General features: G+C 62.9%; 59 protein-coding genes (1 of these 59 only partly in view). 32 read left to right on the top strand and 27 right to left on the bottom strand.

Translation table 11 applies throughout. The features are described 5' to 3' along the window. The 6 genes in view from flhA to flgB are tightly spaced (at most 51 nt apart) and all read right to left on the bottom strand, a layout consistent with a single transcriptional unit that may run on beyond the window. Positions 1 to 1,612, bottom strand: the 5' portion of a protein-coding gene (flhA, locus tag ATO9_RS20590) for a flagellar biosynthesis protein FlhA (RefSeq protein WP_043753947.1). It extends 449 nt beyond the left edge of the window; the window shows 1,612 of its 2,061 coding nt (coding positions 1-1,612); it begins with the start codon at positions 1,610 to 1,612; its stop codon lies beyond the left edge, outside the window. Between the two features lie 51 nt (positions 1,613 to 1,663). Continuing rightward, entirely contained in the window at positions 1,664 to 2,458 is a 795-nt protein-coding gene (locus tag ATO9_RS20585) for a transglycosylase SLT domain-containing protein (protein ID WP_052418499.1), read from the bottom strand. After that, entirely contained in the window at positions 2,458 to 2,700 is a 243-nt protein-coding gene (locus tag ATO9_RS20580; protein ID WP_043753945.1) for a flagellar biosynthetic protein FliQ, read from the bottom strand. Before ATO9_RS20580 ends, ATO9_RS20585 begins: the two co-directional genes overlap by 1 nt. Before the next feature lie 37 nt (positions 2,701 to 2,737). Continuing rightward, positions 2,738 to 3,064 carry a flagellar hook-basal body complex protein FliE gene (fliE, locus tag ATO9_RS20575; RefSeq protein ID WP_043753880.1) on the bottom strand — a complete coding sequence of 109 codons (327 nt, stop codon included), beginning with the start codon at positions 3,062 to 3,064 and terminating at the stop codon, positions 2,738 to 2,740. Positions 3,065 to 3,072: 8 nt separating this feature from the next. After that, positions 3,073 to 3,483, bottom strand: a complete 411-nt coding sequence (gene flgC, locus ATO9_RS20570; RefSeq protein ID WP_043753878.1) for a flagellar basal body rod protein FlgC — start codon at positions 3,481 to 3,483, stop codon at positions 3,073 to 3,075. A gap of 10 nt (positions 3,484 to 3,493) precedes the next feature. Further along, positions 3,494 to 3,892 carry a flagellar basal body rod protein FlgB gene (gene flgB, locus ATO9_RS20565; RefSeq protein WP_043753877.1) on the bottom strand — a complete coding sequence of 133 codons (399 nt, stop codon included), beginning with the start codon at positions 3,890 to 3,892 and terminating at the stop codon, positions 3,494 to 3,496. A gap of 90 nt (positions 3,893 to 3,982) precedes the next feature. Between flgB and fliI the strand changes: the two genes are divergently transcribed. After that, positions 3,983 to 5,341: a flagellar protein export ATPase FliI gene (fliI, locus tag ATO9_RS20560; RefSeq protein WP_043753875.1), complete on the top strand. Its 1,359-nt coding sequence runs from the start codon at positions 3,983 to 3,985 to the stop codon at positions 5,339 to 5,341. An 11-nt stretch (positions 5,342 to 5,352) separates the two neighbouring features. Here the strand turns inward: fliI and repC are convergent, their stop codons facing one another. The 6 genes from repC to motA form a co-directional block, all read right to left on the bottom strand. Next, on the bottom strand, positions 5,353 to 6,507 hold the full coding sequence (gene repC, locus ATO9_RS20555) for a plasmid replication protein RepC (protein WP_043753873.1): 1,155 nt from the start codon (positions 6,505 to 6,507) through the stop codon (positions 5,353 to 5,355). A gap of 195 nt (positions 6,508 to 6,702) precedes the next feature. Next, the gene (gene repB, locus ATO9_RS20550) at positions 6,703 to 7,674 is read right to left on the bottom strand and encodes a plasmid partitioning protein RepB (RefSeq protein WP_043753870.1); all 972 of its coding nucleotides are present in this window, start codon (positions 7,672 to 7,674) and stop codon (positions 6,703 to 6,705) included. Beyond that, positions 7,674 to 8,849, bottom strand: a complete 1,176-nt coding sequence (gene repA, locus ATO9_RS20545) for a plasmid partitioning protein RepA (RefSeq protein ID WP_043753869.1) — start codon at positions 8,847 to 8,849, stop codon at positions 7,674 to 7,676. The genes repB and repA overlap by 1 nt, the downstream gene beginning before the upstream one ends. 162 nt (positions 8,850 to 9,011) lie before the next feature. Beyond that, positions 9,012 to 9,428: a flagellar FliJ family protein gene (locus ATO9_RS20540; protein WP_043753867.1), complete on the bottom strand. Its 417-nt coding sequence runs from the start codon at positions 9,426 to 9,428 to the stop codon at positions 9,012 to 9,014. After that, a complete protein-coding gene (locus tag ATO9_RS20535) occupies positions 9,428 to 9,685 on the bottom strand; it encodes a hypothetical protein (RefSeq protein ID WP_043753865.1) in 258 nt (85 codons plus the stop codon). Before ATO9_RS20535 ends, ATO9_RS20540 begins: the two co-directional genes overlap by 1 nt. Next, on the bottom strand, positions 9,682 to 10,548 hold the full coding sequence (gene motA, locus ATO9_RS20530; protein WP_043753863.1) for a flagellar motor stator protein MotA: 867 nt from the start codon (positions 10,546 to 10,548) through the stop codon (positions 9,682 to 9,684). The genes ATO9_RS20535 and motA overlap by 4 nt, the downstream gene beginning before the upstream one ends. 131 nt (positions 10,549 to 10,679) lie before the next feature. Between motA and ATO9_RS20525 the strand changes: the two genes are divergently transcribed. From ATO9_RS20525 to ATO9_RS20480, 10 genes are all read left to right on the top strand, one after another. Beyond that, entirely contained in the window at positions 10,680 to 11,879 is a 1,200-nt protein-coding gene (locus ATO9_RS20525; protein WP_043753861.1) for a hypothetical protein, read from the top strand. After that, on the top strand, positions 11,876 to 13,219 hold the full coding sequence (locus ATO9_RS23675; RefSeq protein WP_052418498.1) for an FkbM family methyltransferase: 1,344 nt from the start codon (positions 11,876 to 11,878) through the stop codon (positions 13,217 to 13,219). The genes ATO9_RS20525 and ATO9_RS23675 overlap by 4 nt, the downstream gene beginning before the upstream one ends. Before the next feature lies 1 nt (position 13,220). Next, entirely contained in the window at positions 13,221 to 15,080 is a 1,860-nt protein-coding gene (locus tag ATO9_RS20515) for a hypothetical protein (RefSeq protein WP_043753860.1), read from the top strand. Positions 15,081 to 15,199: 119 nt separating this feature from the next. Then, positions 15,200 to 15,529 (top strand): MucR family transcriptional regulator, encoded by a 330-nt coding sequence (locus ATO9_RS20510; RefSeq protein WP_081979689.1) that lies wholly within the window; start codon positions 15,200 to 15,202, stop codon positions 15,527 to 15,529. A gap of 75 nt (positions 15,530 to 15,604) precedes the next feature. After that, entirely contained in the window at positions 15,605 to 16,030 is a 426-nt protein-coding gene (locus ATO9_RS20505; RefSeq protein ID WP_043753858.1) for a Ros/MucR family transcriptional regulator, read from the top strand. 17 nt (positions 16,031 to 16,047) lie between these two features. After that, positions 16,048 to 17,043 (top strand): flagellar motor protein MotB, encoded by a 996-nt coding sequence (locus tag ATO9_RS20500; protein ID WP_043753855.1) that lies wholly within the window; start codon positions 16,048 to 16,050, stop codon positions 17,041 to 17,043. A 371-nt stretch (positions 17,044 to 17,414) separates the two neighbouring features. Then, the gene (locus tag ATO9_RS20495; protein ID WP_043753850.1) at positions 17,415 to 18,086 is read left to right on the top strand and encodes a hypothetical protein; all 672 of its coding nucleotides are present in this window, start codon (positions 17,415 to 17,417) and stop codon (positions 18,084 to 18,086) included. Between the two features lie 99 nt (positions 18,087 to 18,185). Next, positions 18,186 to 18,935: a sigma-70 family RNA polymerase sigma factor gene (locus tag ATO9_RS20490; protein ID WP_043753848.1), complete on the top strand. Its 750-nt coding sequence runs from the start codon at positions 18,186 to 18,188 to the stop codon at positions 18,933 to 18,935. Beyond that, the gene (locus ATO9_RS20485) at positions 18,935 to 20,356 is read left to right on the top strand and encodes a flagellar hook-length control protein FliK (RefSeq protein ID WP_043753845.1); all 1,422 of its coding nucleotides are present in this window, start codon (positions 18,935 to 18,937) and stop codon (positions 20,354 to 20,356) included. Before ATO9_RS20490 ends, ATO9_RS20485 begins: the two co-directional genes overlap by 1 nt. Before the next feature lie 11 nt (positions 20,357 to 20,367). Further along, entirely contained in the window at positions 20,368 to 21,030 is a 663-nt protein-coding gene (locus ATO9_RS20480; protein WP_052418496.1) for a flagellar hook assembly protein FlgD, read from the top strand. Here the strand turns inward: ATO9_RS20480 and ATO9_RS20475 are convergent, their stop codons facing one another. The 5 genes from ATO9_RS20475 to ATO9_RS20455 all read right to left on the bottom strand — a co-directional run bounded on the left by ATO9_RS20475 (position 21,031) and on the right by ATO9_RS20455 (position 24,958). Continuing rightward, entirely contained in the window at positions 21,031 to 21,870 is an 840-nt protein-coding gene (locus ATO9_RS20475; protein ID WP_156127930.1) for a hypothetical protein, read from the bottom strand. 89 nt (positions 21,871 to 21,959) lie between these two features. After that, entirely contained in the window at positions 21,960 to 22,739 is a 780-nt protein-coding gene (gene flgH, locus ATO9_RS20470; protein WP_052418495.1) for a flagellar basal body L-ring protein FlgH, read from the bottom strand. Next, positions 22,736 to 23,404, bottom strand: coding sequence for a flagellar basal body P-ring formation chaperone FlgA (gene flgA, locus ATO9_RS20465; protein ID WP_043753841.1), 669 nt, complete (start codon positions 23,402 to 23,404; stop codon positions 22,736 to 22,738). The genes flgH and flgA overlap by 4 nt, the downstream gene beginning before the upstream one ends. Before the next feature lie 3 nt (positions 23,405 to 23,407). Next, positions 23,408 to 24,193 (bottom strand): flagellar basal-body rod protein FlgG, encoded by a 786-nt coding sequence (gene flgG / locus ATO9_RS20460; protein WP_043753838.1) that lies wholly within the window; start codon positions 24,191 to 24,193, stop codon positions 23,408 to 23,410. Positions 24,194 to 24,208: 15 nt separating this feature from the next. Beyond that, positions 24,209 to 24,958, bottom strand: a complete 750-nt coding sequence (locus ATO9_RS20455; protein WP_043753834.1) for a flagellar hook-basal body complex protein — start codon at positions 24,956 to 24,958, stop codon at positions 24,209 to 24,211. 113 nt (positions 24,959 to 25,071) lie between these two features. On the opposite strand from ATO9_RS20455, the gene ATO9_RS20450 reads away from it, so the two are divergent. The 4 genes from ATO9_RS20450 (at position 25,072) to ATO9_RS20435 (ending at position 30,981) form a co-directional block, all read left to right on the top strand. Continuing rightward, the gene (locus ATO9_RS20450; RefSeq protein ID WP_043753832.1) at positions 25,072 to 26,946 is read left to right on the top strand and encodes a hypothetical protein; all 1,875 of its coding nucleotides are present in this window, start codon (positions 25,072 to 25,074) and stop codon (positions 26,944 to 26,946) included. Positions 26,947 to 27,101: 155 nt separating this feature from the next. Then, positions 27,102 to 28,412: a flagellar hook protein FlgE gene (locus ATO9_RS20445; RefSeq protein ID WP_043753829.1), complete on the top strand. Its 1,311-nt coding sequence runs from the start codon at positions 27,102 to 27,104 to the stop codon at positions 28,410 to 28,412. Positions 28,413 to 28,474: 62 nt separating this feature from the next. Beyond that, entirely contained in the window at positions 28,475 to 29,887 is a 1,413-nt protein-coding gene (gene flgK / locus ATO9_RS20440; protein WP_043753826.1) for a flagellar hook-associated protein FlgK, read from the top strand. A gap of 11 nt (positions 29,888 to 29,898) precedes the next feature. Beyond that, a complete protein-coding gene (locus ATO9_RS20435) occupies positions 29,899 to 30,981 on the top strand; it encodes a flagellin (RefSeq protein WP_043753823.1) in 1,083 nt (360 codons plus the stop codon). Between the two features lie 15 nt (positions 30,982 to 30,996). On the opposite strand, the gene ATO9_RS20430 is transcribed toward ATO9_RS20435, so the two are convergent. Next, the gene (locus tag ATO9_RS20430) at positions 30,997 to 31,713 is read right to left on the bottom strand and encodes a response regulator transcription factor (protein WP_043753820.1); all 717 of its coding nucleotides are present in this window, start codon (positions 31,711 to 31,713) and stop codon (positions 30,997 to 30,999) included. Positions 31,714 to 31,891: 178 nt separating this feature from the next. Between ATO9_RS20430 and ATO9_RS20425 the strand changes: the two genes are divergently transcribed. The 8 genes from ATO9_RS20425 to ATO9_RS20390 all read left to right on the top strand — a co-directional run bounded on the left by ATO9_RS20425 (position 31,892) and on the right by ATO9_RS20390 (position 37,558). Continuing rightward, a complete protein-coding gene (locus tag ATO9_RS20425) occupies positions 31,892 to 32,986 on the top strand; it encodes a flagellar basal body P-ring protein FlgI (RefSeq protein ID WP_043753929.1) in 1,095 nt (364 codons plus the stop codon). A gap of 9 nt (positions 32,987 to 32,995) precedes the next feature. After that, positions 32,996 to 33,319: a rod-binding protein gene (locus tag ATO9_RS20420; RefSeq protein ID WP_043753817.1), complete on the top strand. Its 324-nt coding sequence runs from the start codon at positions 32,996 to 32,998 to the stop codon at positions 33,317 to 33,319. 1 nt (position 33,320) lies between these two features. Further along, on the top strand, positions 33,321 to 33,722 hold the full coding sequence (locus tag ATO9_RS20415; RefSeq protein WP_043753813.1) for a flagellar protein FlgN: 402 nt from the start codon (positions 33,321 to 33,323) through the stop codon (positions 33,720 to 33,722). A gap of 103 nt (positions 33,723 to 33,825) precedes the next feature. Further along, positions 33,826 to 34,662 (top strand): flagellin N-terminal helical domain-containing protein, encoded by an 837-nt coding sequence (locus ATO9_RS20410; RefSeq protein WP_043753810.1) that lies wholly within the window; start codon positions 33,826 to 33,828, stop codon positions 34,660 to 34,662. A gap of 204 nt (positions 34,663 to 34,866) precedes the next feature. Continuing rightward, the gene (locus tag ATO9_RS20405; RefSeq protein WP_043753807.1) at positions 34,867 to 35,700 is read left to right on the top strand and encodes a flagellin N-terminal helical domain-containing protein; all 834 of its coding nucleotides are present in this window, start codon (positions 34,867 to 34,869) and stop codon (positions 35,698 to 35,700) included. 130 nt (positions 35,701 to 35,830) lie between these two features. Beyond that, positions 35,831 to 36,229 (top strand): flagellar biosynthesis regulator FlaF, encoded by a 399-nt coding sequence (gene flaF / locus ATO9_RS20400; protein ID WP_043753804.1) that lies wholly within the window; start codon positions 35,831 to 35,833, stop codon positions 36,227 to 36,229. A 4-nt stretch (positions 36,230 to 36,233) separates the two neighbouring features. After that, positions 36,234 to 36,743, top strand: coding sequence for a flagellar biosynthesis repressor FlbT (locus ATO9_RS20395; protein WP_052418493.1), 510 nt, complete (start codon positions 36,234 to 36,236; stop codon positions 36,741 to 36,743). Then, positions 36,740 to 37,558 carry a DUF1217 domain-containing protein gene (locus ATO9_RS20390; protein ID WP_043753801.1) on the top strand — a complete coding sequence of 273 codons (819 nt, stop codon included), beginning with the start codon at positions 36,740 to 36,742 and terminating at the stop codon, positions 37,556 to 37,558. Before ATO9_RS20395 ends, ATO9_RS20390 begins: the two co-directional genes overlap by 4 nt. Here the strand turns inward: ATO9_RS20390 and ATO9_RS20385 are convergent, their stop codons facing one another. Genes ATO9_RS20385 through fliF form a run of 5 tightly spaced genes read right to left on the bottom strand, consistent with a single transcriptional unit; the run spans position 37,559 to position 42,300 of the window. Continuing rightward, complete coding sequence (locus tag ATO9_RS20385) at positions 37,559 to 38,614, bottom strand: flagellar motor switch protein FliG (RefSeq protein WP_043753798.1); 1,056 nt, start codon at positions 38,612 to 38,614, stop codon at positions 37,559 to 37,561. It abuts the gene before it with no gap. Between the two features lie 14 nt (positions 38,615 to 38,628). After that, entirely contained in the window at positions 38,629 to 39,468 is an 840-nt protein-coding gene (fliP, locus tag ATO9_RS20380; protein WP_043753796.1) for a flagellar type III secretion system pore protein FliP, read from the bottom strand. A gap of 1 nt (position 39,469) precedes the next feature. Continuing rightward, a complete protein-coding gene (locus ATO9_RS20375; protein ID WP_420329722.1) occupies positions 39,470 to 39,886 on the bottom strand; it encodes a FliM/FliN family flagellar motor switch protein in 417 nt (138 codons plus the stop codon). Between the two features lie 5 nt (positions 39,887 to 39,891). Continuing rightward, positions 39,892 to 40,557 carry a FliH/SctL family protein gene (locus tag ATO9_RS20370; RefSeq protein ID WP_043753793.1) on the bottom strand — a complete coding sequence of 222 codons (666 nt, stop codon included), beginning with the start codon at positions 40,555 to 40,557 and terminating at the stop codon, positions 39,892 to 39,894. Between the two features lie 3 nt (positions 40,558 to 40,560). Beyond that, positions 40,561 to 42,300, bottom strand: a complete 1,740-nt coding sequence (fliF, locus tag ATO9_RS20365) for a flagellar basal-body MS-ring/collar protein FliF (protein ID WP_043753791.1) — start codon at positions 42,298 to 42,300, stop codon at positions 40,561 to 40,563. Between the two features lie 208 nt (positions 42,301 to 42,508). Between fliF and ATO9_RS20360 the strand changes: the two genes are divergently transcribed. From ATO9_RS20360 to ATO9_RS20345, 4 genes are read left to right on the top strand one after another with little or no spacing between them, the layout of a single operon-like run. Next, entirely contained in the window at positions 42,509 to 43,036 is a 528-nt protein-coding gene (locus tag ATO9_RS20360) for a flagellar basal body-associated FliL family protein (RefSeq protein WP_238318830.1), read from the top strand. A gap of 4 nt (positions 43,037 to 43,040) precedes the next feature. Next, positions 43,041 to 43,997 (top strand): flagellar motor switch protein FliM, encoded by a 957-nt coding sequence (locus ATO9_RS20355; protein ID WP_043753788.1) that lies wholly within the window; start codon positions 43,041 to 43,043, stop codon positions 43,995 to 43,997. Next, positions 43,981 to 44,367 carry a hypothetical protein gene (locus ATO9_RS20350; protein ID WP_043753785.1) on the top strand — a complete coding sequence of 129 codons (387 nt, stop codon included), beginning with the start codon at positions 43,981 to 43,983 and terminating at the stop codon, positions 44,365 to 44,367. The genes ATO9_RS20355 and ATO9_RS20350 overlap by 17 nt, the downstream gene beginning before the upstream one ends. Then, complete coding sequence (locus ATO9_RS20345; RefSeq protein ID WP_043753782.1) at positions 44,367 to 45,008, top strand: MotE family protein; 642 nt, start codon at positions 44,367 to 44,369, stop codon at positions 45,006 to 45,008. The genes ATO9_RS20350 and ATO9_RS20345 overlap by 1 nt, the downstream gene beginning before the upstream one ends. A gap of 79 nt (positions 45,009 to 45,087) precedes the next feature. Here the strand turns inward: ATO9_RS20345 and ATO9_RS20340 are convergent, their stop codons facing one another. Both ATO9_RS20340 and ATO9_RS20335 read right to left on the bottom strand, forming a co-directional pair. Then, on the bottom strand, positions 45,088 to 45,750 hold the full coding sequence (locus tag ATO9_RS20340) for a GntR family transcriptional regulator (RefSeq protein WP_043753778.1): 663 nt from the start codon (positions 45,748 to 45,750) through the stop codon (positions 45,088 to 45,090). A gap of 122 nt (positions 45,751 to 45,872) precedes the next feature. Then, positions 45,873 to 46,502: a TetR/AcrR family transcriptional regulator gene (locus ATO9_RS20335; protein ID WP_043753774.1), complete on the bottom strand. Its 630-nt coding sequence runs from the start codon at positions 46,500 to 46,502 to the stop codon at positions 45,873 to 45,875. A 257-nt stretch (positions 46,503 to 46,759) separates the two neighbouring features. On the opposite strand from ATO9_RS20335, the gene ATO9_RS20330 reads away from it, so the two are divergent. The 4 genes from ATO9_RS20330 to ATO9_RS20315 are packed head-to-tail and all read left to right on the top strand — an operon-like array spanning position 46,760 to position 51,758. Next, positions 46,760 to 48,898 (top strand): acetate--CoA ligase family protein, encoded by a 2,139-nt coding sequence (locus ATO9_RS20330; RefSeq protein WP_052418492.1) that lies wholly within the window; start codon positions 46,760 to 46,762, stop codon positions 48,896 to 48,898. Positions 48,899 to 48,910: 12 nt separating this feature from the next. Continuing rightward, positions 48,911 to 50,086 carry an acyl-CoA dehydrogenase family protein gene (locus ATO9_RS20325; protein WP_043753770.1) on the top strand — a complete coding sequence of 392 codons (1,176 nt, stop codon included), beginning with the start codon at positions 48,911 to 48,913 and terminating at the stop codon, positions 50,084 to 50,086. 19 nt (positions 50,087 to 50,105) lie between these two features. Continuing rightward, positions 50,106 to 50,879, top strand: coding sequence for an enoyl-CoA hydratase/isomerase family protein (locus tag ATO9_RS20320; protein ID WP_043753766.1), 774 nt, complete (start codon positions 50,106 to 50,108; stop codon positions 50,877 to 50,879). Continuing rightward, positions 50,880 to 51,758 (top strand): alpha/beta fold hydrolase, encoded by an 879-nt coding sequence (locus ATO9_RS20315; protein WP_043753764.1) that lies wholly within the window; start codon positions 50,880 to 50,882, stop codon positions 51,756 to 51,758. Here the strand turns inward: ATO9_RS20315 and ATO9_RS20310 are convergent. Continuing rightward, a complete protein-coding gene (locus ATO9_RS20310; protein WP_052418491.1) occupies positions 51,742 to 53,289 on the bottom strand; it encodes a carboxylesterase/lipase family protein in 1,548 nt (515 codons plus the stop codon). The genes ATO9_RS20315 and ATO9_RS20310 overlap by 17 nt on opposite strands. 129 nt (positions 53,290 to 53,418) lie before the next feature. On the opposite strand from ATO9_RS20310, the gene ATO9_RS20305 reads away from it, so the two are divergent. After that, positions 53,419 to 54,195: an SDR family NAD(P)-dependent oxidoreductase gene (locus ATO9_RS20305; RefSeq protein ID WP_043753913.1), complete on the top strand. Its 777-nt coding sequence runs from the start codon at positions 53,419 to 53,421 to the stop codon at positions 54,193 to 54,195. Here the strand turns inward: ATO9_RS20305 and ATO9_RS20300 are convergent. Beyond that, a complete protein-coding gene (locus tag ATO9_RS20300) occupies positions 54,192 to 55,427 on the bottom strand; it encodes an MFS transporter (RefSeq protein WP_043753761.1) in 1,236 nt (411 codons plus the stop codon). The genes ATO9_RS20305 and ATO9_RS20300 overlap by 4 nt on opposite strands. Positions 55,428 to 55,689 lie beyond the last annotated feature (262 nt).

Genomic DNA, 55,689 nt, shown 5'->3' with positions numbered 1-55,689 from the left:
GTTCCGTCAGCAGGGCCTGCAACACATGCTGCACCAGGATCGCCGGAGAAGTGCCGCCGATCTCTCCGATCAGCTTCTGATAATCCCGGTCCAGCCCCTCGATCAGGTGCTGCGTCGCCCCATAGGTCTGAAGGTCCGGCATATGTTCCTTCACCACCTCGGTCAGGTGGGTGGTGATGACGCTTTCGGGATCGACGACGGTATAGCCTTGCTGTTCGGCCTGCTGTGCGTGCATCGGCTGGATCCACAACGCATCAAGGCCAAAGGTCGGATCCTTCGCCTTCTCGCCGGGCAGCTTGATCGGGTTGTCGGACGGGTTCACGACCATCATGCCCTGCGGGCGCACTTCGCCGCGTGCGACCTCCACACCCTGAACGAGGATGGCATAGCTGTTGGCAGGCAGCATCGGTTCGTCCGTGATCCGAACCGAGGGCAGGATGAAGCCGTATTCACGGGCAAAGAGGTTGCGCAAGCTCTTGATCTTGCCGGGCAGCGCGGCGTCGGTGGCCGCCATCAGCGGCACCAGACCTTCGCCCATTTCCAGCCGCAGATCGTCCAGCTTCATCGTGGTCTGGACGCTGTCATCTTTGCCGCTTTTGCCGGCCCGTTCTTCCTCGATCTTGGCGCGGCGCGTCGCCTCGGCGGCCTTTTCTTCCTGCACCTGGATGTAACGGCCCAGACCGGCCATCAGCCCTGCCATCAGGGCAAAGATCGGCAGCGGAAAGCCCGGCAGGATACCGATCAGGACCAGCATGCCCGACGCCATGTAAAGCGCCTTGGGAAAGCGCGACAACTGACCCAGTACCGCCTCGTTCGCCGCGCCCACGGTCCCGCCCTTGGTCACGATCAGGCCCGCGGCCAGCGACACGATCAGCGCGGGGATCTGGGTGACCAGCCCGTCACCGATCGTCAGCGTGGTATAGGCATTCGCGGCCTCGGTCACCGACAGGTCGTATTGCAGGACACCGATCAGGATGCCGCCGATCACGTTGATCAGCGTGATGATGATCCCGGCAACCGCATCGCCGCGCACGAATTTCGACGCACCGTCCATGGCGCCGAAGAACCCGCTTTCATCCTCGAGTTCCTTGCGGCGGCGCTTTGCCTCCTGCTCGTCGATCAGGCCCGCGCCCAGATCGGCGTCGATCGCCATCTGCTTGCCGGGCATCGAATCCAACGAGAAACGCGCCGAAACCTCGGCGATCCGCGTCGAACCCTTGGTGATGACGAGGAAGTTGATGACCACCAAAATCGCGAAGATCACGATCCCGATGACGAAATTGCCCGACACGATGAAACGCGAGAACCCCTCGATCACGCCGCCTGCCGCGCCCGGGCCGGTATGCCCCTCGCTCAGGATCAGGCGGGTCGAGGCGACGTTCAGCGACAGGCGCAGCATCGTGACGACCAGCAACAGCGTCGGGAAGGAGTTGAATTCCAACGGTTTCGGGATCCACAACGCGACCATCAGGATCAGGACAGAGACCGACAGCGAAATAGCCAGCCCAAGGTCCAGGATCACCGGCGGCAACGGCACGAAGAGCACCGCAAGCACCATGATGACACCGAAGGCAAACCCGATATCGCGGTTCTTCAGGCCCAGGGCGAACATCTGTGCCCCCTGCCCCGTATTCGTCCGGCTGTAGCTTTCAGACGCGCTCATCTACGACCCCTGGCTGAGGGCCGGCAGGATCGGCGCAATGTTGTTCGGACCAAAGAGCGTTCGCCCCCCCTGCCCGTCATGGGCCTCGCGCCCCAGCCATGCGGTCCAGAAGACACCCGTGGTCGGCATGCGACGGGCCGGGGCGGTCGGGGCCTGGGCTGTCCGCGGCGCACTGGCCCCAGCCATTTCGCGGAAATCGTCCAGCCGTGCATTGGCGACCTTCAGGTTCTGTTCCAGCCGGCCGAGATAGGCCTTTTGCAGGTCCTCGGTCCCGGAATGGTAGGACGCCGCCGCCTTGGCCCAGTCGCCCTTCTTCTCGTAGAGCCGGACAAGATACTCGGCTGCATATTCGACATTGCGGCGCGGGTTGAACCCGTCGGCAATCGTGTCGAACGCATCGGGATGCCAATGCATGTTGATCTGCATGCACCCCACGTCGATCGAGGTCGTGCCCTGCGCCCGCAATTCGCGCACCCAGTGAACGGCCTCTTCCTCGCTATTGAAATACTTGCCGGTGCCAGCCGCATTGGCCGTGTAGGGCCAGACCGTCAGCTCCCCACCCCGGTAGAGTCCGCTTTCTTGCAGGCCGATGCCAAGCAGCAGGTTGCCGGGGATCTGGTGACGCAGCTGGGCCAGCAGGATTTCACGGATACACATGCCGTTGACGGCGACGGGACCCGAAACGCTGCGCTGGTGCTCGGGCTCCGCCGCGCGCTCTGTCGGAGTGTAGAAACCCGACCATTGCGCCATGACCGCGCCGGGCCACAGCAGCAGGAGAATCGCGAGGAACCGCATCAGACCGTCCCGCTTGCGATCAGGTCGAAGACGCGGTCCGACAGGCCCTTGACCGTCGTGTAGATCAGCGGCGTCGCCACCAGCAGCACCAGGAAGATCGCGGCGATCTTGGGCACGAAAGTCAGGGTCATTTCCTGGATTTGCGTCAGCGCCTGGAAGAACGCGATGAACAGACCGACCGCCAACGCCACCACCAGGATCGGCGCCGAGGCGATGAGCACCGCCAGGAACATGTTCGACATGATGTCGTAGGTCAGGCTTTCGGTCACGGCGCCCTCGTCAGATCGGCATCTGCATGATCTGCTGATAGGCCTCGACCAGCTTGTCGCGGACAGAGACCGCCATGCGCAGCGTGGTTTCCATTTCCAGCGTGGCTTCGACGACCTGCTGTGCCGACACTTCGCCGACCAGGCCGGCTTCCTGCACCTTCTCCGACTCCTTGATGGAGGTGACGACGTCCTGCGCCGCCCCCTTCACCATGTCCGCGAAGTTGACGCCTTCCGCCGCAGCCGCGCTCTCGATCCCCTGGCCGGGGCCACCCTGCAACGTGCGGGACGACCCGTAGGCGTTGTTGACGAGGCCGGTGGTGATCAGCTTGTCGGTCATGTCGATCTCTATTTCAGCATATCAATGATCTGGGACCGCATCTTCCGGGCGGCTTCGAACATGTTCATGTTGGCTTCGTAACTGCGAGCCGCTTCGCGCATGTTCGCCATCTCGAGGATGGGCGACACGTTCGACACCTTGACGAAGCCGAACTCGTCGGCCGCCGGGTGCGACGGCTCGTACCGCAGCGCGAAGTTGGCATTGTCGCGCCCGATGCTCGACACTTCGACGGTGGAAACTCCGGTGTCGCGGTCCACCATTTCCTCGAAGGTGATGGTCTTGCGGCGATACGGGTCCTGCCCCGGCTCCATCGCGGTCGAGCTGGCATTGGCCACGTTCTCGGACACGACCTTCAGCCGCTCACCCTGGGCCAGCATGCCGCTTGCGGAAATCTTCAGAATGGAATCCAGCGCGTCCATTTAATCCCCCTTACCTGACGCCAGTCGCGGCAAGGGTCAGCAATTCATGCCCCTTGCGGTACAGCTGCGCAGCCAGGCGATAATTTTCGGCAGTTTCGGTTGCCTTGATCGTCTGCTGTTCAAGAGCGACCGTATTTCCATCCAACGATTGCTCGTAGGTCTGCTCGTCCTCGCGGATGGACACACCGGCGGCAACGCTCGTCGCACCGCCGATATGCTTGGAATTGGTGACCTTCAGACCACCCGTGGCCGCCCCGCGCATCACGTCGGCAAAATCGGTGACGTCACGCGACTTGTAGTTGGGCGTATCCGCATTGGCGACGTTCTGGGCAATCACCTGCTGGCGCGCACCAAGCCACTGCATCCGCTGGCCGGCGAGCTTGAAAAAAGACATGTCTGTCAGCTTCACAGCAAGGTTTCCTTTTGATTGGTCCAAGGATATACTTATATCAACCTAAGATTAGCATGATTAAAATCCCAAGAGCAATGGATAGTTAACATGAAGACAGCATTCTCACAGCTTTCTACCCTTGCTCGGAACACCGAAGGGTCAAGAATAGCCGGAGAGGTCAGTGCGATCACCGGCCTGACCCTGACAGTAGTGGGCCTGACCCGCGCTCTTGGCATCGGTCAACGTTGCACGATTTTCGGGCGCAAGGGCTCGGTCCTGGCCGAGGTCGTCGCCGTTGACGGCGAAGGCACACGGGTTCTGCCCTTCGGCACTTGGGACGGAGTCACCATTGGCGACCGGGTCGAGATCAGCACACAGGGCGAAAAGATCCGCCCCGACATCAGCTGGGTCGGCCGCGTGGTCGATGCCCTCGGCCGCCCGGTGGACGGCAAGGGCGTGATCCATGATGGGCCGCATCCCTGCTCTCCCAAAGCCGCGCCGCCGAACGCCTATTCCCGCCGTCGCGTCGGCGACCGGATCGACACCGGGGTGCGCGTCTTCGATGTTTTCACACCGCTCTGCAAAGGTCAGCGAATGGGCATTTTCGCGGGCTCTGGCGTCGGGAAATCCTCGCTCCTGTCGATGATGGCGCGCCGTGCAGAGGCGGACGTCATCGTCGTCGGCCTTGTCGGCGAACGTGGACGTGAGGTGCAGGATTTCATCCAGGACGATCTGGGCCAGGAAGGGCTCGACCGGTCGGTGATCGTCGTGTCCACCGGGGACGAACCGCCCCTGATGCGCCGGCAGGCCGCTTGGACCGCGACCGCCGTGGCCGAATACTTCCGTGACCAAGGGCTTCAGGTTCTGTTGCTGATCGACAGCGTCACCCGCTTTGCCATGGCGCAGCGAGAGATCGGCCTGGCCGGTGGCGAACCGCCGACGACCAAAGGCTACCCGCCTACCGTCTTCGCAGAGCTTCCGCAGCTGCTGGAACGCGCTGGACCGGGCACAGGTGAACATGGCGACATCACTGCCCTCTACACCGTCCTGGTCGATGGCGATGACATGAACGAACCGATCTCGGATTCCGTGCGAGGTATCATGGATGGTCACGTCGTTCTGGACCGCGCCATCGCGGAACAGGGCCGCTTCCCCGCCGTGAATCTTCAGCGCTCCATCTCCCGGATGCTGCCGGATTGTCACAACGATGGGGAATACGCTGTCCTTAAATCCGCGCGCCGTGCCCTCGCCCGCTACGCCGATATGGAAGAGCTTATTCGCATTGGCGCGTACCGTGAAGGCACCGATCCGGATATCGACGCGGCGATCCGTTTTGCGAAACCGGCCGAAGAGTTTCTGTCTCAGCAAAAGAAGGAATCCACGCCCAGCGATCAGGCCTTCGCCCGCCTCTTCGAATTGCTGAGCGATGCCGGGATCGAAGTCGCCTTGCCGCGCAAGGAGGGCTGAGTTGACAGCTGTCAACTTGCCACCCTCGCACCTTCCAAAGCCTTGAGCATGGGGATTGGTGAGAACCGACCTTCCCCGGCCTTCTTCGTCAAAGCCCGGAAATAGGCGCCGGGATTACCGATTTCGCCAATTCTCTGCACCATGGCGGCAAGGGTTGCCGTTGCATGTTCGGGTCCCATGATGCGGCATGCATCAGACCACCCCCTTGCGTCAATTCCGGTCATCGGAGCGACGCGACACATTGCGGAGACAAGGTCGGGCCAAGTCCTGGCGGGTCGGTCGAGGTAAGGCGCAATGTCTGGACAATTATCGAGGACCATACGAATTGGAACCTCGCTCCCTATTTCTAAGTTTTCTTTTTTTGAACTATGATAGTGCCGCTCATTCCGGGCATCATTGCCGCTCAAAACAGGTGTTTCGTCCAGGATTTCTTCGGTGTTGTCCTGCGGGATATCCACACCCAATTGGTTGTGAACGTCCGTCAGGAAACTCTGCATTCTCGCATGCATCTCCTCGATTTCCGTGAGAGAGAGCTTTCGGCGCAGGTAGCGTCGGGCCAGCTGCGCCTGGTCGTCGAACGCGTCCAGGTTGGCAGACTGACCGCTGTTAATCGCATAGAGGATCAGCTTGGTCGCATCGCGTAGCATCAGCGAGATCTCCTCCCGCAATTCCTTGATCCGATCACGTCGCTGCATTTCTGCCGTAGCTCTTTCGGCGATCTCTGGCGCAAGGGTCAGCAGAGGACGGAGATCAAAGCCGAAGGCGCGCGTGATCTGTCCGCCTTGCCCGCGGCGTGCATAACGCTTTCCGTTCGGGCTGTCGTGACGCAGGATCAGGCCGGCCTTGACCAACGCGGCCAGATGCCGACGCAGAGTGCTTTCCGGCATGCCGTGGGCGCGCTCACAGATCGAGGTATTGGATGCGAAGACAACCATCGGTGTGCCGTCTGTCAGCTCGGCATGAGGGTGGAACGTCAGCAGCACTTGCAGCAGGGCCAAGGTCCGATCCCCGATCCCATATTGATCCCTGACAACCGAGAGGCTGTTCAGGACATCCCATTTTCCGACGCTGGGGAGGGTCGAAACTCCGTTTCCTTTGGCCTGATGGTCCAATAGGTCGGCCGTCACCGGCCGCCGCCCGAAGGGCGTCGTTGTCACTGTCCGCATTTTTTCTTCACGAAGGCAAATCTTCCCCGTTCACCGCCTCTGGCGGTGTTGACAGCTGTCAACCTGAAGGGCTAGATTCGAGGTGCTAGAACGAAAACGGCCTCTCGGGATGATATGTCCTGGGGGGTCTTTTTTATTGATTTTGCCTCTGGTCGTGCCTCCTTTGTGTCCTCTGCTCCTGTCGGGCTTGCGCCCTTATTCTCCGCGGGCTTTCAGCCAGTCACGGTGAATCTCTGCGATATTGTCGATCAGCCAGTCCTCGAACCCGTCGGCCTGTTTGGCATCGAAGGTGAGAACGGTTTTGCGACCGGATTTCTTTGCCCTGGCCAACGGCGCATCGTCCTGACCGGTCAGGGTTCTTTCCGCTGGCTTCGGTTTGGCCTTGGTTTCCGTCAATTCGGCCAGAACAGCCTCGAACCGTTGATCCGAAGAAAGACCTTCAGTTGCCTGCAATGTCTTTTGCAGTGCTTTCAGCGGGCGGTCCCGCGCCTCGAACCTGTCGGCCAGCATACGCCACCGATCGCGACCAGCCGCGGGCGCGGCACCGATCTCGGCGATCAGCTCGAAGGGCAGGGCGTCCGCGACGCTCAGCATTCGGGAAATCACGGTCTTGTCGATATGCAGGGCGTCACAGATCACCTTCCGGTCGAACCCGCCATCCCGCATTTGCCGGGCGAAGTTCGCCTTTTCGATGAAGGTTAGGTCTCGCCGGGCAGCGTTTTCCTGACCCTGGGCAATCACCAGGTCGCGGTCATTCAGATCGCGGACCATCGCCTTGACCGGCATGTTCAGGGCCTTCAGCGCCGCAACCCGACGCCGGCCATAAACCACCTGGTAGCGACCTTCTTCGTTCGGATCATGCCGCAACAGGACAGGGACCTGCTGGCCATATTCCTGAAGCGATGCTTTCAGGGCGTCCTGCTCAGCTTGGTCCTCGCCCAGTCGGTCCACCAGACCACCGGGGTCGATCATGTCGGCGGGAACCTCGATCAAGGCGCGGCTTTTCAGTTCCGCGATCGACTGGCTGACGGCACCAATCGCACCCTTGGAATAGCGCGGCCGGGCAGGGGAGGGGGCTTCGGTCTTCTCGGCGTCAGGCGGATCCGTCCGGTCCGCTTGTTTCGGCATGTCGCCCATCAGACCTTTCAGCAAATCCTTGCGTGCCATCAGCGTCCCCAAGCCTCCTGGATCAGGCCTTCGATCTCGCCGTTCACGGCGTCCAGGCTTTCGCGCGCCCTGTCATAGGTCGTCCGGGTGAATTGGCTCTTTTCCACCTCATACAGGGTCTGTTTCGTGATCCCGGCATCGGAAATCGCGGTGGATTTGAGGACTGGATGGTTCAGGACGTACTCTCCGAACATGGACCGCATGAAGCTGACCATCTGGTTCTGCGGCCCGTCGCCCGGTTCGTACCGGGTCACGACATAGCGCATCCAGTCATAATCCATATTGCCGCCAGCCTCGCTGACCACTCCCAGCAGGTTCGAGGTCATCAGCAGGAATTGACACATGGACATCACGTCCAACATCTGCGGATGCACGGTCACCAGCACGGCGGTCGCGGCCGACAGGGCCGACATCGTCAGAAAGCCCAGCTGCGGCGGACAATCGATCACCACGAGGTCATATTCAGACTCTATTTCAGCCAATTTGTCCCCGACACGGGTAAAGAACAAAGACCCCGACCGCTCGGCCAGAGCGCGGGGCGTTTCGTGTTCGAACTCCATCAGGTCCAGGTTGCCCGGGACCAGGTCGAGATTGGTGAAATACGTCTTCTGGATCACGTCGCTTAGCGGCACCGGATCCTCGTAGCGGATCGCGTCATAGAGCGTGCCACCGTCCAGAAGGTCGAATTCCGGCTGAAACCCATGCAAGGCAGACAGGGAGGCCTGGGGATCAAGGTCGATCGCCAGCACCTTGTAGCCGTCCAGCGCAGCTTTCTGCGCCAGATGCGCGGCAGTCGTCGTCTTGCCGGACCCACCCTTGAAGTTGATGACGGTAATGACCTGAAGGTGATCGCCGTCGCGCCGGCCTGGCATGTAGGTGCCGGTCACCTTTGCGCCGGCCTCCAACATCTCGCGCAGGGCCTGAATGTCATCGGCGCTGTAATAGCGCCGACCATTGCCGCGCATCTCGACCTCGGGGGCCTTCCCATCCAGGTGTAGTTTGCGCAGATAAGAGTCTTTTACGCCTAATAGAGCCGCAACTTCCCCCGCCGTGAACTTTCGCATTTCCTTGCGGGCATTCGGGGGAAACAACTGGGACCGATGCTGCTGGAGCCGCTCTGAAAGCTTCTCCGCGTGGTCGCCCACAAGTTTATCGATCCGTTCGTGACGGCGCATTGCGACTGCCCTTCTGTGCATCCGATTGTTACGGATTTTGTCGTTTTCGACGCTTTGTTCCGTAATTAGATGCCCAGCTTTGCAGATTCGGGCAAGCAGAATCTGCCACAATTAGTGTTTTCAGGGGCTACTAGACACTTATCTAGTGTGAAATCGCCACTTCTAGCGGTTCCACCGCAAGATCGTGATCTCTTCCAGCTCGGCCGCTTCGCGTTTCGCAAGGGCTGCCTGCTCCTCCCGAAGGTCTTTCAACCGAACCGATTCGAACACTTTCTGCTCGCGGTAGAGCTCTCTGAGCTTTTCCTCGAACTTGGCCAGTTCCGGCTCGATCACTTTCAGCTGGATGTCGATCTGGCGGATCTGCGTGCGCACGGAGTCCACGAAGGACGCGATGTAGGGCACAGCCTCGATCGCGTCGGAATAGCGTTCGCGGTTCAGCTTGTCGTTCAATTCGCGCTTCTGCCGGGCCAGCTTGTCCCGCTTTGCACGAACGGTCGCCATGTCGCGAGACACCTGGTCGATCTCGTTGCCTCGCAGACGTTCCATCACGGACAGGGCGCGCCGCCGCTTGGTCGACATCAGTGACCGCTCCCTTTCTTGGGCGTCTGCGTGTCTTCAGCTCGGTATTGGCCGCGTTTCTTCAGGATGGCGATGCGCATCTGTTCCAGGATTTCCGGCGAAAAGGTCACGTAGGAACCGGGCCGCTGCACGGAATAAGGCTGACCATCCGCACCGGGCGCGTCGACAGGGTCCGTGTTGGGCCGGCTTGCATTGCCGCCCGCGGCGTCAACAGCACCCGGAAGCAAGGCCAGAAACAGAACGAACGCGCGGATCATACCGCCGGCAATTCTTTCTGGGTCGCTTCGACCTCGTAGAAATCGGGCTGCAACCGGGTCGGAATGTTGCCGCGGCCGATCTCAACGCAGATGTTCGGGGGATGAGCGGCGACCATGGCAACAAAGATATCGCGGATCACGTGATAGAAGGCCGAGTCCTCTTCCTCGATCTGGGTCAGGCGCCCGGAAATCGGTTGCACCATGCAATAGGCGAGGAACACGCCCAGGAACGTCCCGACAAGCGCGCCGCCGATCATGGCACCCAGAACCTCCGGCGGTTGGTCGATCGACGACATCGTCTTGATCACTCCCAGAACAGCCGCGACGATCCCGATCGCCGGCAAACCGTCCGCCATCGTCTGGATCGCATGGGCGGCGGCCAGGCTTTCGTGGTGATGCTTCTTGATCTTGCGGTTGATGACGTCTTCGGTCGCGTACTTGTCGTCGAACTGCATCGACAACATGCGGAAACTGTCCCGGATCAGGTCCAGCGCAAAGTGGTCTTTGGCGATCTTGGGGTAACGACCGAAAATTTCGCTGCCGCTCGGATTCTCGATATGATCGTCCAGGGCGAGGATGCCGCGCGTCCGGTAGATGCGGGTCAGTTCGAACATCAGCGACAGAAGATCGTTGTAATCCTGTCCCTTCCACCTCGAGCCCTTCAGGACCTTACCGACGCCCTTGAGCGAGGATTTGATCACCGAGAAGGAGTTCGCGATCACGAAGGACCCGATTGCCGCGCCCCCGATCATCATGCCTTCGAAGGGCAGGGCATGAAGAACAATGTCCATCTTGCCGCCCGAAAGCATAAAGCCCCCGAACACCAGGCCGAAAACCATTGCCAGGCCAAGGAACAACGTCATTTTCTGTCACCTATGCTGCTGCGCGCCGTATTGTTCTAAGTTATTTGCGGTCTAGCATATGTATAATTGACATCGGATCAAGTATAAACAAGAATAGATCGCAATTGTTTCTTGCTTATGCGGGGCGTTTGATGGGCAGAGCTGACAAGCTGGCGTATTTCCTTGAGGCTGAGCAGCTGGCAGGGATCTTTGCCGAATGGCCGGACGAGATGAACGTCGTGCTCTGCCTCGACGAGGATGGCGGCTGTGAAATCCTTGTATATCACAAGGATGAAGGCCGCGGCGTCCTGCGCAAGGTGTCGTCCGTGCTGCAGCGGCCCATGGGGCAGTTCATGGTCGTGCCCGAAACGAAGGGTTATCCGACGCGGCGTGTCCTGTTCTCGGAAGAGCAGAAGATGCTGAACCTCGTGGCCGAGGCCTATGACCTGCCCGAGATTGCCCAGGACTACGCAATCAACTTTCAGTACGCGGTCGATCAGGGGCTCGACCCCGATACGATGCGCCCGACCGAAGGAGCCAAGCCGCGGGAGCGTCCTGCGGCTCCGGGGCCGAAATTCCGCCACCGCTCCGGCGCGGCGCTGGCCAATGACATCAAGCCGCCGCGCCCCGTTCGCCCGCGGATCAAGTTGTCGATGGGTGGGCTTGGGAAGAAGCTGAAGCCCGAAGCGCCCGCCGAACCTTCCATGCCGCACGGCTATGCCCCTGCCGGCAGCAAGGGTCGCGAGGATTGTTCTTTCGAACACGCGCATCTTTACTGCCAGGATGGTCATGTCCGTCTCGTCATTGCGCCGGAACGTGTGACGATCCGGACCGAGCCGCGAACCATTTCCGATGTCGGATTCAGAGACGATTTCGCCCGTTTCATGCTGCCGCGTGCGGCGCTGAACGGGTGGCGCAGTGGCGAGGCGCAGGTTATCGACATGCCGGTGGAAAGTTTTCCCGCAGCGCTGGCCCGCCGTTATGACGGCCAGGCTCGGCATGCCGAGGTGACCGTAACGTCGCGCGGCGTCTTTGTTGCTCCCGGCGCGTTGGTCGAAGGGTGGGTGCCGCCGGATGCACGACGCAAGCCGATCCTGCGCCGCGTCTTCACCCCGGCGCGTGTGATGGTCCTGACCGTGCTGGGCCTTGGGCTTGGGGCAGGGGCCTACATGATCCGCACCGATGGAATCGAGCCGCTGCAATTCGGCCTCGACCTCAAGATCTTCGACGAGGCGCCGGCGCCCGCTGCCCTCGAAAGCTCCGTCGAACCCGAGGTCACTCGCCAAACCGGGTCTCCGCTCAGCCTCATCGACGCGATGGCGCGCGAGGAAGAGCGGAGCGAAGGAGAATGATCTGCACGATCATCACGCCGGTCGGTCCGGGGCACATGGAGCTGTTCCAGACCAGCTGTGCGCCGTCCGTCGAACAGGCCAAGGCGTGGAACATGGGGCCGTTCACCGAGGTCCGGCACCTGATGATGGACGATACGGAGGGGAAGTTCGGCCGCTCCGCCCGCCGGAACGAAGCGATCGCAATGGCGCAGGAGGCCGGCTCGGACTGGGTTTTCTTCCTCGACGCCGATGATGTGATGACGCCGAACGCCTTCGAAGGCTTCGGGCGTATCATCGCCGAGGAGCCCGATCTTCAGGCGGTTTGGGGTCTGATCTGTACCTTCGACGAGGGCGGCGAACCCGGCCTGCGCGAAGACCAGGCAGAGCGGCTCGACACCCGCGAAGACTTCCTGTCGTTCCCGCCCTATGCGGCCGTTCAGATCGGCGGGTTCATCCGGACCGATTGCGCTGCGCGGTTCGGTTTCGATGCGGATATGGATACGGGCGAGGATTACAAGCTTTACTGTCAGCTGTGGGACCAGTGCCGCTGTGGCAAGCGGGCCGAGATCTTCTTCGTCAACCGGCGTGGCCAGCATTCGACGGGGCCACGGTCCGCCACGGGTGAGGATTGGTATCACGAAACCAACCGCCAATGGGCGGAGCAACTGAAACAGGTCGAGGTCTGGGCCACAATCCGCGACGGGGAGGGCGCACCGGCCCGGATGCGGGTGACGAACCCGAACGACCTGATCCAGATGACCCACCTGCGCGGCAAGTTCTTCGAGGCCGACAGCCTGGCCAAGCTGAAGAAGCTGGTAAAGGCGCCGTCCCCCCGCATTGTTGAGGTGGGCGCGAATATCGGCAATCACGTGGTCTGGTATGCCCAGCACCTCGATGCGTCACGCATCTACCCGGTCGAACCGAACCCCGAGGCGCTTACGCTCTTGAACCAGAATATCGCGGCCAACGGCATCGACACGGTGATCGACCGGCGGGGCATGGGCTATGGTGCCGGCAAGTCTACCGGGACGTTCCGCACCCAGACCGACAATGCCGACAACCTTGGCGCAACGCGTCTGGTGGCCGATGAAACGGGTGGAATCGAGACGAAAACGCTCGACGCGATGATGGGGGACGAAAAGGTCGACTTCATCAAGATCGACGCCGAGGGGATGGAGCTTGATGTCCTCGAAGGGGCCCGCGACCTGATCGCCCGGGACAAGCCCGTCATCTGGGTCGAGGTGCTGCGCGAAAACATGCTGGGTTTCGCCCAGTCTTGGTGCAAGTCCGCCGGTTACCGGATCGTCGACAGTACCACTTACGTCAACACGATCGATTACTTCGCTATCCCGAAGGAGTGACATGGCCGATACAACTCTCTCTCGCAAGGACCGTCGCGCCAAGATCGCCAAGGCGTCGAAGATCTATGGGATCAAGGGCCAGGAATCCCTTGACCTGCACGAGGCGTATCGGGCCCTGAACCAGAACGACGTGAAACGGGCGGTCCAGCTGGCCCACCCGATCACGAAAAGCCACCCGAAAAGCGTGCATGCCTGGGTGGTCATGGGCGGCGCGGCCCTTGCACAGCGCGAAGGGAAGACCGCGCAGGCATTCTTCCAGCGCGCGCTGGATTTTGCGCCCAGCGATACCGGTGCGCTGGTCGGGCTGGCCAAGTCCTTCGTGCTGCAGGCCGACCCTTACGAGGCCGTGAGCACGGCCGAACGGGCCTTCGCCGCCGGCGCTGACGAGATCGGCCTTGCCCGCCTCTATGCCGAGCTGATGTCGGAAATGGGCCGCAGCCAAGCCGCGACCGATGTGCTGGCCCCCGTCGCCCTGCGGCTGGAGGATCCGACGCTCTGCATGCGGCTGGCCGATCTGCTGTGCGATTATGACGAGACCCGCCGGGCCGCCGAATGGTTGGAACGCGCCTGGCGTATCGATCCGGAAGTCGAGGCGCACCGCATCGCCCGGCTGCGCGCGATGGTCTACCTGCGCAAGCTGGACCAGGCGAACAAACTGGCCGACGAATTGCTGGCCGATCCCAGCGTGAAGGACCGTGACACCGTCATCGTCTACAAGGTCATGATCCTGCGCACGACCAACCGCCCCGAAGAGGCGTTGAAGGTCGCCGAGGATCACGAATTCGCCTCGCCCGCGCGGTATTCGGAGATGCGCGGCGTGATGGCCAACATCCTTCAGGATATCGGCCGCAGTGACGAGGCCGACAGCGCCTATCTGGAAGGCGTTCACGCCGGGGGTACCAACCTCAAGATTGCCAAGGCCTACGGGGTCTACCTCATGCGGCGCGGCGACTTCGAAAACGGCGCGACCTATTACGCGGAGCGGTTCGAAAAGGGGCAGCGGGGGCATGTGCCCTATGAAAACTCCGCGCCCGAGAACCTGGAACAGGTCAAGCACCTCCGTCTGATCGGTGAGCAGGGGATCGGCGACCAGCTGGCGCTTCTGTCGTTGCTGCGTCTGGCGCCCGTCGAATTGGACAAGATCGAAGTTTCTCTCGTGTCGGACAAGCGCTTCGTGAAGGCGTTGGCCGATAACAGCTTCGGCTTCTCGGTTGTCGACAAGAAGGATTTTCTGGCCCAGCCCCAGGTGCTGGCGCGCAACGAACTTGTCTATATCGGTGACCTCGCCCGGTATCTCGACGCCAACAACACGGAACGGAAGCAGGGCGCCTGGGTCAAACCCGATGCCGCGCGGCTAAAGCATCTGCGCGACAAGTATCTGAGCCTCGCCAATGGGGCACCGATCATCGGCGCCGCCTGGGCCTCCGGGTCGATCCTGGGGCATCTGCGATCCGTGACGCTTCAGGACCTGCTGACAGCGGTGCCAGAAGGCGCGCTGGTCGTGAACCTGCAATACGGTGACCGCACCGCGGATATCGCGGCCGCGCGCAAGGCACGGCCTGACCTCACGATCCTCGACGATCCCGAGGTGGACCAGATGACGGACCTCGCCGGGTTCTTTGCACAGATCGCGGCAATGGACCGCGTGCTGAGCATCGACAACACCACCGTTCATGCCTGCGGCGTGCTGGGTCATCCCGATACCCATGTGCTGATTCCGACCGGGTCGGAATGCATGTGGTACTGGGGTGAAACCGAAAGCCGCGACCCCTGGTACGGCAACCTCAACCTCTATCGTCAGACAGTCCTCGGGGAATGGGAAGAGCCGCTTTCCAAGCTCCGGCAGGCCGTGTGTCCTTGATGCCCGGTAACAATTCTTGAGCGGGTCATGAAAAAGCCTAGGTTTTCAACTGCCTTTAACCTTAAAAGCGTATCTGTTCATCAACAGGTGGCGCAGGGCTGCATGGTGTGGGGCATTTGATGGGATTCGGGCGCATCAGAATATCGGGTGCCGCGGGCTTGATCCGTTGGGTTTCGGCCCTTCGGTTTCTTGGCCGCAGGCAGCATCGGGTGACTGGTGCCGCACTGCGTCCCGCTGTCCGGGTCGAGGACAGTGTCACACCCAACTTCCTTGTCTGCCTGGAAACCGGGTCGCGGCAGGTTCTGCTGCGGCGCCATCTGCGGGAAACCCTGCGGATGACCCCGGATGAATATCGGGATCGCTGGGGGCTTCCCCCGGAATACCCGATGGTGGCGGCGAACTATCTCCGTCGCAAGACGACCGTTCAGCGGACTCCGCGGAATGGCTAAGGCAACGAGCATAACGGGCCAGATCCGGCAAAAAGACCGGACAGAGACCCGATCGGGCAGTGACTGAGGACAGGCATGGCAGAAGAGACAAAGAAGGACATGATCGCGACGATCGTCGCATCCTTCGCCGCAAGGCCGGATGCGACACCGGACGCGATCGTCGAGCTTTACAACAGGCTCATGAACACGGACGGGGAGGGGGCTGAACCCGCCGCCAACCCTACGGCAGCAACCCCGGCGCTTCCGCCGGAACGCGCGGTGACCGAGGACAAGGTGTACTGCCTGTGCTGCGGACGCGGCTTCAAGATGCTGAAACGGCATCTGGGCGCGGAACATGGCCTAACGGAGGCCGAGTATCGCGCGATGTTCAACCTTCCCGCGGACATGGCGCTGGTCGCACCCAGCTATTCCCGCAAGAAGGCCAGCCATGCGAAACAGGCGGGCTTTGGCAAATATGATCGCGGTGTCCAGAAACAGGATAGCGACGAAGATATCTCCTGATCCCGGCGGAGTCGTTCATGGCCACCAACGAACCCATCATCATCAAGAAGATCGAAGAAGACGGCGGCGGCGGTCACCACGGTGGCGGCTGGAAGGTCGCCTATGCCGACTTCATGACCGCGATGATGGCCTTCTTCCTTCTGCTTTGGATCCTCGCTGCGTCGGATGAAGAGGCGCTGAGGGGCCTTGCCGATTACTTCACGCCCAGCCTGTCGCAGGCCGGCGGAACTGGGCAGGGGATGCTGGCCGGGACCATCGTGGCCAGCGACGGGGTGAATGGCGGCAGCAACGATCCGGGCAGCCGCTCGACCGCGCAGGTTCCGAATTTCGGGCAGGAAAACCCCCTTGCCGTGTTCGACAGCCGCCTGCGCGACGAACGGACCGAGGTCATCGTCGAATACGAGACCCAGGAAGACGGCACCATGGTCGAGGCCACGCCGGAACCGACCCCCGAGGCCTCTGCCGTGGAGGAAGCCACGCAGGAAATGGCCGAGGCCGAAGCCCGCGCCCAGGAGATCGCCGAACGCAACGCGGAAATGCAGGCGCTCGAGGAAGAGATCATCGCCCACGTGGTCGAACGCAGCGACCTGCAGGAATTCCAGGATAACCTGCGCTTCGACCGCACGCCCGACGGCCTGCTGGTCCAGATCGTCGACAAGGAGGGCCGGTCGATGTTCGCGCGCGGATCGTCCCGTGTCGATGCACGGACGCGCAGCCTGATCCGGATCATTGGTGAGGCGATCATGGATTTGCCCAACCCGATCGTCATCTCGGGTCATACGGACAGCGTGCCGTTTTCCTCGAACCAGGGATATTCCAACTGGGAGCTTTCCGCCGACCGGGCCAACGCGACGCGGCGGGTGCTGATCGATACTGGCGTGTCGCCGGCACGGATCACGCGAATCTCGGGCCTGGCAGCGACCGAACCGCTGACACCGGAAACCCCCGACGCGGCGGAAAACCGGCGGATCAGCGTCCTGCTGTCCTATCCCAACACGCGCGTGGACCGCTGAATTCGGCGAATCGTATCGGTTCTTACCAGGGGCCGTGTGTCCGGATATTGACCTGATGCGCGCTTTTGCGGCATCTGTGCGGTCCGACTTTTCCACAAGTCACGCCAGTGCGATTTGCACGTGATCCGGCAAAGGGTTGCTGGCCGAACCTCATCCCAATGGCTGCAATATATAGCGGCGCGGATCAGAGTTATCCCCATATTTCGTTAATCGATCCACCCTTAGTCGCTTTCCTCACACCCCCCATATCTGTACGTTGGAGACACAAGATATTGGGGCACACCATGAGGCACGACCGAGTACTGGAGAATATTTGGACAGGTCGCATAAGGGCGGCACGCGGCGGTTCTGCGACGGACCTGTCGCGCCAATTGCGTGCCCTGCTGCCGGTTCACCATGTCCTTCTGACGGCAGAGGCCTGCGTCGACCGGGTCTCTGTCATGCTCGACGACGCTGAACTGATGCCGGCCCTGCCTCTGGGCGATGTCATTGTCGAAGAGCTGGGCGTTGACGTCTCCTATGGCGCGCTTGTCATTCTGCGCGATGCGGGTTCGACGGGTCCCGTCTCCTACGATGCGGGGCTGATCCTTGGCGATGTGCTGCTGAACCTCATGCGGACCGGGCTCTTCGCGATGGACCGCGAAACCGACGCGCTTTTTGCAATGGCCGCGTCCTACGACAAGCTGGTCGAGGCCAGCGGTTTCCGCCATAGCGGCTTGGACCGGACCGAATTCCGCACCGGCCTTGCCGCGTCGCTTGGCGCATACTGGTCGGGTGTCCGTAATGCCGGGGCCGATACGACCGGGCTGTTCGATCGCCCCGATTTCCTGCGCCGTCCGGAACTGCCGCGCTACCTGCGCGCGCTCGATGCCAGCTTCTCCTGCACCGGGGCCGACGATATCCCGACCCGCCTCATGCTCCCTGCCGGCGGGACGCGGCCGTTTGACGAATGGGTGCAGCATGTCGGCCAGGTCGTATCCGCGGAAATCGGAGCGAATTCCAAGACTTCTGCAAGATCGGCCAACAATTCTCAAAGAAATTGAGTTCTTTTAACCTTCCTTAAATCAAACATTCCTTCAAACATTAACCAAACTGTGCTTTGCTAGCCTTGCGGTTTTGGCAAGGAAACCAGCAGTTTGAGCATGATGCCCATCAACTTCCAGGCGGCGATGAAGGAATCGTTGCTTGAGGCCCCCGAAGAGAGGGAGGCGATACGCCGCTGGCAGGTCGAAGGCGACCGCGCGGCGCTGGAGGTTTTGTTGCGCTCGCATGCTCGGCAGGCCTGGTCCCTTGCCTCCCGGTGGTCCGACAACCCGGCCCATCTGGAGGATCTGGCGGCCGAGGGCATGATCGGCCTGATCCGCGCGGCAGACAGTTTCGACCTTGATCAGGACGTGCGGTTTTCGACCTACGCGGCCTGGTGGGTGATGAACGGGATTTCCTCGGCCGTGGCACGGATCAAGTCGGTGATCGACGTGCCCTCGCGCGCCCTCGTCGAAATGCGCAGTGGCAAGCTGACCGACGAGGATCACGCCATGGTGCAGATGGCGATGCAAGGCATCGTCGCACTCGATGCCCCTGTCGGCGATGGCACCCTGTCCCTGCTCGACGCTCTGGTCAGCGCGGAACGCAACCCGGAGGAGGAGGCCGCTGCTGAATCCCTCCACCTCGCGCAGCAGGACCTGATTGCCCGCGCGCTGAACGTGCTGAACGACGACGAGGCAGAGGTGATCCGCCGCCGTCGTCTGCAAGCTGTGCCCGACAGCCTCGATGACGTGGCCGACGCGATGCGCATGTCGCGCGACAAGTTGCGGCAGGTCGAACGGCGCGCACTGACCCGGCTCAGACGGGTGCTGCTCGAAAACGGATTTCACAGGACGATGTTGAATTGATGAATGGACTGACGGCTCTCGGGGCCATGTCGAAACTGGCCGACGTGTTGAAGACCGGCGACAAGGACGCGCCGGTCAGCGAAACCGGTACGTCCTTTGCCGACCTGCTGGCGCAGGCCGTGGCCGGTGAGACGAATGGTGATGCGATCGCACCCGAGAAACTGACCCAGCTGGCCGAGGTCGTTTCGCAGTTCCGGAGCGAGGCGCGCGAAACACTGTCTGACCTTTTCCCGGATGGCGTGGTCACCGCCGGGCCCGAACTGATGGAATGGGCGCAGAAAATGTTGACCCGGCTCGACACGATGCTGGGCGACATCGGCGCCAGCGTCGCGGATCTGGGTCAGGTTCTGGCCGCCGTGCCGCCGGGTGCCGTCGGCGAGGTCATCACCGCAGAGCCCGGGGCCACGGAAGGGCAGGACATTCTCGCGCAGGCCGCCCGGCTTCTCGCACCGGATCGGACCGTAACGCCAGCGACGGAAGTGCAGGCAGGTCTCGATGCAAACGCCGCATCTAGTGCCGCGCCGCGGGCGGAACAAACGATCGCGCCTGCAGTGCCGGTTAACGGCTCCGGCAGGGGAGGTTCAGGCCAACCCATCGGCACCCCGACTGCGGCGGCCGCCGTGCAGACCAGCCAACAGCCTGACACGGCACCGGCGCAAAGCGCCGTCAGTACCTCGGTCATTGCCGCTGTCGCGCCTCCTGCGCAGCCCACTGCAACCCCCGCCAACCCGTTCGATCCGCGCATCTCGACAAAGCCGTCGGCCGTGAATGCCGCCGTGGCCAGCACAGGCGATCCGACCCAACCGAGCGTTTTTACAGAGGTCACGTCCCTGTCACCCATGCCCGAGGCGTTGCGCCTGATCCTGTCGCAGGCCCTGATCGCCCCGGCGGATCCGGCCGCCGCGCCCGAGGTTCAGTCGATCTTCGCCGCGACGACGCCTGCGCCGCTGGTGCAGGCCGTCACGCCCGCCATCGCCGCGGCCGTTCCAACCCCGGCCCAGCAACAGGCGCCGCAATCCGGCTTTGCGCGCAACCTCGCGGGCCAGATCCGTGGCGTTTCGTTCTCCGAGGGGACCACGCGGATCGAATTGTCGCCTCAGGGCCTCGGTGGGATCGAGATCGAGATCTCGCCCGATGAGGCTGGCAAACTGCGGGTGGTTCTCAGAGCGGAGAACCCCGCCGTGCTGAACGCCATGCGCAGCGATCGCGAAATGCTGGCCGGCCTTTTGCGCGACGGCGGCGCCACGGTCGAAGACGGCGCGATGAGCTTCGAGGATCTCGGCCAGCGCCGCGGCACGTCGCAGCAGCTCTCCGAACCGGGCCTGACCGCCCTTGGCAGCGCCGAGGCGGATGAAATCGAAGAACTCCCAGACATGACGGATCCGGTGCCCGAAGACGGCCGGATCAACATCCTGACGTAAGGACCAGACAGATGGTAGGTGAAGTCACCGGCAGCCTCGGCAATACCAGCAGCACAGCGAATGTCGCCTCGCAGAAACTGAGCGCGGATTACGAAAGCTTTCTGAAATTGCTGACCGCGCAGCTACAGAACCAGGACCCGCTGGAGCCGATGGACAGCTCCACCTTCGTGTCGCAGCTTGCGCAGCTCAGCCAGGTGGAACAGTCGATCCAGACCAATAGCCACCTCGAGTCCATCGCCGCCAAGCTGAACACGGCGGGCCTGACCAACGACCTTGGTCTTATCGGCCGCCAGGTCAGCGTGCCCGGAAACGAGTTTGACGTGGTCGGCGGGCGCGGGTCTTTCGACTATATGCTGGAACAGGAAGTGGCGAGCGTCAGCGCAGTGATCCGCGACCGATCCGGCACGTTGCTGCGGCAGCTCGGAGGGCTGTCGACTGAAGTGGGCGCGCTGAAATCGGTGACCTGGGACGGCCTCGATTACGAAGGGCTGACGGTGCCCGATGGCACTTACCAGGTCGAGATCACGGCCTTCGACGGCGATGGCAACGAGGTGCCGGTCGCGCCCTACATGCTGGCCACAGTGGATCGGCTGACCCTGTCCGGCGGCCTCGCGCAGCTGCACCTGTCCAACGGGGAAACGGCGCTGTCGACCGATATCCTCGCGGTGCAATGATCAGCCGCGCGGCACATCCGTCTTGTAGAGCGACAGGAACAGAACGTCCTCGACACCCTTGAAGTTCGTCTTCAGGTCCATGGACAATTTCCTGGCCAGCATATCCTCATCGATCGCGGAAGCTTGCAGGATGTGGGTCTCGGCAGCGGTGTGCATGGATTTCATGATCGCATCCCGCAGACGGGTCGCGTTCTCGGCGGCGTAATAGTGGCTCGCCTCGTCCAGGTCGGTGACCGAGATACCGAAATCCGCGACGACATAGGTGATGCTCTGCGCCTTGTAGACGGGCACGGTCATACGGCCCAGCTTCACCACGTGCTTTTCGGATTCCTTGATCCGCTTGATCGCATTCTCGGCGATCCGCTTTTCGGTTTCCACCGGCAACAGCAGGGGATGGCCGGTCGTGCCCGGTTGGATATCCATCTCGGGCTTGGTGAGATTTACGGCATCCGGCGCGGCCTTTTCGGGCGTGTGCCCGGCGACCTTGGTCGGATCGGCCAGTTCCTTGACGGGTGCCTTGTGCTGCGGCGCCTTGTGGCCCTTGTCCTTCTTGTCCGCCTTGCGGTGAACATCCGTCGTCTTGAACGACGCCGGCACGATGCCGGTTTCGGCCGGGGTCTTGTGCCCGTCCGCGCTCTTGAACACGTCGCCTTCCTTGGACCCATGCGCTGGCATCTCGTCTGCCAGACGGCTCAGGACCTGCTCTGCCTCGGATTTCGGCGCTTCGTGGATTTCTCCTTGTGCCGCGGCGGAGGAGGGTCCCAGGACCGCGCCAAGACCATAGCCGGCCAAGGCGCAGATCGCGGGCACCACCGCAAGCATCACGTGCGTCTTTTTCATTGTTACACCTGAACGTGTTTTCTGTCTCAGGTGTCGTTATCGCCCGCAAAATGGGCGACACTTTTTTCGAACTAGGGCAAAATTCAGGGTTAATAAGGCAATACGATGTCCAGCACATCCTCGCCATAGGCCCGGTTCTGCTGCCGTGACAGCGTCCCTTCACCCCCGTAGGAGATGCGTGCTTCGGCTATCTTTTCATAGGGGATCGTGTTGTTCGTGGCGATGTCCTGGGGCCGGATGATACCTGCAACACGCAGCTCTCTCAGCTCCTGGTTCACCTTCACCTCCTGGCGGCCTGCCACAACCATGTTCCCATTCGGCAGCAATTGCACGACCAGCGCGGCAACTTTCAGGTTGATTGATTCGTTGCGGGTGATCGACCCCGATCCGCTGGCCGATGCGACCGACGAAATATCGACCACATCACCCGTGGGGAAGTCCGCCGCGGTCACGCCCGGCAGGATCTTGTAGATCTGCTTGCCGTAGCCAAAGAAGGTCGGATTGGCGAGCTGTCCGCTGCCTTCACGCGACCGTTGGGAGGCGTTGGAGAGCTGTGCCTCGTCGTCGATCTCGATGTTGATCGTCAGGATGTCGCCCACCTTTGTGGCGCGCTGGTCGGCGAAGAACCCGCCGGATCCGCGTTCCCACAACGATGCGGCCTCGGCCCGGTCGGGGATGCGCGCAACTTCGGGCGGCGGCATGGGAACCTGGACGCGGGCAACCTCCGGCATGGTTTCGGTGGTCATCTCGACGCCGGATATCTTGGGGTCGCGGTTGAACGGAGATTCACCCGAACAGCCGGCCACGGCGGCAATGGCGAGGGACGACAGCGTCAGACGCAGGATCGAAGAGGGCAGGGGGGTGGTCAACGGGATACCTCCACGATGCCTTTGCCGACAGCCACGCCGGACAAAGTGGTGTTGCTAACTAGATTGACGATGCGGATTTCCTGGCCCTTGTGGCCGGCATCCAGGGCCCGGCCCGGCGCGCTCAGCGACAGGAGCCCGTCATCGTATTTGATCGAAATGCGGTCGCCGCGGCCGATCACCAGCGGCTTCATCACCGATTGCCGCATGATCGGGCGGCCCTGTGTCAGCAGGCGTTTCACCTGCATCCCCACGACATCGGCAGGGTCTGTCAGGGTAAACGCCCCGACCCGACGCAGCGGCAGTTTGACCGATCCCACGTCTTCTTCGCGGATCCGTTCGCCGGGCATCATCTGTTTCAGCGGCACCGGGATATCCATCGTGGCAATCGCCAGGCCCGAGATGCGGGTGACAGTGCTATCAGCCAGAACGGCGTTGGCCAGGTACTGACCGGTATCGCGATCCATCCAGAAGGCCGACAGCATCACCGCCTCGACCGGGGCGCCATCCTGTGCGGTGATATGGAACCCGGCCGCTTCGGGCAGTTGCGGGCCAAAGCTTTCGCGCGCCCGTTCCTCGACCAGCACCTTGATGTCTTCGCCCCAGACCGTCGCCGGCAGGACGAACACGACCATGACGATGGCAACATAATAGAAGAAGCGTTTCATGGCTTACCGGATCTGGTTGGCGGTGGACATCATCTGGTCGGCGGTCTCGATCGACTTGGAGTTCATCTCGTAAGCCCGCTGGGCCGAGATCAGGTCAGTGATCTGCTGGATGATGTTGACGTTGGAATTTTCGAGGTAGCCCTGCCGCAGGATGCCGACGGCCGGATCGCCCGGATTGGCCTGCGCCGGATCGCCCGAGGCGACGGTGGCGGCCAGCAGGTTGTTCCCGAGGGGCCGCAGGCCCGCATCGTTGATGAAGGTCGTCAGCGTCAGCTGCCCCAGCTCCACCGGGATGGTGTCATTGCCGATGAAAGCAGACACGATGCCGGTTTCGCTGATCTCCACCTGGGTGGTGTCTTCGGGGACCACGACGCCCGGGTTCACCTCGTAGCCCTGCTGGGTGACCAATTGCCCTTCGGCATTCACGCGGAAGGACCCGTCACGGGTATAGACTGTTTCGCCGTCCGGCATGTTGATCGCGAAGAAGCCACGCCCCTCGATGGCCAGGTCCATCTGGTTCTCGGTCTGCGCCAGGCCACCTTGCGTGTTCAGCCGCACGGTGCCCGCGGTGCGAACCCCCAAACCGACATCGATGCCGGTGGGTCGGTACGTCCCCTGTTCCGAGGTCGGTGCGCCCTCGCGCTCCAGGTTCTCGTAGAGCAGGTCCTGGAAAGAGGCGCGTGCGCTCTTGAAACCCGTGGTCGATGCGTTCGCGATGTTGTTGGAAATCACGTCCACATTCGTCTGCTGTGCCATCATGCCGGTGGCTGCAATGCCCAGTGCCTTCATCTGCCGTCCCCTTTATTATCCTGTTATCTGCCCAAGCCGGCGCAGCATGTCCTTCTTCAGGTCATCTTCCGTCGACATCAGCTTGGTTGCGCGTTCATAGGCCTTCTGGATCATCATCAGCCGGGTGACCTCGGCCACTGGCTGCACGTTGGACAGTTCCAGCGCGCCCTGTTGAAGCTCCGACGTGATGGTCGGCACCGCCTGGCTGGTCTGCCCTTCCGGCGGCACCAGCATCGAGTTTCCGATCCGCAGGTAGGTCTGGATATCCGGCACATCGAACATGCCGATCCGTCCCAGCACGCCGTTGGCCTCCGACGCGATCACGCCATTCGGTGAAATTTCGATCTTGCCGACACCTTGCGGCAGCACGATCTCGGCCCCGCCGTCATCCAGCACCCGCGCGCCGCTCAGCGTGACGAGGTATCCGTCACGGTCCATCGCCAGCTGTCCGTCACGGCCAAAGGCGGTCTGCCCTTCCGGCGTGCGATAGGACATCCAGGCATCGCCCTTCACGGCGACATCAAGCGGGTTGTCGGTGCGGGTGAAGGCGCCCTGCGTCTCGTCCACCCAGGATCCCTGGTCGACGACAAAGTTCGTGCCTTCGCCGACCTCGGCCCCTTCATCGGGATGCAGATAGCTGCTGAACAGGATCCGCTCGGCCTTGAAGCCGGCGGTATTGGCGTTGGCGATATTGTTCGCGGTCACGTCCAGATCGCGTTGCATCGCCCTAGCCAGTGACAAAGCCACGTAGGTGGTGTTGTCCATTGGGAGTCCCTCTGCTCGGTCCCGTATTACCGACCACCTATCCATTTCTCTTCTTGCGGAGGTGGTGTTTTTCTTGCCATTATAGAAACACCTCCAAGAACTGAAGTCAATAATTGCGTAACTATCTTTGCATATCCTTTTGGCTGATCGGATCAGTCCTTGCAGGCGCGGCTCAGGCCGAATCCGCCAAGGTCGTGCATGTGGCCTCGCAACCGCATCAGGCGCAGGTGGAGGTTTCGGACACCCAGCCCGGCTGGAACATCCCGCCGCAGATGCTGCACGCGCCCCATGGCGACCAGGGGTCGTTCCTGGATCAACGCCAGATCCTGCTGGACGAACTGGCCGAGGCGATGACCGGGCTCGCCCCCGGCGCGGCGCCGAATGCGCCCATGGCAACCGCACTGATCGACCTCGCGCGGCTTCACTACCGCTACGGCCTCGCGCCCGAGGGGCTGTCCTTCCTGGATCGTCTGGACCGGCTCGACCTTCCCCCGGCGCATCGGATGCAGCGCGATGTGCTGTCCCTCGCGCTCGGCCTGATCGACCCGCGCGACCTGCCGCTGTCGGACCATGCCACGCGGTTGCTGTCGTCCACCTACGCGCCCTGGCCAGACCAGCCGGTCTTCCTGGCACTCGCGGCGATCCGCGATGGCGACCTGACTGGGGCGGGGCAACACCTCGAAGCGGCCCGTGACCGGCTGCGCAATCTGCCCGACGGCTACCGCGCCATCATTCTGCCGAATATGCTGGAAGCCGCGATCCAGAACGAGGAATGGCGCGTCGCTCGGGACCTGGCCGACGATTTCCACCATCTGCCCGGCCTGTCTCAAAGTGCCGCCTTCCATTTCCTGCTGGGTCGTGCGGCCGAGGCGGGCAATGACCTGCTCGCCGCGTTCGACAGCTATACGCTTGCCTCGACCTCCCGCGATCTTTGGGGGCACCGGGCGCGGATCGGGCTGGTGTCGATGGGGCTGCGCAACGACCTGATCGACGCGACCCAGGCCCGCGACATGCTGCGGCAGGAATCCCTGGTCTGGCGCGGCGACGACTACGCGTTGACGGTGCTGGAAGACCTCGCCGCCCTCGACCACGCCATCGGCGACCGGGTCGCAGCCGTCTCGACCTACGGCGCGATCCTCGACCGCTTCCCCGACCGCCCCGAGACGGAGCTTGCCCGCCAGAAGGCCCGCGCCCTGATCGTCGCGATCTACGAAGAAGGCGCCGCCGGTGACCTGTCGCTGTCGGAATTCCTGCGCGCGCATCGTCGCATCGCGCCCGATTTCCGGTTCGAGCCGGGCTTCGCCGACCAGGCAGAGGCCTTTGCCGATCGCTTCCTTGCCGTCGGCTCCACCCTCGTCGCCGCGCGGGAATATGAAACCATCCACGATCACCTGGCCGTTGCCCGTGACCTCGGCCTGCAAGAGGTCGAGGATACCCGCCTCGATAGCCTGCGCATCAAGCAGGCCGAAAGCCTGATGGCGGGCGGGCAGTACGATGCGGCAACCCTTGTGCTGGCCGACCCGCTGATTTCGGGGACCGAGGCGCTGGACGATCAGCGGCTGCAACTTCTCGCACAGCTATATGCGGAAACCGGACAGACCGAGGCCGTGCTGGAAACGACCAAGGGCGAACCCTCCGCCAGCTTCCTGCGTCTGCGGGCCGATGCGCATTTCAAGCGCGAGAACTGGGCGGACGCCGAAAAGAACTATCGCATGGTCTGGGACAAGCTCGGCTCTGAAATGGCGTTCGAGGATGCGGTGAACTTCCTGCTCGCCAGTTACCGCAACGGCGACCGCATGCAGACGATCCAGCTGTCTCAGGAATTCCCCGAGCTGACGGAGCTGCCCCAATGGGCTGAGATCGCGGAAAGCCTGACCCGCGAACCTGCGCAGCTGCTGCCGCTGCGGCAGGACAATGCGCAAAGCCGGGTCGACGATGCGGCACAGACCCTGCAAAACCTTGAATCCGTGTCCTCCGGGACAAACTGATCAAGCCCTTTTCTTGACCTGAGCAAGAAAAGATCGCGCGCGGCAAGACGACCCTCCGCAGAAAATTCGCTATTCTTTAACCTAAATGAAAATTTCGTTGCTTATATCTTTGTACGAGGAAGAAGGCGGACCCAAAAAAACAAAGAGGGGCAGTTATGAGCATTTCCCAGGCAATGATGTCGGGCGTCAGCGGTCTTATGGCGAATTCCAAGGCCGTGTCGCGCATCTCCTACAATATCGCGAACTCGGACACGACGGGCTACAAGCGCAGCTTTGCCAACATGCTGACCTCCGGGGCTTCGGTTCCCAGCGGCATGATCGAGGCATCGGGCGTACAGGTCTCCGTGGCGCACGAGAACACCAAGGACGGCACCGTTCTGGCCACCGGCAACTCGACCAACCTCGCGATCAGCGGCGGCGGGTTCTTCGCCGTGACGCGGAACGCCAATGACGGCACCACCGAACCCGCACACTACATGACCCGGGCCGGCGATTTCGAACCCGATGCCGATGGCTACCTGCGCAATGCCGCCGGTTATTACCTGGCCGGTTTCCCCTTCGATGAGAACGGCAGCCTCGGCGTGATCGACCGCAACCAATTCTCCGGGCTGGAAACGGTGAAGATCTCGGGCACCTCCGTGACCGGCAACCCGACGACCCTGATGACGCTGCAGGGCAACCTGCCGTCGCAGGAAAGCGGCCTGGCCACGCCCGGTGATCCCTACGTGACCTCGATCGAATACTTCACCGCCCTCGGCGCCGCCGAACGGATCGAGTTCGAATGGCAGCCCAGCTCCAACAACAATGAATGGACGCTGTCGATCAGCGATACCGCCGGCAACAGCTACGGCACGCTCGATGCGACGTTCAATGACAGCGGCGCCCTTGCCGGGTCGCCCCTGGGTTACGCCAACGCCACCAGCACCGCGACGGCACCCGCCGCTTTCGCCTTCGACGCGGCCACCGGCATCGCCACGCTGACGATCGACAACGGTACCGCGCCGCAGGTGATCGAGGTCGAGCTCGGCGCACCCAACACCTTTGACGGGCTGACCCAGTTCGCCGGCGATTACGTTCCGCTGGTCGGCAATGCCAACGGCACGCAGTCCGGCTCTCTTGCCCGGGCCGAGATCACCGAGGATGGCACCGTCTGGGGCATCTTCGACAACGGCATGCGGCGCGAGCTCTACTCGATCCCGCTGGCCACCGTGCCCAACCCGAACGGTCTGCTGACCGCCGACAACAACATCTTCGCGCTCAGCCAATCCTCGGGCAGCTTCACGCTGGCCACGGCAGGGCAGGGGATGGCTGGTGAAATCACCGGCGGCGCCATCGAAAGCTCCAATGTCGACATCGCGGAAGAGCTCACCGAACTGATCCAGAAGCAGCGCGCCTTCTCGTCCAACGCCAAGATCATCACGACGGCGGACGAAATGCTGGACGAAACCGTCCGTCTGAAGCGCTGATCGTGATCTGACCCCGCCCGGGACGCCGGGCGGGATCCGTTCCGATCCGAAAGGATAACCAAATGAGCCTTCTTTCCGCGATCCACGCGAGCCGTACGGGTCTTCTGGCCAATACCCGTCGCGCCGAAATCGTGTCGTCCAACATCGCCAACGCGCAGGACGAAAACTATTCCCGCCGGTCGCTTTCGGTCACCGAAGGCATCGGAGGCGGGGTCCAGGTGCTGGGCGTGTCCCGCGCCATGAACACCGCGATGGATGCCCTCTTCCGAAGCGAAATGTCCTACGCCGCCAAGGCAGACGTGATGAGCCATTCGCTCTCGCTCTACACGATCGAACTGGGCGACATCGACAGCGAGATCAGCCTGCCCGCGCAGCTGGCCAATTTCGAGAACACGCTGGGCCTTCTGTCCAACGCGCCGGAAAACGCCAACCTGCAACAGCAGACGCTCAATGCTGCGGAAATGCTGACCCAGACCCTGCGCGACGCCAATTCGGCCCTGGGTCAGATCAACACCCGCGCGGTCGACGGCATCGCGACAGATGTGAAGACGGCCAATGCCACGCTCGAGGAAATCGCGCGGATCAACACCGACATCGCGCATACCGACCGCGGCACCGACGCCTATGCCTCTCTCGAGGATCGGTTGGGCGCGCAGCTCGACAAGCTGTCCGAGGTGATCGAGATCGACGTGACCTACGACACCGAAGGACGCGCCAAGGTCCACACCGCCGAAGGCCAGACGCTCGTATTTGCCAGCTATGTCAACGAGCTCAGCTTCGACCGGGCCGCCATGGCGCTCTATGCCGGAACCGAGGACATCACCCCCGGCGTCGTCGGGCGGCGCAACTCGGACCAGGGCTCCATCGCCGGCCATTTCGAGATGATGGGCACCGTCGTGCCCCAGATGCAGATCGAGCTGGACGAAATCGCCCGCTCCCTGATCGAAGGGTTCGAGGATGCGGATGCCAGCCTCGCCCCGGGGCAGGCCGGTCTCTTCACCGACCGGGGCTTTGCCTACGATCCGGCCAATCACTCGGGCCTCGCCGGTCGCATCGCGGTCAACGCAGCGGTCGATCCCCAGCAGGGGGGCGAGCTTTACCGCCTGCGCGATGGCATCGGTGCCACCGCACCGGGCGCGATTTCCGACAATTCCCAACTGCTGGATTTCGTCACGGTCTTCAGCGACCTGCAAAGCTTCGCGCCCGAAGCGGGGCAGGGCACCAACACCCGTATCTCGGATTTCGTTGCGGGTGTCTTCGCCAAGCAGCAATCACGGCGGGTCGAGGCAGAAGCCTCCTTCGAAAATTACACCGCGAGCACAGAAACCTTCCGCAGCGCCCGGCTGGACGCCAAGGGGGTCAACATCGACACCGAATTGCAGCAATTGACCCTGATCGAACAGGCCTACAATGCCAATTCGCAGGTCCTCAGGGTGGCGTCGCAAATGATCGACACCCTGCTCGACGCGGTGTGAAAGGTTAAGCGATGATCAGCTTCTCTCAATCCGTTTCCTCCCTCCAAAGCCTGATGTTCCGCCAGCGCACGACCGAAAGCGTCAGCCGCCAATTGCTGGTCGCGGAAACCGAGATTGCCACCGGGCGCTACGCGGATGTCTTTGCCTCTCTCGGCAGCCGCGCGACCGAGGCGATGTCGATGCGCACCTCCTTCGAGCGTCTGGAAGGGCAGATCCAGTCCAACACCTTCCTGCAGAACAAGCTCGATACGACCGCCACCACCCTCGGCAACCTGCGCGACACCGCGCAGGAGGTCCTGACCCTGGCGATCACCAACAGCGATCCGACCTCGGGCAATCCGCAATACCTGCAACAGGCCGCGCGCACGGCCTACGATGCGATCGCCGGTTACCTGAACACGAATTACAACGGCAATGCGCTGTTCAGCGGGGTCGATACGGATCGCAGCCCGGTCAATCCATGGGATCGCAAGGACGGCGCGACGGGGCTCAGCCCCTCCGACGTCCTGGCCGGCGTGACCGGCGGCACGGTGACCGACGCGGCCGACGCCGCCGCCAAGCTGGCCGAGATCAACGCGATCTTCGACGGGACCACGGCCAATCCCGATACCGCATTCGAGGAAAGCTTCTACAACGGCACCCCGCACGAGGATGGCAGCGGCAATGCCAATCCGCGCCTGGCCGCGATCATCGACGACGGCATCCGCATCGATTACGGCGTGCAGGCCAATGACGATGCGTTCCGCGACGTGCTCAAGGGGCTCGCGCTGCTGGCCTCGGCCGATCCGGTCGACATCACTGATGACGGCGCCTATGCCGCCTGGGTCGGGGCCGCCGTTGGCGCGCTTCAGACAGGGGTCAGCGGCGTGCTGTCCCTGGAAACGCGCACCGGCACCTACCAAGGCCAGATCGAGGATACGATCAGCCGCCAGGAAACACGGCGCGACCTGCTGTCCACGCAGATCAGCGAGCTGGAGGGCGTCGATCCCTACGAGGCCGCAACCCGGCTCAGTGCGCTGGAAACGCAGCTTCAGGCCAGCTACGCGGTGACCGCGCGGCTGCAGAACCTCAGCTTCGTCAACTTCATGTATTAAGACCGGTCCGGCGGATCACATTCCGCCGGCCTGGGCCATCATCTCCGGCGCAGGGGTCGAGAACTTGTAGCCTCGGCCATGCACGGTTTCGATGTAATGGTGGCCGGACAGGGCCGCCTGGTCGATCTTCTTGCGGATCTTGCAGATATAGACGTCGATCACCTTGTCGAAGGGCTGATCCTCGGCCATGCCATAGACCGCGTCATAGATCGCGCCCTTGGACACGACCTTGCCCGCCTGCAGCACCAGTTGCTGGAAAATCGCATGTTCGCGGCGCGACAGTTTCACGATCTGCCCGGACACTTCCGGGTCGCGCCCGTCGAAGAACGCCGTGACCTCGCCCACTTGAACCGACTCCGCCGCGTGACCATGGGACCGGCGGGTGATGGAATTGACCCGCGACCGCAGCTCCACGCCCTTGATCGGGATCACCAGGTCATCGTCCGCGCCCGCATCCAGCGCCGCCGCGGTGTCGCGCGAATTGCGGAAATCCCGCATAACGATCACCGGGTTGGAACAGCCCGCCGCGCGCAATGCGCTGATCTGGTCGACCAGGTCCGGCGTGTCCGCAAGCAGAAAGGGCCGGTCCTCGTGTCCACCACGGTTCAACAGCCCGAGTTCGCCGCGGAAAAAAGCCGCCTGAATCGGGACGGGACGCATCTTGGCCGAGCGAAGTTCGTCCATGACTCCCTTCAGACGCCCCGCGCGCGGTTCGTAAAGATAGATATGCATACTGCTCCCGATCCTTGTTTTTGTTGATCGGCCCTACAAGTGTTTTTGCCATGATAGAAACACAACACTGTAAGCGTCAAGCATTTCTGCGCCGATGCATGAATTGCGGCTAATCTATTCTTGAAATTCAGGGCGAATTGACCAATAATCTTTGTAACTTTCACAAAGAATGCTGGTCATGTCCCTGCTTCGTGCGCTTCTTCTCCTGATCCTTACGGCGGCGCCGGCCCTGGCCGATGTCCGGATCAAGGACATCGCCAGTTTCGAAGGCATCCGGGAAAACCAGTTGGTTGGTTATGGCTTGGTCGTCGGGCTCAACGGCACCGGTGACAGCCTCCGCAACAGCCCGTTCACCCAGAAAAGCATCGAAGGCATGCTGGAACGCCTCGGCGTCGGCAACCTTCAGGACGAGACCATGCGCACGCAGAACACGGCGGCCGTCATGGTCACCGCGATGCTGCCGCCCTTCGCGCGGCGCGGGTCGACCATCGACGTGGTCGTGTCCTCGCTGGGGGATGCGTCCTCCCTCCGGGGCGGTACGCTGATCGTCACGCCCCTGTCCGGTGCGGATGGCGAGGTCTATGCCGTGGCCCAGGGCCCGATTGCCGTCGCCGGCTACGCCGCGCAGGGCATCAACGCCGAAATCGTCGAAGGCGTGCCTACCGTCGCCCGGATCGAAAACGGCGCCACGGTCGAGAACGAGGTCGAATTCCGCCTTTCCTCGATGCAATCCTTCCGCATCGCGCTGCGCACCCCCGACATCACCACTGCCAGCCGCGTCGCCGACAAGATCAACGAAACGCTGGGGCCGGGCACCGCGCAGGTGCTCGACTCCACCACGATCGAGGTCGTCGCCAACGACAAGGGCGACACCCCTGAAATGATGGCGGCGGTCGAAGGGCTGATGGTCGATCCGGACAGCGTAGCCAAGGTCGTCATCGACGCGCGCTCCGGCACCATCGTGATCGGGTCGAACGTCCGTATCGACAAGGTTGCCGTGTCCCAGGGCGGGCTGACCGTGATCGTGCGCGAGGATATCGAGGTGTCGCAACCCGAACCGATCTCCATCGGCGGAACCACCGTTGTCGTGCCCCAGACCGAGGTCGAGGTGCAGGAATCCGAAACCTATTTCACCATCCTCGAAGGTGACGTCAGCCTGCAGCGGCTGGTCGACGGGCTGAACGCGATCGGCGTGACCGCGTCGCAGACCATTTCCATTCTCCAGGCCATCAAGGCCGCCGGCGCGCTGCACGCCGATCTGGAAATCATCTGAGGACCCGCCATGGACATTTCAGGACAGGCCGCACTCGCGCTCACCCAGGCCCGGCAGCAGCAGGCAACGCAGGGGCAGGGCACCTCGCCAGAGGTTCAGAAGACCGCCCGCGAATTCGAGGCCGTCTTCCTGACCCAGGTCGTGGACGAGATGTTCAAGACGGTCGATCTTGGTGACATGTCCGGCGGCTTTGCCGAGGAAACCTGGCGCAGCTTCATGGCCCGCGCCTTTGCCGATGAACTGGCCGCCCGTGGCAGCACCGGCATTTCCCAAAGCGTCGAGGCCAGCATGAACAGCTATCGCAACGCGATGAACGCGAAGGGAGGGGCCTGACATGACGGGCATGGCGCAAGCGATGAACCTGGTGGACCGGCTGTCGCGCATTCTCCGCGATGAAATCGCCGCGATCACGAGCGGAAAACTGGCCCAGGTGGCCGAACTTTATCCGCAGAAATCCGCGCTGCTGGCCGAGATGGAAAAGGTGTTCGCGACACCCGCGCCCCTCTTGGAGGATCATCCGCAATCCCCGCAGCTGCGCGAAAAACTGTCGGACCTCCGCGAACTGATCGCCCGTGACTTTGCGCTGCTGGAAAAGATGACCGAGGCCACAGGCGCAATAATAGAAGAGCTGGACCGCATCCGCGACCGCCATTCCCTGTCCGGCGTCTACGGCCCGGACGGTGAAAAAAGACCCACCACAGTGTCGTCCTCGCAACACTTCGACCAGTCGCTCTGATTTTTTTTGCCTCCGATCAACTTTGGGTGGTAACGTCCGCTCACGGGCAGGCCCGTTTTCGACAGAAAGTCGATGACGCGATAAAAAAATATCGGAGCAGAAAATGTCTTCTATTCTGACGAACAGCAGCGCCATGACGGCGCTGTCGACGCTGCGCAATATCAACAACTCCCTCGGCGAAACCCAGAACCGGATCTCCACCGGTCTGCAGATCTCCTCGGGTAAGGATAACGCAGCATATTTCTCGATCTCCAAAACCATGTCCGGCGACAGCGGCATGTACAAGGCGATCGACGAAAGCCTCACGCTGCAGCAAAACGCGCTTTCGACCGCCCGCCTGGGTGCCGAAACCGTCGTTGATCTGGCCGAAGAATTCGCCGAGCGCGTTGCCTTCGCACAGGGCGGCACCGAGGAAGTGCGTGCCGACGTCCAGGCAGAACTGGACGAACTGGTTGCACGTATGTCCACCACGATCTCGCAGTCGACCTTCAACGGCACCGACTACGTGAACGACACGGCCACCGTGACCGTCGTGACCGGCATCAGCCGTTCGACCTCTGGCTCCATCTCGACCACGTCGATGAGCTTCCTCCAGCAGGATCTGGGCACCATCCAGGCTCAGCTGGCCGCTATCGACCTGACCACTTCGGATTCCGCTGGCGCGCAGCTGGCCGATCTCCAGACCGCCGAAAGCATGCTGGCATCCGCCGTGTCTTCGGCAACTGCACTGGGCATCGCCGAAAAGTCGATCGAGACGCAGAAAGAGTTCCTGACGGAATTGACCGACCGCCTCGACAGCGGGATCGGGTCAATGATCGACGCGAACATGGAAGAGGAAGCTGCCCGCTTGCAGGCCTTGCAGGTCCAGCAGCAGCTTGCGACCCAATCGCTAAGTATCGCGAACTCGGCGCCTCAGAACATTCTGAGCTTGTTCCGCTAAGCGCGAACACAGGTGAGCCATGGGGGCCGCGAGGGATAGCGGCCTCTTGATACCCAATTATCGCAAACAGGCGCGTTTCCGATCCGCGCGTGTCGTCCTGTCGGTCTTCCGGCGGGCCGGCGCATCGGACGGACCGTGTACATACGGGGCAACCCGTTTCAGACAGAATGTCGAAGCCGCGATATAAAATAATCGGAGCAGAAAATGTCTTCCATCCTGACCAACTCCAGCGCAATGACCGCGCTGTCCACGCTGCGCAACATCAACAGCTCGCTGGGCGAAACCCAGAACCGGATCTCCACCGGTCTGCAGATCTCCTCGGGTAAAGATAACGCAGCTTACTTCTCGATCTCCAAGACCATGTCCGGCGACAGCGGCATGTACAAGGCGATCGACGAAAGCCTCACCCTGCAGAAGAACGCACTCTCCACCGCCCGCCTGGGCGCGGAAACCCTGGTCGACCTGGCCGAGGATTTCGCGGAACGCGTTGCCTTCGCACAGGGCGGCACGCAGGAAGTGCGCGACGACGTCCAGGCAGAACTGGATGAACTCGTTGCACGTATGGCAACCACCATCTCGCAGTCGACCTTCAACGGCACCGACTACGTGAACTCCACCGCGACCGTGACGGTTGTGACCGGTATCTCCCGCTCCGGCGGTTCGATCACCACCACCACCGTCGACTTCGTCCAGCAGGATCTGGGTGCAATCCAGTCCGCCCTGGACGCGGTTTCCATCACCTCCGCCGGCACTGCCGCGCTGCAGCTGGCCGCCCTTCAGACGGCCGAAGCTCAGCTCGCCAACGCCGTGTCCTCGGCAACTGCCCTGGGCATCGCCGAACGCTCCATCGAGACCCAGAAGGAGTTCCTCACGGAACTGACCGACCGTCTCGACAGCGGCATCGGCTCGATGGTCGACGCGAACATGGAAGAAGAAGCAGCCCGCCTGCAGGCCCTTCAGGTTCAGCAGCAGCTTGCGACGCAGTCACTGTCAATCGCAAACTCGTCGCCGCAGAACATTCTGAGCTTGTTCCGGTAACCATTTGGTTGCATGATAAAAGTAAGGGGCCGCGGCACGGTCACGGCCCCTTGCCTTTCCACCCTGGGACGAACCCGGGGGGAGTTTGAGACAAAACAGCCGCAGAATGCGGCAATTGAGGACAGGTAACATGAGCATCGCGGCGTACAAACGCACGATTCGAGAAAGTGAATCTCCCCGTCAGATCGAAAGACGCGTCTTTGCACGGGTGACCAGCGAACTCGAGAAACACTCCCAGGATTTCGACCGAGCCACCGCCAAGGGCGAGCGCCGTGAAATCCTCGCCAAGGGTCTCAGCACCCACCTCCACGACAATCAGAAGCTCTGGTCCGCGATCAAATACGATCTGTCCCAGCCCGACAACGCCATGCCGCCGCAGCTCAAGGCGGGCCTTATTTCCCTCGCTCTTTTCGTCGAACGCCAGACCGGTCAGGTCATCGGCGGCAGTGCCGGCCTCGGCGCCCTCATCCAGATCAATCAGAGCGTGATCGCCGGCCTGTCCGGCCAGGCGCCCGGACCGCAGGGGTAACCGGATGGCGCTGCAACTGACGCTCAAGCCTTACGAGCGCATCGTCATCAACGGCTGTGTCGTCCGCAATTCGTCGCGGAAATCGACCATCGTCATCGAAACCAAGGCCGACGTCGTCCGCGGGGCGGACCTGCTGTCGAAAAAGGCCGCCGTGACCCCGGTGAACCAGGCCTATTTCCTGGTCCAGTCGGCCCTGACCGAACCCGACCTGCAGGACAAGCTGCGCAGCCCGATCCAGAAACAGCTGGCGGCGCTGGCCACGACCTTCGGCCCGCCCAATGTCCAGCTGGTCTTCGAGGCCGCCAACCATGTCAGCCAAGGCGACTTCTACAAGGCGCTGCGCTGTCTGCGTCCGCTGATGAAGCGCGAGGCGGAAATCCTTGGCGCGCATATCCCGCGTCCGGCCAGCGTGCAGGACGAGATGGACCGCGAAGCCCGCCGCGCCGCCCGCGAAGCAGGCGAGGCCCTTCCCGATCCAGCAGAAGAGGCGGCCCCGCGCCGTAGTGCCGGATGATACCGATAGCCGGTCTCCCGTCCTTTACTGGCCTGTCCCTGGTCGACGCGACCAAGGACAGCCAGCTTGAAACCATTCGAAACTCGGCCCAGCACAAGCGGGCCATCGAACATTTCAAGGAAAACATCCGGGACGTGGAGACCGTCGACCAGCTCATGGAAGACCAGGAGCTGTATGCCTTCGTCATGCGCGCCTTCGACCTCGAGGATCAGATCTTCGGCCGCGCGATGATCGAAAAGGTGCTCAAGAGCAATATCGAGGAATCCGATGCGCTGGTGAACCGGCTCACCGATCCGCGCTTCCGCGAAATGTACGAAACCCTCGGTTTCGGTCAGGACGGCGTCGGCAACCTCAACACCATTCTCAGCGGCTGGCAGAACCGCATGGTCGACCGCTACGTCGAACGCCAGTTCATCAACTTTGCCGAAGATCAGAATTCCACCGTCGGGACCGCACTGGAATTCCGCGCCAAGGCGTCCGAGATCACCAACCCGTTCCAGATCCTCCAGGATACGGAAATGTCGGAGTTCTTCCGCACCGCGCTCGGCATTCCCGCCGCCTCCGCGCAGCTGGACATCGACAAGCAGGCCGAACAGATCCGCGACAAGATCGACCTCGAAACCCTTCAGGACCCCGAGGTCGTCGAGAAGCTCGTCCGCAAGTACATCGCGATTTCCGACGCGCTGAACGGCACCGCCACGGCGAACAACGCCGCGCTGGTGATGCTTCAGGGGGGCGGCAATGCCAGCTCCATCATCACCGGGACACTTGGCGTGTCTCCGGTGAGCTATTCGGCATCCATGCTCTATCGCTGATCAGATGAACTCTTCGTCGTCGTCGCTGGCCAGCGGCAGACGGATGACTTCCTCGTCCGCCAGCTCCTTCGCGTAATCCACCAGACCCGACTGGGCCTCGCGCACGTCGCGACCGCGCACCGGGCCCATCGTGTTCATCTCTTCTTCCAGCATGTCGCGCGACCGTCCCGGCAACGCGTTGAGGAAGTGATCGCGAATCTCCTTCTTCGCCCCGCGCAGCGCCATGGGCAGCGCATTGCCCGGCGCGCCGCGCATGACGCGGGCCAGGTCCATCGGGTTGAGATTGATGAGATCGTCGAACACGAACATCTTGTTCTTGATCGCACCGAACGTGTCGGGGATCCGCTTTTCCAGCGTTTCCGACAGGTCCTGGAAGGCAACCATGTCCAGCTTGTTGAACAGGTCCGCCATCTTCTGCTGAAGCTCGGCCGTGGTCGGCTGGGCCGGGGCGCTGATGATGTCGGTCTGCAGGGTTTCCTCGATCTGGCGCATCATGTGGTGCGGCACGGCCTCCATACGGATCATCCGTTCGACCACGTTCTCCATCTTCTCCTGACCCAGCAGCGGCAGCACCTTCGCGGCGACGTCCGTCTTCACGTTCGACAGGATCGCGGCGGCGGTCTGGTCGTGCTCGTTCTTCAGGTAGTTGGCGATCACGTTTTCCGAAAGGGACGAGAACCGCGCCCACAGGTCCTTTTCCTTCAGCGGGCCACGGATGTCCTTGAGGATCGAATCCACCTGGTCCTCCGGCAGGAAGGATCGCAGCATGTCCTCGGCCACGCTGAACGACCCGACCACGCCGCCGCCATTGGCCACGCCCTCGGTAAAGTCCAGCATCACCTGTTCGACCTTCTCGGCATCGATCACGCCCAGCCCGGCCATCGCGCGGGTGATCACCTGGATCTCCTCGTCGCTCAGCTGCTGCATCAGGGACGATCCCCGCGCTTCGCCCAAGCACAGGAACAGGATCGCGGCCTTTTCGGGCCCCTTCAGCGGTCTCTGCTTCTTGGACACGCGGCGTTCGACACTGTTGCGCTGCAAATCGGTCACGGCCATGAGCCTATCCTTTCCTATCCCCCGCCAACGGCGGGCAAGTAACTTTCCATCAGCGAACCGGCCAGCATGTACCAGCCGTCGATGAGAACGAAGAAGATCACCTTGAACGGCAACGAGATCAAAACCGGCGGCAGCATCATCATGCCCGCCGACATCAGGATCGACGCGATGATCAGGTCGATGGCCACGAAGGGCAGGTAGATCAGGAACCCGATCGAAAACGCCCGCCGCAATTCCGAGATCATGAAGGCCGGCACCAGGGCACGCCAGCTGGGGGTCTCGTCGACCTCGACGCCCTCGGTCGGGACCGGGTCGGTGTCACCGGCGCTGCGTGCGGCAATGTCCTGGAACAGCAGCAGGTCCTTTTCCCGGACATTGGCCGACATGAAGGTGCGGAACGGTTCCGCCGTGCGCTCCAGCGCCTGGTCCTCGGTGATCGAATTGTTGATCAGCGGCTGGATCCCGCCCTCCCAAGCGTCCTCGAAAACCGGCTGCATCACGAAGAAGGTCATGAACAGCGCCATCGACGACAGCACCATGTTGGGTGGCGTCTGGTTAAGGCCAAGCGCCGACCGCAACATCGAGAACACGATCACGAAACGGGTAAAGCTGGTCATCACCACCAACAGACCCGGCGCGATCGACAGCACCGTGATCCCGGCGATCAGCTGAAGGATGCGCCCCGACAGCGTCGCGCGTTCATCCGTGCCGGGGGCCGCATCGCTCAATGCGTCGGTGATCGAGCTCAGGAAAGACCCGCCATCCTGCGCCGCTGCCGGATGACCAAGCACAATCAGCCCGAGCGCCAGAAGCGCCGGGCCCCAGATGCGGACGGTAAACCCCGTCCGCGTCACGTTATTTCTTCTCCGACACGTAGTCTTTGACGATCTCGATCAGCGACACGCCGACGCGATCCTCGTCCAGCTTCACCAGGTCGCCACGGGCGACGGTGCGGTCGTTGATGACGATGTCGACCGGCTCACCGATCCGCTTGTTCAACTCGATCACCGAACCGCGCGACAGTTTCAGCAGCTCGGAAATCGCCATCCGGGTCTGGCCCAGGATGATCTGGACGTTCAGCCCGACATTCAGCATCGCGTCGATGTTGTAACCGCTGCTGTCGCCGGGGCGGGGGCCCATCATCGCGTCCAGAACGGTTTCCTCTTCGCCCGCCAGGCCGGCCGCGGCGACAGGGTCGACACCCGCATCGGCGCCCGCTCCGGCCACCGTGTCATTTTCCAGCTCTTCGTTCTTGTCGTTCTCGTCCGCCAAGGGGGTCACTCCTCTCCTGGGTGTTTCTTCCGCGCCATTGCTTCGGCGGTGGCCTCGGTCAGGGCCTTGATGATGTCGTCACAAATCTTGGACAGGCTGAAATCCAGCATGCCGTGATCCCATTCGACCCGTGTGTCACCGGGCTGCATGTTGCTGTCGGGCAGGATCTGCACCCGTCCGGCAAAGCCCGCCTGCGTGGCCTGTTCGCCGATCCGCGTGGTCATGTCCGCCGCGATCTCTGCCGGCAGATGGATCTTCAACGATGCCGCCCCAACGGCCATGCGAATGGCCTGGCGCGCTTCGGCCTCGGTGCGCATGACGGCGGTCTGGTCCATCAGTTCCGGCGCGACCTGGCGGAAGACGGTCAGGATGTAATCCAGCACCTGGCCCTCCAGCGCGGCGCGGTGCTGATCGGCACGGGCCAGCAGGTCCTTCATTGCCGGGCCAAGAACGACCAGAGCATCCGCTTGCCTTGCCGCGGTGCTGTCCGCATGTTCCACCGACGCTTCCGCGCGACCGGCCAGACGGCCGTCCTCATAGGCTTCCTTGCGGGCCTTGCGGACGGCGTCCTCGACATCCTCGGGTGTATAGATGGCACGACGGGCACGGATCAGGCGGCGCTCTTCCTGCTCCGCCTCCTCGTCAAAATCCCGATCGAACACGAAAGGCATCTGTTACGGCCCCTCTGCCAGCCAGGTCTTCACGACCTTCAAAGAATCGTCCGGCTGCTTCTCGATCAGCTCGCTGACCGTCTCGATCCAGCCGCGCTGCACGCCGCCCTTGACCGAGGCCAGGTTGACCATGTTGCCGTCGTCATAGCCGTCCGGACCCAGCACCTGGCCACTCATCGCGTTGTGGTGATGATGGATCGTCTGGGCCTGCGGCTGGTTGGAGTGGATATGCTGCACCCTGGCCTGCTGCTGGTTGCCGATCATCTGCGGCTGCGGCCCGTTCGGCCCCTCGACCAACTGGGTCTCACCCTCCTCACCTTCGGTCAGGGCGGGGTCCGCTTTCTTGTCGACTTCGATCCGCTCCGGCAGGGCCCGCGCCACGACGGGCATGACGCCGAACCGAAGAACAGCTGCCACAACCGCAAGAGCGAACACGCCGCGCAGGATCGACATCATGTTCTGCTTCAGCACATCCATGATCCCGTCCGAGATCGGCTCCCCCACATCCATGGAATAATCCATGAACCGCAGACTATCGACTGAAATCGTATCACCGCGCTGCTGATCGAAGCCGATCGCCGCCTGAACCAGCTGATTGAGCCGCTGAAGTTCCTCCGCGCTGCGCTCTTCGTAAACAACGTCGCCGTTATCCTGCACATTGTAGATGCCGTTCACCAGAACCGCGACCGAGATGCGCTCGATCTCACCGGGTTCGCGCACCGTCTCGCTTTCGGTCGTGCCGATCTCGTAATTCACCACCTCGTCGGTGCGGGTCATCGTGTTGGACGACCCTTCGGCATTGCCGGTATCGGTCAGCGAGGCGGGGATATCGTCGATCACGCCAACCTCGCCCTGACCACGATCCAGATCCTCGCGGTTCTCCTCGCGGATTTCCGTGGACCGCACCACGCGCTGGTCGGGATCAAAGCTCTGGTTGCGGATGACCTGGCGTTCCGTCGTCAGATCGACGCTCACCTTCACCCGCGCATTTCCAGCCCCGACCCGCGCGGTCAGGATATCGGTCACGTTGGCCGCGATACGATCCTCGACCGAGGTACGGACCGCCTGCTGGGTGACCTCGGCCGCGCCTTCGCCGTCTTCAGCCAGAACGGTCGCCCCGTTGGAGGTCAGCACGGTCACACGGCCCGGCGCCATTTCCGGCACCGCAGACGATACCAGCGCCCGGATCGACTGGGCCTGCCGGGTCGTGACCTGATGACCCGGACGCCCGCGCACGATGACCGAGGCAGAGGGCTGCGGGCGCTCCCGTGAAAACGCCTCTCTTTCGGGCAGAACCAGGTGAACCCGTGCGGCCTCCACCCCGTCGAGGGTCTGGACCGACCGGGCCAGCTCCCCTTCCAGGGCGCGCAGACGGTTGATCCGCTGCATGAAGGCGTTCATCCCCAGGCCCGAACCTTCGTCGAAAAGCTCCCAGCCGGCCGCGCCGTCGCTGACGAGGCCCTGACCCGCCATTTCCATCCGCGCCCGCGCCAGGTCTTCCTGCGGCACGCTGATCGCGGCACCGCCCGAATCAACGCGGACCCGGTAGCCGGCCTGCTCCAACGCGCCGACGATGCGACCTGCCTCGGCCGGATCCATGTCGCGATAAAGGGTAGAGTAGGCGGGCTCCATGACGGCGCGCACACCGAAAAACATCGCGAAGACAAGCACGATGCCGGTTGCGCCCAGGGCGATCAAACGCCCCTGCCCCAAAGCCTTGAGGTTTTCTAACAAGGCTTGCACGCCTGCCCCCGTCCCGGATTAATTAACATTAAGACTGGCACAAGAATAAGCCGATCTATTCTTGTTAATCAAGTGAAGTTTACAGTTTATACTTGCAAAACTTGCTGGATATCGGCATGTTTCCAAAGAACATCGCAAGAAAAATCCGTGTTTTGTTCTTGGCCTTGGGGGCTGACGGAACAGGGAAGGCAGAAACAAGGGACAATCCATGGGCAAACGGCTGATGACGCTGGTCCTGGTGCTGGCTTTGGGGGTGGCAGCCCTCGCTGGCGGCCTCGTCGCGTCCCTTGGCTTTGACGAGGCCGTCGCATTGGTCACCGGGTCCGAGGTCGAAGCGCCCAAGACCGCCGCCAATGACGGTCACGGCGATGAGGACGGCGACAGCCACACCCCTGCGCCGGAACATCCGTCCAGCAAGGTGATGGTCACGCCCTTCAAGGAAATCATCGTCAACATCTCGGCCACCACGGCCACCGGTCGCCAGACCACCCGATTCCTCAAGCTGAACACCGCGCTGGTCTATGACAGCTCCAAGGCCGGGGCCGACCATATCGAGGAACGCAAGCTCTACCTCCGGGACAGCTTCCAGGATTACCTGCGGCAATTGTCGGAACGGGACGTGCAGGGCTCTGCCGGGCTGGCGATCCTCAAGGCCGAATTGCTGCGCCGCGCCCGGACGATATCGGATTCGCAGGCCCCGCAAGAAATCCTCATCTCAGACCTGATCGTGCAGTAACGCCATGAGCCCAGCCACAGCAGAAGCAACAGACCAGATCGCATTACGGGGCGCCCCCGTCGAGGAAGAGATCATTCAGCGGGCCAAACGGTCCTACGAACGACTTCCGATCCTCGAAGTGATCCTGGAGCGGTTCGTCCTGGCCATCGGTCCGGCGCTGAAATCCTATGTCGGCGCGATTTGCGAGGCCTCCATCGACGCGACCGAATACATGCCGATGTCCGAGGCCCTGGAAGGGCTGCCCAACCCCTCGCTGATCTCGATCACCGAGGCCTCGGATTGGGAAGGGCCCTTCGCCACGATTATCGACCCGTCGCTGCTGATCTCGACGCTGGAAATCACCTTCGGCGGGCGCACCGCGGAACGGTCCAGCTGGAAACCGCGCAGCTTCACCGCGATCGAACGCAAGATCGGCCGCGAGATGATGACCCTGATCCTGGCGGAATTGTCGGAAACCTTCGCCAAACTGATGCCGGTGGAGTTCATGATTTCCCACGTGGAAACGAACCCCCAGGCCATGGTCCTGGCGCCGCCAAACACCGGCTGCCTGCGTCTGCGCGTCCACCTGACGATGGATGACCGCGACGGCTATCTCTATTTCCTGTTTCCCTACAACGCCTTCTCGACGATCCGCCCGATCCTGGCACAGCCGTTCCACGGCGGCGCCCTTGGCGGCGACAAGAGCTGGCAGAAGAAGATGACCGACGCGATCGTCGACACCGAGGTCTCGGTCGCCGCCCGCCTGCACGAAACCACCGTGCCCATGCAGGAAGTCCTGAACTGGAGAAAGGGTCAGGTCCTCGATCTCGGGATCGACGCCGACCAGTTGGTGACACTGTGCTGCGGCGGGCACGAGCTCTATCGCGCACAATCCGGCAAACGCCGCAACGGGCGCCTGGCGCTCAAGATTCAAAAGCAACTCAAAGACGAAGAGGAAATGTCCAATGTCCTTCCTGATTGACGTGCTGATCCTTGTCCTTCTGGGTGGGACCCTTGGCTATGCCTTCCTGGTCGACCGCCGCGTGCGGATGCTGATGTCCGTCCTGAAAGAGATGGAGCCGATGGTCGGCCAGTTCTCCCAGGCGGTCGAGAAATCGGAAAGCTCCGTTTCGATGCTCAAGGCGATGACCGAAAAGGTCCGCACCCAGCCGGCCGCCAATTCCGCACCTGCCGCCGCACCGACGCAGCAGCAGGCCCAGCCGCAACCCGATGTCGTGTCCTTCCGCACCAGCCGTGAAAAGGCGTCCCGCCCCGCCGGTGTCACCCGCGTCTCGGGTAAATCCGACCTGGTGCGCGGCTTCTTCGAAACCGCCCGGACCCGGGGCGCGTAATGGCCATCCGTCCGCTGCCCCTGATGCTGATCGCCCTCGTGGGCATGGGCGTGGCCAAGCTGACCCTGTCGGTGTCCGAAACCGAACAGGCGTTGCCCGTGGGTGGCAATTTCTTTGCCGGCCCCGCCAACGCCGCGACCTCGACACCGCCGCCGGAACCCGAAGCGACGCCGGTGCCGCAAGCCACCCAGGCCTCGGCCGAGTTGAACTGCGACATGCCCGAGGAAATGCTCCTCGCCATCAAGTCCGAACGCGAGATGCTGGAAGACCAGAAGGCCGCACTGGCCCGGCGCGAGGCCGAGATCGACCTCGCCGGTGAAAAGACCCGCCAGGACCAGGCCGAACTGGCCGAGCTGAAGACCGAGCTTGAGGCGCTTCTGGCCAAGGTCGAAGCCGCCCAGACCGACGATGTCCGCCGCCTTGTCGCGCTTTATTCCAACATGAAACCGAAAGAGGCCGCAGCGATCATGAACGACCTCGATATCGAGGTGTCCGTGATGGTGCTCGGCTCCATGAACGAACGCACCGCCGCGCCCATCCTGGCCAACCTCACGCCGATCCGGGCCCGCGCGATTTCCAAGATCATCCTTGAGAGGTCCAAGCTGCCGGGCGACCAGCGGCTCGACAATCTCAAGCTCTGAGCGACGCCCCCCAAGACGTCACTCACGAACCCCCCGGTCCTCCGCCGGGGGGTTTTCCTTTGCCCCGTCAGGTCAGGCCTCAGGCCGGATCGTCGGGCAGTTTCAGCTTCAGCCGTGCGGCGTAGGAATTGCGGATGTGATGTGCGGCCAGGTCCTCGGCCCGGGTCACGTCCCGCGCGGCGATCGCCTCGGCCAGGGCGCGGTGCTCACCGATCACCGCATGCCGCCGCTCCATGTCGACCAGCGAGGTGCCGCGCCGGTCGGCGGCGATGATATCCTCCAGCGTGCCACTGAATTTCATCAGGTAGCGGTTATGGGCACAGCGCCGGATCATCCCATGGAAATCCTTGTTGTGCTGCACCATCGCATCGCGATCCTCGACTAGCCCGGCCTCCTTGTCGGTCATCCGCATCAGCTGATCCAGCTCCGGCCCGGACGCGTTGCGCGCGGCCTGACCGGCCAGCGACCGTTCCAGCACCTCGCGGGCCGCGAAGATCTCCTTCAGCGCCTCGTTGTCGATCGAGGCGACGACCAGCCCCCGCCGCGGATGATGCGCAAGCAGCCCCTCGGCCTCCAGCCGCAGCAGACCCTCGCGCGCCGGCGTCCGGCTGATCTTCAGCCAGTCGGCGGTCTTGTATTCGGAAATCCGGTCGCCGGGGGCCAGGTCCCCGTTGGCAATCGCGTCGCGGACCGCCTCGTAGGCGTTCTGCGCGAGGCGGGATGAGTTTTGTTTGTCTGCCATGCGCCGCCCGTGTCCAACCTGATCGTGAGAATTGGAATACTATAGCGCGGCCTTGTTTTCCGGGTCAAACATGGGTTTGGCGTCAAGGGCGCGACGGCATGGTATACGATTTGACCGCGCGGTCAGCGGGCTTCGACCCCGTGCAATGTCATGCCCAGGAATTCCATCGCCACCTCTTCGGCGCTCTTTGGTCCGTCAACCCGATGCCAGCGCGGCAGGTAGTTCAGCCAGGACAGGATCATCCGCGTCAGCATCCCCGCATCCACCTTGGCCAGTTGCCCGGCCTGGATCGCGCGGGCGATCTCGGTCCGGAACAGGTTTTCGAACTGGTCGCGCAACGCGATCATCGCCGCCTTGTCCGAGGCCTGTTCGATCGACCAGAAAATGCGCGAGGACACGACCCAGCCCGCACGCTCCTCGTCGATATGCCGCGCGCAGGTGCCGACCAGCGCCCGGATACGCGCCAGCGGATCGTCCTGCGGCACGCCCTCGACGGCATCGGTCAGCTTCTCGATCATCCGGGTCAGGCGGTATTCCACGACCGCCTTCAGCAACGCTTCCTTGTCGTCGTAATGATAGTAGAGCGCGGCCTTGGTCATCCCGCATTTCTCGGCCACCGCCCGCAGCGACGTGCCCTCGTACCCGGCTTCGGCGAACAATTCCGTGGCCGCGCCCAGGATCTGCGCCTTGCGCCGCTTGCCCGGCATCTTGGGACCAGGGGATTTCTGCGGCGGGACGTCGTCGTCGGACATGGGGTTAAGCCTCTGATACAAGCGGATTTCCCACAGCCTAGCCGCCCACGCCCCGCATCGGAACCCCGTCTTTGCATCGCGGCCGGGCACTTCTGCGTGGGCACAAACCGCATACCATCGCACGGCCCAGCCACAGCCTGAACAGCCTTCACTTGTTGACCGCCCGGTAGGCAGCCGGTAACAATTTCGAAAATGGCATACCAAATGGGCAGACCGTGATCCGCCCCTTGGCCAAGGTATCGGAACGAAGGATCGCGATGAACGCCCCGCAAACCCCCAATCGGCCGCCGCTCTCCGGCACGTTTTTCAACCCTCGCGCCATGGCCTTCATCGGCGCAACGGCGGATCGCAAGAAGATCCGGGGCATGCTGTTCCACTTCGCCACCCTGACCGGGTATTCCGGCAAGCTGTTCCCGATCCACCCGCGCGAGGATCAGATTGACGGGCACAAGGTCTATCGCTCGATCCTCGACGTGCCCGACCCGGTCGATCTGGCGATCATCTGCATTCCCGCGCCGCAGGTCCCGGCCTCGGTCGAGGAGTGCGCGCGCGCCGGGGTCGGCAATGTCATCATCATCTCCTCCGGTTTCGCCGAAGAGGGCAGCGAGACCGCAGAGGCGCTTCAGGACCAGCTGCGCGAGATCGCGGATCGCACCGGCATCCGCATCTCCGGGCCCAATGCCGAAGGGTTCTACAACGCGGTCGACAATGTCTCTGCCACCTTTTCCCCGGTGATCGAAGCCCTGCCCGAGGACACCATGCCCGACGCCGCGCCCGACCGGCGGATCGGCGTGATCTCTCAATCCGGCGGCATGGGTTTTGCCATGTTCACGCGGGGCAGGGCGCTTGGCCTGTCCTTTTCCCATGTCGTGTCCACCGGGAACGAAATGGACCTGACCACCGCCGATTACCTCGATTGCATGGTCCGCGATCCGGCCACCAAGATCATCATGATCCTCTGCGAAGGGCTCCGCGACGGGCCGGGCTTCATGCGCGCCGCCGCCGCTGCGCGCGAGGCCGGCAAACCCGTCGTGATGGTCAAGCTGGGCCGATCTTCTGCCGGGGCGCGGGCGGCGGCGTCCCATACCGCGTCGCTCTCGGGGGAACATTCCGCCTATCGTGCCGTGTTCCGCCGCTACGGCATCGTCGAGGCACAAGAGATGGACGAGGCCGTGGCGATCGCCGCCGCCTTCGCCGTCTGTCCGCTGCCCAGGGGGCGTCGCGTCGGCGTGGTCACCGCCTCGGGCGGGGGCGGCACGACAGGCGCCGACGTGTTCTCCGATTACGGGCTGAGCGTCCCTGAATTGTCCGATGCGGTTCAGGCACGGATCCTGCCGAAAATCCCGCCTCATGCCTCCGCCCTCAACCCGGTCGACATCACCGCTCAGGGGGCCAGCACCGGCCCGGTCCTGCTGCATTGCGCCGAGGTCCTGGATGAATGCGACGAGATCGACATGGTGCAGCTTGTCATCTCCGCCGCGCGGGAAACCTCCGTCTCTCTCGTGCCCGAGGCGATCCGCCGGATCGTCGACCGCGCCCGGACCCCGCTGCTGATCTACTGCTACACCCTACCGTCGAACCTGGCCCGTCGCGTCGCCGCCGAGAACGGGTCGGTCCTGATGGACGACATCCGCCATTGCGCCGCCGGGCTGCGCGCGCTGGCCGATTACGCGCAGGTCCTCGCTTCGCCGATTTCCGACGCTGTGGCGGCAACACCGAAGATGCACCGACGTGATACCGACGTAATACCGACAGAATACCGATGCCGGAAAATCCTCTCCGAATACGGCCTGGGCGGTGAGGCCGACAGGCTCGTCACCACCGCGGAAGAGGCCGCTTCGGCCGCTGCCGAAATCGGCGGTCCGGTCGTGCTGAAGATCTCGTCTCCGGACATCCTGCACAAGACCGATGCGGGTGGCGTCCGCCTTGGGCTGACCGGGGAAGAGGCCGTCCGCGCGGCCTTTGGCGATATCACACGGAACGCGCAGGCCTTTGATCCCAATGCACAAATTGAAGGGGTTCTGGTGCAGCCCATGGCACCCAGCGGGATCGAGATCGTCGTCGGCATGGTCAACGACCCCACCTTCGGGCCGATCATGATGCTGGGCGCCGGCGGCACCGGGGTCGAGCTTTTCGGCGACGTCATCCATTACCCCGCGCCCTTCAGCCCCGCCCGCGCCGAAGCGCTGCTGCAACAGCTGAAATCCGCGCCTCTTTTCAATGGCTTCCGTGGGTCTGCCCCGATTGACCTTGCCCAGATCTCCGGCCTGATTTCGCGCCTGTCCCAGGCCGCCATCGCCGGCTCCGACTGGATCGCCGAGATGGAGTTCAACCCGATCATCCTGCACCCCGACGGCAGCTTTACCGTCGCCGACGCAGTGCTTATCCCTTTGTAAGGAGGAGGAGAAATGGATTTCACCCTGAGTGAGGAACAGCAGATGCTGCGCGACCTCTGCGCCCGGTTCCGCGACGATTACGTCCGCCCCCTGGAACCCAAGGTGCTGGCCCGCGAGGCAGGCGGCGGCGCCTCCTCCCTCCTGCCCGAGGAACAGGCCGTTCTGGATGCCCGCGCCAAGGAGCTGGGCCTCTATGCCCTTGATGGACCTGAAGAATATGGCGGCTCCAACCTCGACGCGGTGACCATGGTCGGCGTCTGGGAAGAGATGGGTCAGACCTGCGTCGAATACTACTTCCCGCCCGACAGCCCCAACCTGCGGATGCTGATGCAGACCTGTACCGAAGAGCAGAAGGTCAAATACCTCGAACCCTATTCGCGCGGCGAGGCGATCAGCGCCATCGCGATCTCCGAACCCGGCGGCGGCGGCGATCCGGCTGCCATGACGACCCGCGCGATCCTCGACGGGGACGAATGGGTGATCAACGGACGTAAGATATGGATTTCAAAGGCAGATAAGTCCGACTTCACGATCCTCATGGCCTCGACCGACCCGTCCAAGGGCGCCCGTGGCGGTATCTCTGCCTTCGTGGTGGAAAAGGACACGCCCGGGTTCATCATCCAGCGCCGAATTCCCATGCTGGGCGGGCGCAACACCTATGAAATCGTGATAGATAACCTGCGCCTGCCCAAATCCGCATTGCTGGGCGAGCTTGGCAACGGCTTCGGCCCGATGCAGCTCCGGCTCAACGTGCGGCGCGTGCAGATGGGGGCGTGGTGTGCGGGCAAGACGCGCTATGCGCTCGACCTGATGAAGGATTGGGTCAAGCAACGGAAAACATTCGGCGAAATGCTCGCCGACCGGCAGGCCATCCAATGGTGGATCGCCGATGCGGAAATGCAGCTCCACGCGCTGCGGCTGATGGTCTACAACACTGCCAGCAAGGTCGATCGCGGTGAACAGGCGCGCACGGAATGCTCGATGGTCAAGCTGATGGGCACCGAACTGGCCTGGGACACGATCGACAAGGCGATGCAGGCCTATGGCGGAATGGGGATGACGCGGGAACTGCCCCTTGCCATGATGGCGAACCATGTGCGCACCATGCGCGTCTACGAAGGCCCCAGCGAAGTGCACCGCATGCTGATCGCACGCCATTCGCTGCAAGACAGGATACCGGGTCTCTAGGACCCACGAGGGAGGACACATGAGCGAAGTCAAAATCACCCGGCAGGACCACGTCGCAATCGTCGAATTGCAGCGCGCGCCGAACAATTTCGTCGATATCGACCTGATCTCGGATATCGCGGATGCCTATGACGAACTGGATGCCGACAAGACCTGCCGCGCCATCGTGCTGTGTTCGGACGGCAAGCATTTCTGCGCCGGCGCCAACCTGGCCGAACGCGCCAAGGACGATAACGACACCATCACGCAGGAGGCCGGCCGCCACCTCTACCAGGAGGCGCATCGCCTGATTTCCAACGGAAAACCCGTTGTCGCAGCGATCCAGGGCGCCGCTGTCGGGGCCGGGATCGGCCTCGCGCTGACCGCCGATTTCCGGGTCGGATGCGCCGAATCCCGTCTGTCGGCGAACTTTGCGCGGCAGGGCTATCACCCCGGTTTCGGCACGACCTACACGCTGCCCCGCATCGTCGGACGGCAGAAGGCCGCATGGATGTTCTACACCGGCGAACGCGTCCCCGGTGAAGAGGCGCTCGAGATCGGGCTGCTCGACCGGCTGGTCCCGCTCGCCGATGTCCGCGCCACCGCGATCGAAATGGCGACCGAGATCGCCCGCTCCGGCCCGCTGGCCGTGCAGGGCACCCGCAAAACGCTGCGCGCGGGCATGGCCGCGGACTTCGCCCAGGCCACCTACAACGAGGCGTTCGAACAGGCGCTGGTCCGCCCGACCCACGATTTCAAGGAAGGTGTCGCCGCGATGAACGAACGGCGCCTGCCGGATTTCAAGGGCTACTGAATGCAGATGCCCGTGGTGCCGCTTCCGCCGGAGCTCAGCCAGCCCGACGCCCAGCTGGATCAGCTGCGCGACACCGCGCGCTCCATCTGGTCGGGGCCGGAGGGCGCGCGGATCCACTGGGCGGAATGGGGGCCGCGCGATGCGCCGGTCATGGTCATGCTGCATGGCGCCTATGGCTCATGGCCGCATTTTGTTCGTAATATCAATGCGTTCAGCCATGACCATCGGGTTCTGATCCCCGATATTCCGGGCTATGGCCGGTCCGATACGCCGCCCGCGCCGGTGCGGCTGGTCGACATCGCTGCGCATATTGCGCGCGCCCTGGACGAGGTGATCGGCCCCGATACGCCCTATCGTCTTGTCGGGTTTTCCTTTGGCGGCGGGCTGTCCGGTCCGCTGCTGCTGGAACATCCCGGGCGGCAGACCCACGTCCTGCTTGGGGCCCCCGCCGGGATTGCCCCGCCGGCCACCCCGGCGATGGTGTCGGTGCGCAATCGGACCGGGGACGACCTGATCGCCGCGCAGCGTGCCAACCTGCAATCCATCATGCTGAAGCGGCCCGAGTCGGTGACCCCCCTGGCCCTGCGGATCCAGCACGAATGCACGGCGATGGCCCGCCTGCGGGTCGAACGGGTCGATTGGGGCCCCGGCCTGATCGTCAGCGTGCCCGGCTACAAGGGCAACCTGACCTGCGTCTGGGGCGACAGCGACTCCTTTGTCGACCCGGCCGAGCTTCCTGACAGGCCCGCCCGCATCCGTGCGATGAACCCCGCCGCCGACACCCACATCCTGCCCGAAACCGGGCATTGGATGCAGTTCGAAGCTGCCGAGAGCTTCAACGCGATCCTGCGCGATCTCGTCTCTAAACCGCCCGTTTGATCCCCTTCAGGATCATGCCGACACGAAAGGCGGGCCAGGGCTCCATCAGCTCGCGCTCGGTCTTGCCGGGGTCATTCATGACGCTGCATTCAGCGTCGAAGATCATGCTGGGCCGGTCCGTCGCGTCATAGCGGGGCCAGTGGGGCAGGGCGTCGCAATTCGGATCCCCGGTGCGCGCGAACTGCGTCCAGGCGGCCATCATCCGGCGGCTCAGCGCATCGGCCTGCGCGTCCCGTCCCAGCATCTCGCGCGCGGTTTCGGTGGTGCCGAAAACCAGCGGGATGCAGACCGTATGCGGGGCGCCCAGCTGGCCGTCCCAGGGGGCACATTGCCAGTCGACGCGGTAGCGATAGACCGGTGCGGACCCATGCGCTGCCTTGCGATCCGCGGCCAGGCATCCGTTGCGGGTATAGCGGGCCTGGGTGAAGATCGTCTCGGCCACCTGACCGGGCTTTTTTCCAGGAAAAGCAGAGGCATAGCTGTCGAAAAGCGGCGCGCTGTCGGCAAGGCTCATATGGAAGAAATCCGCTACCATCTGGCGGGCCCGCGCCTCTGGCATGTCAAAGACGCCCTCACCGTCATAGGCCATGAAGAAGGTCATTTCCTCGCGGGTCGAGCCTGCGATCATCGGGATATCCGCATGGTGATCCAGCCCCGCCGGCGAGAACGGATCGAAAGGCAGGACATTGCCATCCACCACAGGGCGGAAATCGTCGATCCCGTCATTGCGGGCCACGGCGCGCAGGCGGGCTTTCAGGATCGCCTCCATCGGCACGTCGGCCAACGCGGTGCGATCGCCGATCTTCAGCCCCAACTCATCATAAAGCAGTTCGGCGCATTTCACCGCCCGTTCCGGTGTTGCCATTTCGATATGCAGCGAGGCGCTTTGCACGATGGCGCGGTGGAACAGGCCCTTGGCGCGCGGCATCGCCATCAGGACAGACACCTTGGCCCCGCCGCCCGATTGCCCGAAGAGGGTGACGCAGTCCGGGTCGCCGCCAAAGGCCGCGATATTGTCCCGCACCCATTCCAGCGCCTTGATGATATCGGTCAGGCCGACATTGGGATCGGTCGCATCGGTCCCGTCCCAGGTGAATCCAAAGGCGTTGAGCCGGTGATTGATCGTCACCACCACCACGTCGCCCGCCTCGGCCAGGATCGATCCATGCGCCGAGGGCCGGTTGCCGGACCCCGAGATCCAGGCCCCGCCATGCAGCCAGACCATCACCGGGCGCTTGGCTCCGGGCTCTTCCGGGGCGAAGACATTCAGGCGCAGGCAATCCTCGCTCAGCGGCGAGGTTTCGGCCAGGAAGCTGAAGAACGAGGGGCCTTTGCCCTCCGGCAGCACCTGCGGCGCACGGGGCCCGATCTGGTCGGCCACGGCGGGTGGCGCAGGGGCGGGGCCGGCATCGCGGAACCGTCCCTCCCCACCGGTATCGGCCGCATACGGAATACCGCGAAAGACTTTCGTGCGGCCATGGCGGCGTCCCTCGATCCGGCCTGCGGCGGTCTCTGCGATTGGATGTGACATCGGCTCCTCCCCAGGATTTGGGGCATTGAAACAGGCTTCGGTATGCCAGGCAATACTCGACATTCAGGGATTTCGGCGCATGATGGAAAAAACGGTATGCCATATGGCGCCAAACGGGAGGAGGACGAAATGCGACTTGAGAACAAGATCGGGCTGGTCACCGCCGCCGGGTCCGGAATGGGCCGGGCCGGGGCGATCCGCTTCGCGGCAGAGGGCGCAGCGGTCGGCGTCGTGGATCTCGACGCCAAGGCCGTGGAAGAGGTCATCGCCCAGATCACGCAAGCCGGGGGACGGGCCATCCCGCTGGTCGGCGACCTGACGCAGCGCGGCTTTTCCCGCGATATCGTGGCCGAGACGGTCGCGGCCTTCGGCGGGCTGGACTTCGCCTGGCTGCATGCCGGGCATCCGGGACCGTTCAGGGTCGAGGACATGGACGAGGACGTTTTCGAACTGGCGCTCGATCTGAACCTGCGCACGATCGCCCACACCACAGCCGCCGCCCTGCCCGAGATGCGCAAGCGCGCGGGCGGGTCGCTTGTCTACACGGCCTCGACCGCGGGTCTGGCCGGGTCGCCGCGCAGCCCGGCCTATTCGATGATGAAATTCGGTGTCGTCGGCTGGACCCGGTCCCTGGCCAAGCGGGTGGCGGGCGAGGGGATCCGCGCCAACGTGATCTGCCCCGGTGGGGTGGATACCCCGATGCTGCGCGAATTCATCGCCCGGTTCGACACGCCGCAGGCCAACCAGGACAAGGAGGAAATGGTCGCGCAACGCGCAACGCAAACCCCGCTGGGCCGCAATGCCAGGCCCGAGGAGATCGCGAATGCCGCGCTCTTCCTGGTATCGGACGAGGCGAGCTTTGTCTCGGGCGCGGCCTTGCCGGTCGATGGGGGGATGACGGCCTAAAGCGTGTCTTCGAGGCTGGCCCGCATCCGGTCAAAGCCAAGCGCGACATAGGCGATCACCGCCAGCAGGATGATCACCCCGACGATCAGCGGTGGCCGCATGCCCCAGACGTCCGAGGCGCTGCCGACGATCAGCGCCCCGATGGCCGGCGATCCGCGCACGGTCAGGCCCCAGATGCCCATGACCCGCCCGCGCAGGTGATCCGGCACGACGATCTGGGTCAGAGTCTGGGCGGACACCGCACCAACGACCATGGTCGCGCCGGTGAGCACGGCCAGCGGCAGGGCCATCCAGATATGGGTGCTGAGCGCGAACAGCATCAGCACCGCGCACATCGCCGCCTGCGACCCGATCATGATCAGCGCCAGACCCTTGGCCGATTGCCGGGCGGCCAGCCACAGCCCGCCAATCACGGCACCAATCCCGAAGGCCGAAGTGAGTGCCGCAAAATCGCCCGAGGTGCCGTCAAAGACCTCTGCCGCCCAACCGGGCAGCAGCTCGACCACCGGACGGACGGCGATGCCCGCCACCACGGTCAGCAGCAGCAAGACGTTGACGCCCGGTGTCGACACGGCATGCCGCACGCCGATCATCGCCTCTTGCAGGAAGCTGTCGGCGTGTTTGCCGTTGGGCCTGGTGTTCAGCCGGATCATGCTGAGCGCGACGACGAAAACGCCAAAGGTCAGCGCGTTGACCATGTAGGTTCCGCCCAGCCCGCCAAGCGCGATCAGCAGCCCCGCCGCCGCAGGCCCGACGAACCGCGCAAGGTTGAAGGTGACGGAATTGATGGCGATGGCCGTGTTCAGCCATTCCTGTGTCACGAGCCCCGCGGTGATCGCCAGGCGGAAGGGCTGCAGGAACCCGGTGACGCAACCATGGAACAGCGTGATCAGGAACAGGGGCCAGATCGACAGCGACCCGGTCTGGTAGAGGACCGCCAAGAGAACGGCCTGCAAAAAGCCCAGCACCTGGCCGATCTTGAGCACCTTCAGCCGGTCCCAACGATCCGCCGCCGCGCCCGAGAATGGCCCCAGCAGAACACAGGGAAAAAGGTCGGCAAAGGCGATGGCACCGACCCAGGTCGCGCTTTCGGTCAGGGTCCAGGCCAGCCATCCGCTGGCGATACGCTGCATCCAGGTGCCGATCAGGCTGAGGGAATTTCCCAGCGAAAAGACGCCGTAATTCCGTTGGCCGAGGACCTGGAAGATGCGTTCGAATCCGAGACGGGCCATCAGGGGATGCTTTCCGGGCGCGCGGGCCGATTAGATGCAACTGACATGGAATACCATTCATCCCGCATCTGTCGACCGGTTGCAAGACGATCTGAATGGAAACGTTTTCAGTTCGTGTGTTTTCAGGTGGTTAAGCAAATGGAGGCAAAAGTACTGAACCGACTTCAATTTAGAAAACATAATTCGGATTATAGGATTCTATCTACCCTGGCGGGCACATTCTAAGCTGGGTTGCGACAAATTCCCTATCTTGCTGAAAAGC

The sequence above is a fragment of the Pseudooceanicola atlanticus genome (genome assembly GCF_000768315.1).
Taxonomy (GTDB): domain Bacteria; phylum Pseudomonadota; class Alphaproteobacteria; order Rhodobacterales; family Rhodobacteraceae; genus Pseudooceanicola; species Pseudooceanicola atlanticus.
This window is presented reverse-complemented; position numbering and strand designations above follow the sequence as displayed.

Excerpts from the sequence above, each read along its gene's own strand:
- motA (WP_043753863.1), bottom strand. The coding sequence starts at position 10,548 with ATGACGTTGTTCCTTGGCCTGGCAATGGTTTTCGGCCTGGTGTTCGGG.
- ATO9_RS20315 (WP_043753764.1), top strand. The coding sequence starts at position 50,880 with ATGCAGATGCCCGTGGTGCCGCTTCCGCCGGAGCTCAGCCAGCCCGAC.
- ATO9_RS20405 (WP_043753807.1), top strand. The coding sequence starts at position 34,867 with ATGTCTTCCATCCTGACCAACTCCAGCGCAATGACCGCGCTGTCCACG.
- ATO9_RS20385 (WP_043753798.1), bottom strand. The coding sequence starts at position 38,614 with ATGGCCGTGACCGATTTGCAGCGCAACAGTGTCGAACGCCGCGTGTCC.
- ATO9_RS20340 (WP_043753778.1), bottom strand. The coding sequence starts at position 45,750 with ATGGCAGACAAACAAAACTCATCCCGCCTCGCGCAGAACGCCTACGAG.
- ATO9_RS20420 (WP_043753817.1), top strand. The coding sequence starts at position 32,996 with ATGGACATTTCAGGACAGGCCGCACTCGCGCTCACCCAGGCCCGGCAG.
- ATO9_RS20475 (WP_156127930.1), bottom strand. The coding sequence starts at position 21,870 with ATGAAAAAGACGCACGTGATGCTTGCGGTGGTGCCCGCGATCTGCGCC.
- flgA (WP_043753841.1), bottom strand. The coding sequence starts at position 23,404 with ATGAAACGCTTCTTCTATTATGTTGCCATCGTCATGGTCGTGTTCGTC.
- ATO9_RS20485 (WP_043753845.1), top strand. The coding sequence starts at position 18,935 with ATGAATGGACTGACGGCTCTCGGGGCCATGTCGAAACTGGCCGACGTG.
- ATO9_RS20490 (WP_043753848.1), top strand. The coding sequence starts at position 18,186 with ATGATGCCCATCAACTTCCAGGCGGCGATGAAGGAATCGTTGCTTGAG.
- ATO9_RS20395 (WP_052418493.1), top strand. The coding sequence starts at position 36,234 with ATGGCGCTGCAACTGACGCTCAAGCCTTACGAGCGCATCGTCATCAAC.
- ATO9_RS20325 (WP_043753770.1), top strand. The coding sequence starts at position 48,911 with ATGGATTTCACCCTGAGTGAGGAACAGCAGATGCTGCGCGACCTCTGC.
- ATO9_RS20300 (WP_043753761.1), bottom strand. The coding sequence starts at position 55,427 with ATGGCCCGTCTCGGATTCGAACGCATCTTCCAGGTCCTCGGCCAACGG.
- flaF (WP_043753804.1), top strand. The coding sequence starts at position 35,831 with ATGAGCATCGCGGCGTACAAACGCACGATTCGAGAAAGTGAATCTCCC.
- flgK (WP_043753826.1), top strand. The coding sequence starts at position 28,475 with ATGAGCCTTCTTTCCGCGATCCACGCGAGCCGTACGGGTCTTCTGGCC.
- ATO9_RS20410 (WP_043753810.1), top strand. The coding sequence starts at position 33,826 with ATGTCTTCTATTCTGACGAACAGCAGCGCCATGACGGCGCTGTCGACG.
- ATO9_RS20310 (WP_052418491.1), bottom strand. The coding sequence starts at position 53,289 with ATGTCACATCCAATCGCAGAGACCGCCGCAGGCCGGATCGAGGGACGC.
- fliI (WP_043753875.1), top strand. The coding sequence starts at position 3,983 with ATGAAGACAGCATTCTCACAGCTTTCTACCCTTGCTCGGAACACCGAA.
- ATO9_RS20345 (WP_043753782.1), top strand. The coding sequence starts at position 44,367 with ATGGCCATCCGTCCGCTGCCCCTGATGCTGATCGCCCTCGTGGGCATG.
- ATO9_RS20435 (WP_043753823.1), top strand. The coding sequence starts at position 29,899 with ATGATCAGCTTCTCTCAATCCGTTTCCTCCCTCCAAAGCCTGATGTTC.
- ATO9_RS20360 (WP_238318830.1), top strand. The coding sequence starts at position 42,509 with ATGGGCAAACGGCTGATGACGCTGGTCCTGGTGCTGGCTTTGGGGGTG.
- ATO9_RS23675 (WP_052418498.1), top strand. The coding sequence starts at position 11,876 with ATGATCTGCACGATCATCACGCCGGTCGGTCCGGGGCACATGGAGCTG.
- repC (WP_043753873.1), bottom strand. The coding sequence starts at position 6,507 with ATGCGGACAGTGACAACGACGCCCTTCGGGCGGCGGCCGGTGACGGCC.
- repA (WP_043753869.1), bottom strand. The coding sequence starts at position 8,849 with ATGCGCCGTCACGAACGGATCGATAAACTTGTGGGCGACCACGCGGAG.
- ATO9_RS20335 (WP_043753774.1), bottom strand. The coding sequence starts at position 46,502 with ATGTCCGACGACGACGTCCCGCCGCAGAAATCCCCTGGTCCCAAGATG.
- ATO9_RS20505 (WP_043753858.1), top strand. The coding sequence starts at position 15,605 with ATGGCAGAAGAGACAAAGAAGGACATGATCGCGACGATCGTCGCATCC.
- ATO9_RS20510 (WP_081979689.1), top strand. The coding sequence starts at position 15,200 with ATGGGATTCGGGCGCATCAGAATATCGGGTGCCGCGGGCTTGATCCGT.
- ATO9_RS20540 (WP_043753867.1), bottom strand. The coding sequence starts at position 9,428 with ATGTCGACCAAGCGGCGGCGCGCCCTGTCCGTGATGGAACGTCTGCGA.
- ATO9_RS20390 (WP_043753801.1), top strand. The coding sequence starts at position 36,740 with ATGATACCGATAGCCGGTCTCCCGTCCTTTACTGGCCTGTCCCTGGTC.
- ATO9_RS20535 (WP_043753865.1), bottom strand. The coding sequence starts at position 9,685 with ATGATCCGCGCGTTCGTTCTGTTTCTGGCCTTGCTTCCGGGTGCTGTT.
- ATO9_RS20515 (WP_043753860.1), top strand. The coding sequence starts at position 13,221 with ATGGCCGATACAACTCTCTCTCGCAAGGACCGTCGCGCCAAGATCGCC.
- ATO9_RS20480 (WP_052418496.1), top strand. The coding sequence starts at position 20,368 with ATGGTAGGTGAAGTCACCGGCAGCCTCGGCAATACCAGCAGCACAGCG.
- ATO9_RS20430 (WP_043753820.1), bottom strand. The coding sequence starts at position 31,713 with ATGCATATCTATCTTTACGAACCGCGCGCGGGGCGTCTGAAGGGAGTC.
- ATO9_RS20320 (WP_043753766.1), top strand. The coding sequence starts at position 50,106 with ATGAGCGAAGTCAAAATCACCCGGCAGGACCACGTCGCAATCGTCGAA.
- ATO9_RS20355 (WP_043753788.1), top strand. The coding sequence starts at position 43,041 with ATGAGCCCAGCCACAGCAGAAGCAACAGACCAGATCGCATTACGGGGC.
- fliE (WP_043753880.1), bottom strand. The coding sequence starts at position 3,064 with ATGACCGACAAGCTGATCACCACCGGCCTCGTCAACAACGCCTACGGG.
- repB (WP_043753870.1), bottom strand. The coding sequence starts at position 7,674 with ATGGCACGCAAGGATTTGCTGAAAGGTCTGATGGGCGACATGCCGAAA.
- ATO9_RS20425 (WP_043753929.1), top strand. The coding sequence starts at position 31,892 with ATGTCCCTGCTTCGTGCGCTTCTTCTCCTGATCCTTACGGCGGCGCCG.
- flgG (WP_043753838.1), bottom strand. The coding sequence starts at position 24,193 with ATGAAGGCACTGGGCATTGCAGCCACCGGCATGATGGCACAGCAGACG.
- ATO9_RS20455 (WP_043753834.1), bottom strand. The coding sequence starts at position 24,958 with ATGGACAACACCACCTACGTGGCTTTGTCACTGGCTAGGGCGATGCAA.
- ATO9_RS20500 (WP_043753855.1), top strand. The coding sequence starts at position 16,048 with ATGGCCACCAACGAACCCATCATCATCAAGAAGATCGAAGAAGACGGC.
- ATO9_RS20370 (WP_043753793.1), bottom strand. The coding sequence starts at position 40,557 with ATGCCTTTCGTGTTCGATCGGGATTTTGACGAGGAGGCGGAGCAGGAA.
- ATO9_RS20350 (WP_043753785.1), top strand. The coding sequence starts at position 43,981 with ATGTCCTTCCTGATTGACGTGCTGATCCTTGTCCTTCTGGGTGGGACC.
- ATO9_RS20330 (WP_052418492.1), top strand. The coding sequence starts at position 46,760 with ATGAACGCCCCGCAAACCCCCAATCGGCCGCCGCTCTCCGGCACGTTT.
- ATO9_RS20415 (WP_043753813.1), top strand. The coding sequence starts at position 33,321 with ATGACGGGCATGGCGCAAGCGATGAACCTGGTGGACCGGCTGTCGCGC.
- flgC (WP_043753878.1), bottom strand. The coding sequence starts at position 3,483 with ATGGACGCGCTGGATTCCATTCTGAAGATTTCCGCAAGCGGCATGCTG.
- ATO9_RS20305 (WP_043753913.1), top strand. The coding sequence starts at position 53,419 with ATGCGACTTGAGAACAAGATCGGGCTGGTCACCGCCGCCGGGTCCGGA.
- ATO9_RS20525 (WP_043753861.1), top strand. The coding sequence starts at position 10,680 with ATGGGCAGAGCTGACAAGCTGGCGTATTTCCTTGAGGCTGAGCAGCTG.
- ATO9_RS20445 (WP_043753829.1), top strand. The coding sequence starts at position 27,102 with ATGAGCATTTCCCAGGCAATGATGTCGGGCGTCAGCGGTCTTATGGCG.
- ATO9_RS20580 (WP_043753945.1), bottom strand. The coding sequence starts at position 2,700 with ATGTCGAACATGTTCCTGGCGGTGCTCATCGCCTCGGCGCCGATCCTG.
- ATO9_RS20585 (WP_052418499.1), bottom strand. The coding sequence starts at position 2,458 with ATGCGGTTCCTCGCGATTCTCCTGCTGCTGTGGCCCGGCGCGGTCATG.